Genomic DNA, 56712 nt, shown 5'->3' on the forward strand with positions numbered 1-56712 from the left:
GGGCCGGCCCGCCGCCCGGCGGGCCGGCCCGCCGCCCGGCGGTCCCTGGCAGGACGGCCCATCATGGTGCTCGACGAAAAGCCGGTGGTGGTCTTGCTGGCCCATCCCCGGCCGGGAAGCCTCAACCACGCGCTCGCCGACCGGGTGGTCGCCGCGCTGACCGGCGCCGGGCGGCCGGTGCGGTTCCACGACCTGTACGCCGAAGGCTTCGACCCGGTCCTGACCGCGGAAGGGGCCTGCACCAGCGGGGCCCGCGCCGAAGACTTCCTCGCCGCCGAACCGGATCCGCTGATCCGGCGCCACCGCGACGAGCTCCGCGAGGCGAGCGGGCTCGTCGCCGTCCACCCGAACTGGTGGGGCAAGCCGCCGGCGATCCTCGGCGGCTGGCTCGACCGGATCCTCGTCCCCGGAGTGGCGTACCGCCTCGACGACGCCGGCGGCGCGCCCGAGTCGTTGCTCGCCCTGCGGCGGCTGCTCGTGGTCAACACGTCCGACACGACGGAGGAGCGCGAGCGGACCCTGTTCGGCGACCCGCTCGACGCGATCTGGCGGCGCTGCCTCGCGCCGTACCTCGGCGAGCCGGAGGTGAGCCGGATGGTGCTGCGGGTCGTGGCCGACGCCGGCGAACCGCAGCGTGCCGCGTGGCTCGACGACGTCGAAGCCGAGGTGCGGCGGCTCTTCGGCGGTCGTTAGTCGGCGGTCGTTAGCGTCAGCGGAGGGCGTCGAGGGCCAGCTTCGCCGCTTGCGCGATCAGCCGGTCGTCGTGGCCGGCGGTTTCGGTCCTCCGATCGGACATCACCACCAGCACGATCGGCGCCCGCCCGGGCGGCAGGACGACCGCGATGTCGTTGCGCGTGGCGTAGCCGCCGGTCCCGGTCTTGTCGGCGACGGCCCAGCCCGCCGGCGCACCCGCCCGGATCAGGGCCGCGCCCGTCGTGTTGGCGCGCATCAGGTCCGTGAGCACGGTCCGCTTTTCCGGGGGCAGCGCGGGGCCGAGGGTGAAGGCGCGCAGGGTGCCGGCCATCGCGCGCGGGGTGCTCGTGTCCCGGACGTCGCCCGGCGCGAGGTCGTTGAGGCCGGGTTCGATCCGGTCGACGTGCGTGGTCGTGTCGCCGGCCCCGCGCAGCGCGTCGGCGAGCCCCGCCGGCCCGCCGAGCTCCCGGAACAGCAGGTTCGCGGCGGTGTTGTCGCTGAAGCGCAACGCCGCATCGATCGCGTCGCGCAGCGGAAGCCCGGTGGCGACGTGCTTTTCGGTGACGGGGGAGTTCGGCAGCAGGTCGGCACGGCGGTAGGTCAGCACTTTCGCCAGCCCGTCGAGGCCGGTGCGCTGGAGCACGGCGCCCGCGGAGAACACCTTGTGCGTCGAGGCGTAGCCGAAACGATCGTCGGCGCGGTGGGCGACCTCGCGGCCGGAACCGGTGTCGACGGCGTACACGCCGAGACGGGCGTCGAAGCCGCGTTCGAGCGAGGCGAAGTCCGGCTGTGCCGCCACGGCGGCGGACGGCAGCGTCGCCGGGGCCGGGGCCGGGGCCGGGGCCGGGGCCGGGGCCGGGGCTTCGGCGGCGCAGGCGGTGAGGGGCACGACAACCAGCGCGGCGAGCGCGGCCCGCCGGACGTGGGGGAACGGCACGAGGACTTCCTTCCGGTGGTGATCGCATCCGCAGTCAGGGGTGAACCGGTCGCGCCCGGTTCTACCCCGGCCGGGCACCCCCCGCGACGGTTCGCCGCGGGCCCGAGCGCCGACCTGTCAGACCGGCGCCTTCACCGCGAAGTCCACTTCGGCCGTCTGCACCACCCCCGCCGCCCGGCCGGGCGCCGTCTGGTACTGCCAGTAGAGGTTCGTGTGCGCGATGACCTGGCCGGGTGGTGGGGCGCCGTACGCCGACAGGTCCTCCGTCGTGTGTGCGTCGGCCACCAAAGTCACGTCGTAGCCGCGGGTGAGCGCGCCGTGCAGGGTCGAGCGGATGCACGCGTCCGTCTGGGCGCCCGCCACCACCAGCGTTCCGATGCCGCGGGCCGCCAATACCTCCTCGAGGTCGGTGTCCTCGAACGAGTCGCCGTAAGTCTTGTGCACCAGCGGTTCCGGTTCGCGGCGGACGAGTTCCGGTACGTACGCCCAAGGTTCACTGCCGCGGGGCAGCTCGTCGCTGGTGTGCTGCACCCACACCACCTCGGTGCCCGCCGCGCGGGCCTTCTCGACCAGCGCGACGAGGTGGGCGAGGACGGTTTCGCGGTCGTGGGCCGCCTGCATCACGCCGTTCTGCACGTCGATGACGAGCAGGGCGGTGTGCGGGCGGCCGGTCAGTGTCGTCATGCCGATCACCCTAACCACCGGCACCGACAGTTTCCGGTAGTAGCGTGCCCGGCATGGACTACGGGATGCTCTTGCTCGGTGTCGTCGTGCTGGTCGTGGTCGTCGCACTGGGATCGTCGGCCACGGACCGCAAGCTGGCCCGGGTCGACCGCCGCCTCGCGCGGGTGGAACGGAAGCTGGACGCCATCGCCGACCGGCTGGGGGTGGCCGTCGTGGAGCCGGAACTCGCCGAGGTCACCGCGTTGCTGCGGCAGGGCAAGAAGATCGAAGCGATCAAGGCGTACCGTGCCGGCACGGGCGCGGACCTCAAGGAAGCGCGCGACGCCGTCGAGCGGCTCACCTGAGGATCAGGGTGCCCCGCCGACGTGCTTGGCGGACACCGCTTCCCAGACGGCGTCGAAGTTCTCGTACCGGTCGCTGTCCGGCAGCCCGCCGAGCGAGCCGAGCACGGAGTCGCCGCCACCCGCCGCGGCCGCCCGGCGCAGGAGCTCGTCGCGGCCACAGGGGTACTCGGTCTCGGCCAGGTGCTGTTCGAGGTCGGTCCGGTCCGAAGCGGGCATCGCACACCTCCTGATCGTTCTCTCCCGGGACGTACCCGGCCCGGCCGGCGGGGAAACGCCCTCAGCCGACGACGATCGTGTGGTCCGACCGCGGCTCGAGCGACCCGATCACCGGGTGACCGGGCAGTTCCCCGGCGACCAGCAGGCCGCCGGAGGTCTGCGCGTCCGCCAGCAGCAGGGCCTCGTCCCCGGAAATCCGGGACAGGTCGGCGTGCGGGCGGACCCAGTCGAGGTTGCGGCGGGTGCCGCCGCTGACGTACCCGTCGCGCAGGGCTTCCCGCGCGCCGTCGAGGTAGGGCACGGCGGCCGGGTCGAGGCGGGCGGTGACCCCGCTGGCCCTGGCCAGCTTGTGCAGGTGGCCGAGCAGGCCGAAGCCGGTGACGTCGGTGGCGCACACCGCCCCGGCGGCCAGCGCGGCCCGCGACGCGGCCGCGTTCAGCGTCGTCATGGCGTCGATCGCCTGCCCGAACCGTTCGCCGGTGGCCTTGTGCCGCGAGTTGAGCACGCCGATGCCGAGCGGCTTGGTGAGCGTCAGCGGCAGACCGGCGCGGCCGGCGTCGTTGCGCAGGAGCCTGCCGGGATCGGCGATCCCGGTGACGGCCAGGCCGTACTTGGGTTCCGGATCGTCGATGCTGTGCCCGCCGGCGAGGTGGCAGCCCGCCTCGCCGCAGACGTCGAGGCCGCCGCGCAGGACCTCGGCGGCCAGCTCGAACGGCAGCTTCTCCCGCGGCCAGCCGAGCAGGTTGACCGCCACCACCGGCGTGCCGCCCATGGCGTAGACGTCGGAGAGCGCGTTGGCCGCGGCGATCCGGCCCCAGTCGTAGGCGTCGTCGACGACCGGGGTGAAGAAGTCCGTGGTGGCGATCAGCGCGGTGTCCCCGGAGATCCGGACCGCGGCCGCGTCGTCGCCGGTGTCGAGGCCGACGAGCAGCTCGCCCGGTGGATCGACGGGCGAGGCGACGGTGAGGCCGCGGACGGCCGCTTCGAGTTCGCCGGGCGGGATCTTGCACGCGCAGCCGCCGCCGTGCGCGTACTGCGTCAGTCGGTAACCCACGGGTTCATCCTGCCCGCCGGCCGCGACCTTGGCAGGATGACCACCATGGTGCAGGGAGGCGTATCCGGCCTGGTGACCGGCACGGTCTTCAAAACCGTTGAACGGCAGGTTCTGCCGCTGGCGGGTTCGATTCCCGTCCGCCTCCGCCACCGGGGCCCGTCGTGAGCGACCCGCGCCGGGCCATCCCGAGGACCGACGCGCTGCTGGCCGAACCCCGGATCGCCCAGGCCGCCTGCCGGCTCGGGCGGGACCTGGTGAAAGCCGTGGTCGTCGCCGCCCAGCAGGCGGCGCGGGCCGGGAAGATCGCCCCGGAGGACGTTGCCGACGCGGTGCTCGCGCGGCTCCCGGCGAACGCGTCCTCGCTGCGGGCGGTGGTCAACGCGACCGGCGTCGTCGTGCACACCAACCTCGGCCGGGCGCCGCTTTCGCCGGCCGCGCTCGACGCCCTCGTCGCGGCCGGCGGCGCCACCGACGTCGAATTCGACCTCGCGACCGGTGACCGGGCCCGCCGGGGGCGCGGCGCGCTGGCGGCCCTGGCCGCGGCCGTGCCGGCCGCCGGTGCCGTGCACGTGGTCAACAACAACGCGGCCGCCCTGCTGCTCTGCGCGCTCACGCTGGCCCCCGGCCGGGAGATCGTCGTCAGCCGGGGCGAGCTGGTCGAGATCGGCGACGGCTTCCGCATCCCGGACCTCCTCGAAGCGGCCGGCGCGCGGCTGCGCGAGGTCGGCACCACCAACCGGACGTCGACCCGGGACTACGCGGCGGCGATCGGCCCGGACACCGGGTTCGTGCTCAAGGTCCACCCGTCGAACTACCGCGTCACCGGCTTCACCTCGGAAGCGGGGATCGCCGAGCTGGCCGGTCTCGGCGTGCCGCTGGTCGCCGACATCGGCTCCGGCCTGCTCGCCCCGCACCCGCTCCTGCCCGACGAGCCGGACGCGGCAAGTGCGCTGCGGGCAGGCGCCACGGTCGTCACCGCCAGCGGGGACAAACTGCTCGGCGGCCCGCAGGCCGGCCTGCTGCTGGGCGACGCCGACGTCGTCGAACGGCTGCGGCGGCACCCCGCCGCGCGGGCCCTGCGCGTCGACAAGCTCACCCTGGCCGCCCTCGAAGCGACGCTGCGGGGGCCGGAACCGCCGGTGCGCGCCGCGCTCGAAGCGTCCGTCGCGAGCTTGCGTGAACGAGCCGAAGCGCTGGTCAGGGCCCTGCGCGCCACCGATGCCCACGTGGTGGCGTCGGTGGCGGCCGTCGGTGGCGGGGGTGCGCCCGGCGTGGAACTGCCCAGCGCCGCGGTGAGCCTGCCCGCCCGGTACGCGGCCGCGCTGCGGACGGGTGAGCCCGCCGTGGCCGGCCGGGTCGTCAAGGACCGCTGCCTGCTCGACCTGCGGACCGTGCGGCCGGAAGAGGACGCCAAGCTGCTGGAAGCCGTCCGCCGATGCGGGTGATCGTCACCGCCGGGCACGTCGACCACGGCAAGTCCACGCTGGTGCGGCGGCTGACCGGGATGGAGCCGGACCGGTGGGCCGAGGAGCGCCGCCGCGGCCTCACCATCGACCTCGGCTTCGCGTGGACCCGCATCGGCGACGAGGACGTCGCCTTCGTCGACGTGCCGGGCCACGAACGGTTCGTACCGAACATGCTCGCCGGCGCCGGGCCGGCCCCGGCGGTCCTGTTCGTCGTCGCCGCGGACGAAGGCTGGATGCCGCAGTCGGCCGAACACCTCGCGGCGCTGGCCGCGTTCGGTGTCCGCCGCGGCCTGCTGGTCGTCACCAAGGCCGACCGGGCCGACCCGGCCGCCACGACGGCCGTGGCGCTGCAGGAGATCGCGGCGACGTCGTTGGGTGCCGTGCCGAGCGTCGCCGTCAGCGGCACCACGGGAGCGGGCCTCGACCGGCTGCGCGTGGCGATCGGGGAGCTGACCGCCGCGCTGCCGCCGCCCGACCCGGACGCCGACGTGCGGCTGTGGATCGACCGCGCCTTCACGGTTTCGGGTGCCGGCACGGTCGTCACCGGCACGCTGGCCGCCGGCACGATCGCCGTGGGCGACGAACTGCTGCTGGGGGCGGCGCGGGTCAAGGTCCGCGGGCTGCAGGCGCTCGGCGAACCCCGGGACCGCGTGACGGCCGTGGCCCGGGTGGCGGTGAACCTGCGCGGGACCGCGCGCGGCGACGTCCGCCGCGGCGATGTCCTGCTCACCCCCGGCCGGTGGCGCACCACGGCCGAGTTCGACGTCCGGTTGCGCGGCGCGGCCGCCGCGGACCTGCACCGCGAGCTGGTGCTCCACCTGGGCACGGTGGCCGTGCCGGTGCGGGTCCGTCCACTCGGGACGGACACCGCGCGGCTGACCACGGCCACCGCGCTGCCGCTGCGCACCGGGGACCGCGGCCTGGTGCGCGACCCCGGCGAGCACCGGATCGCCGCCGGGTTCGACGTCCTCGACGCCGACCCGCCCGCCTTGGCCCGCCGGGGTGCGGCGCGGGCCAGGGGCCGCGAGCTGGCCGAACCCGACCTCGCCCGGACGTACCTGCGCCGCACCGGTTTCGTGCGCGCCGCGGACTTCGCGGTGCTGGGCCTGCCGGCGACGGGGGAGCGGGTGGGCGAGTGGTACGCCGACCCCGGCCGGATCGCCGCGTTGCGCACGCGGGCGGCCGAGATCGTGGCCGCGTGGGACAGCACGGCCGCGGGCGTGCCGGTGGAGGCGCTGCGTCAGCGGCTCGGGCTGCCCGCGCCGGAGCTGGTCGCCCCCGTAGTGCGGGGCACCGGGTTCGAGGTGGCGGGCGGGCTGGTCCGCCGTCCCGGCGCCGGGCTCGCCCCAGCCGTCGAAAAGGCACTGGCCACGGTGGCGAAGGGGCTCGCCGAGCAGCCGTTCCGCGCGCCCGAGACGGACGAACTGCGCGCACTGGGCCTCGGACGGCGGGAACTGGCGGCCGCCGTCCGGCTCGGCAGGCTGACCGCGGTCGCGGACGGCGTCGTCCTCGGCCCGGACGTCGAAGAGCGAGCGGCGGCGGAACTGCGCCGGTTGCCGCAGCCGTTCACGGTTTCGGAGGCGCGAAAAGCCCTCGGCAGCACGCGGCGGGTGATGATCCCGCTGCTGGAACGCCTCGACGCGGCCGGGCGGACCGAACCCCTCGGCGACGGCACCCGGCGCACGAGGGATTAGGGCGCGGCCGGCCCACCTGCGCGACGGAGCCGGCGTCGGCCGCACCCACGGCGGACTCCGCGGTCTGGATCCGCTTGACCCGGGCCCTCGTGGAGCTGGCGGCCACGCTCACGCAAGACGGTCGCCCGCTTCGGCCGCCGCCCTTCAGCCGGCGCCGTAGCGGAGGCCGTCGACGAGGACGGCGACCATGCGCCTGCCGTGCCCCGGCTCGCGGCCGGGCACGGGCTGGCACAACAACGCGATCGTGTACAGGAGGTCCTCGGCGCCGAGGTCGCCGCGGATCGCGCCGTCGGCGGTCGCCGCGTCGAGCAGGGCCGTGAGCGTGGGTCCCAGCCGTTCCATGAAGTAGCCGGGCAGCCCTTCGAACGCCGGATCGCCCGAGTGCAGGGCCGAGGCGAGCCCGCGTTTGGTCCCGAGGAGTTCGACGAACCGGTCGATCCAGAGCGCAAGCGCCCGCTCCGGCGGGTGGGTGGCGCTCAACTCCGGGCCGGCGTCGGCGACGGCGTCGATCCCGGGTTCGCACGACGGCCTTGACCAGGTCCGAGCGCTGCGGGAAGTGCCGGTACAGCGTGCCGACGCCGACTCCGGCGAGGTCGGTGATCTCCTTGGCCGGGGCGTCCACGCCGGAGGTGTCGAAGACCGTCCGCGCCGCCTCGATCAGGGCATCGTCGTCGCGCTGGGCGTCGGCGCGCCGACGCCGGGTCTCCTGGGTCACTTCGCCCCTCTCGGCCGGCCCCTCGACGGGAGAGAACCCATGCACTACCGCACCCTCGGCCGAACCGGGATCAAGGTCAGCCCGTACGCGCTCGGCGCGATGATGTTCGCGACGTCCTTCGGCAACCCCGATCCGGACGACTCCGCCCGCATGATCCACAAGGCACTGGGCGCGGGCATCAACTTCATCGACACCGCCGACGCCTACGGTGACTCCGAAGAGGTCGTCGGCAAGGCGTTGCGGGGCCGCCGCGACGACGTCGTGCTCGCCACCAAGTTCGGCCGCCAGGTCGGCGACGACCCGCACCACCAAGGCGCGTCCCGGCGCTGGATCGCCACCGCCGTCGAGAACTCGCTGCGGCGCCTGCAGGTCGACCACATCGACCTCTACCAGCTGCACCGCACCGATCCCGCGACGGACGTCGAGGAAACGCTTTCCGCGCTGACCGACCTGCTTCGCGCCGGCAAGATCCGCGCGATCGGCACGTCCCAGAGCCTCGCCTCCGACATCGTCGAGGCCCAGTGGGTCGCCGAACACCGCGGCCTGGCGCGGTTCCGCGCCGAGCAGGCGGCCTACTCCCTGCTCAACCGCGGTGTCGAACGCGAAGTGCTGCCGCTGGCCCAGCGCTTCGGCATGGGCACGCTGATCTGGGGCCCGCTCGGCCAGGGCCTGCTCACCGGGCGCGTCCGCAAGGGCGAGCGCAACGACCTGCGCCGGGCCCACCTGCTCAAGCACCTCAGCGACGAACGCCGGCTCGACGTCGTCGAGCAGCTCGTTCCGCTGGCCGCCGAAACGGGCCTGCCGATGACCCACCTCGCGATGGCCTTCGTCATCGCCCACCCCGGGGTCACCAGCGCGCTGCTCGGGCCGCGGACCATGCCCCAGCTCGACGACCTGCTGGCCGGCGTCGAGGTCCGGCTCACCGACGACGTCCTCGACCGCATCGACGAAATCGTGCCGCCCGGCACCAACATCGGCGCGCTCGACCAGAACTACCAGCCGCCGGCCGTGCACGACCCGGCCGTGCACGACCCGGCCCTGCGCCGCCGCCCGCTCGCCGAGCGCGCCGCGGCCTAGCCGACTATTCGTAGCTGGGTTGGGGTCGCGGCCGGCCGTGAGTACCTGCCGCTCGTCGAACTCCCGGCCCGGACTCACTCGGCTAGGGGCAGCCGCCGAAGAAGTCGCCGAGCGCGGTGGCCAGTGCTTCCGGGTTCTCCTCGGCCACGTGGTGCCCGGACTCGATCGCGTGCCCGCGCAGGTCGGTCGTCCAGGGGCGCCAGACCGCCAAGACGTCGCCGTAGAGGTCTTCCATGTCGTCGCTCGACCAGAGCACCAGCGTGGGGCAGGTGATCCGCCGCCCGGCGGCGCGGTCCGCGTCGTCATGGGCGCGGTCGATGCCCAGGCCCGCGCGGTAGTCCTCGAGCATCGCGGTGACGGTGGCCGGGTCGTGGATCGCGCGGTGGAAGTCGGCGAAGTTCTCGGCGCCGAGCCGTTCGGGAGTGTTCTTCGTGCCGACGCCGTACCAAGCGTCGGGGTCGGCCGTGATCACCCGTTCGGGCTTTTCCGGCTGGGCGAAGAAGAACCAGTGGAACCACTCGCGCGCGAACCGCGCGTCGCAGCGGGCGAGGGCCTCGCCGATCGGGACGGCGTCGAGGATCGCCGCGCCGCGGACCACCGATGGGTGGTCGAGCGCCAAGCGGGTCGCCACGTACGCGCCGCGGTCGTGGCCCGCCACGAAAAACCGGTCGTGGCCGAGCCGGCGCATCAGCGCGACGCAGTCCGCCGCCATCGCGCGCTTGCTGTAGGGCGTGTGATCGTCATCGGTCGGCGGCTTGGTGGACTCGCCGTAGCCGCGGGTGTCCGCGCACACGACGGTGAACCGCTCGGCGAGGCGGGGGGCGACGCGGTGCCACGTGGTGTGCGTACGCGGGTGCCCGTGCACCAGCAGGACCGGTGGCCCGGAGCCGCCGTGCCGCACCCGCAGGGTCACTGCACCGACGTCGATGCGGTCCAGTGCGAAGCCGTCGAACACGCTATCCCCCGGACACGGACACGCTGCCGCACCCCGGTGTGCGGGGTGCGGCAGCGGAGAACGGGTCAGTCCTTGTTGGTGACGCCCTTCACGGCGTCCTTGACCTTCTCGCCGGCCTGCTTGAGCGAGCCCTTGGCCTGGTCCGACTTGCCCTCGGCCTGCCACTGCTCGTTGCCGGTGGCGTCACCGACGGTTTCCTTGGCCCGGCCCTTGAGCTCTTCGCCCTTGTTCTCGATCTTGTCGTTCATCTCGGTGCACCTTCCGTTGCGGCGACATTTCCGGATCGGCCAGTCGCCAAAAGGGCCTTGACTTACTGGTACCCATTTGCTCGCGGCCTACACATCGGCGGGTAAGTGCCCGCCCATCCGTTCGATCCGCTGGATCGCCGGCTCCGCGAGGACGCCGTGCACGATCACCGACACGGCGACGGCGAGGGCGCCGACCCGCCACAGCACGTCCTGCTGCGGGACCGGGAGCCGGTTGAGGGCGTAGGCGAGGTAGTAGAGCGTACCGATGCCACGCACGCCGAAGAACGCGATCGCCGCGGTGGCGGGTCGTCCCGGTGACGGCGCGCCGAGCAGGGAAAGCCAGCCGACCAGTGGCCGGACCACCAGGACCGCGACGACGGCGATCACCACTTCGAGCGGACGCAGCCCGCGCAGCAGGCCGTCGCCGATCGCCAGGCCCAGCCCCAGCAGAGCGAGCGGGACGAACAGCCGTTCCAGCTGGTGGCCGAACGCGTGCAGGACGCCGTGGTACTCGTGCTCGCGCTCCTGCGTGCGCACCGCGACGGCCGCCACGAACACGGCGACGAACCCGTTGCCGTGCACCAGTTCCGCGAGCGCGTAGGGCACGAAGGCGAGGGCGAGCAGGACCAGTCCGTCGGCGTACTCGGCCAGCCGCAGCCGGTCCGACGGCGTCCGGAAGATCCCCCAGCCGAGCAGCCGCCCGCTGACCAGGCCGGCCACGACGCCGACGACCAGCGGCAGCAGCAGATCCACCAGCACCCAGGAGAGGTCCAGGCGGGGCTCGGCGCCCGCCAGTGCCAGGCCGAGCAGGACGAACGGCATGGTGAGGCCGTCGTTGAGGCCGGCTTCCGTGGTCAGCGTGAAGCGAATCTCGTTGTTCCTGGCCAGTTCCGGCTCGACGTCGGGGTGCGGCACGCCGATGTCGCCCGCCAGCACCGGGTCGGTCGGGGCCAGCGCCGCGGCCAGCAGCAGCGCCACGCCGGGGGTGAGCGCGAGCCACCAGTACCCGAGCGCGGCGATCGCGAGGATCGAGACCGGCATCGTCACCGCGAGCAGCCGCCACGTCGAACCCCACCGGCGGAGGCCGAAGGGGCGGTCGACGGACAAGCCCGCTCCGGCGAGCGCGACCAGGATCCCCAACTGCGCGAAGGATTCCACGCCGTGCAGGTGGGCGGCCGGGTCGCTCCAGCCGTTGCCGTAGGGCTCGGGCAGCGGCAGCAGCCCGAGCCCGATGCCTGCGACGAGCATCACCAGCGGCACCGAGAAGGGCCGGTCGGCCACCAGCTTCGGCACGATCGCCGCGGCGAGCGCGAGCACGCCTGCCACTCCGAACAACACCGTCAACGACGACAAAGATCTCCTCCTGACCGCTCGTACCCGCACCACCGCGGCCAGGAGACCCGGTCGAGCGTGCCTCCGGGTTCCACCGGGCGCACCGCGATCGGCCGGGTACCCGTGTGCCGGGTAGCGTGGCCGGGGAGAGGCGCGCCGCGGCCAGGATTCCCGGGCGCGCGAGCGGCGAAACCGACGAGGAGGCCGCGGTGACGGCGACGAACGGTGCGGGTCGGCCGTGCCGGTTCTGCGGCAGGCAGCGCGATCCCCGGGTGCCCGGCCGGAACGGGCCGATCTGCGTGGACTGCGTCCGGGCCGGCCTGCGGGTGGTGCGCGACGGCGCGGACCGGGAGAGCGGCGCGGGTGACGTACTGGCGGCGGTGACGTCGCCACTGGCGGCGGTCTGCGACTTCTGCGGCCGCCGCGAGCGCCGGACGTTCCTCGGGCTCCGGCGTCCGCTGCTGCGCGTGGACTGCGCCGCGCGGGACGCGGTGATCTGCGTGGACTGCCTGGACCACGCCGGTGACGTGCTGAACGTCGCCCTGCGCGGCTGACGGCGTTTCCGGCCGGTCCCCGCGGGTAACCGGGCGTCATGACGTCTACTCGGGAATCCCGCACGCGACCGGCGACCGCTTCGGTGACCGAAACGCTGCGGGTCGCGGTCGAGGTGGCGCTGCCCACACTGGCCGGCGGGGTCATCAAGCGCCGTCCCGCGGCGATGGCGGTGGCCGGGAAGCTGCCGTTCGACCGCCGTGCCGTGCGGCTGCTGCGCCGTCTGCGCGACCGTCACTACGGCCGTCCGCTGAAGCTGCGCATCCCCGGCCGGTCGGTGGAACTGGCCCTGTCCGGCGCGGACGTGAAGCGGCTGCTGGCCGGCGCGCCGACGCCGTTCAGTCCGTCCACAGTGGAGAAACGGGCCGCGCTGGGGCACTTCCAGCCGCACGGCGTCCTGATCTCGGACGCGGCCGACCGCGCGGCCCGCCGCCGGTTCACCGAGACCGTGCTCGAAACCGGCCGTCCGCTGCACGAGCTCGCGACCCCGTTCGCGCAGGCGATCGCCGAAGAAGCGGCCTTCCTGCCGAGCGAGGGTTCGCTCGACTGGGACACCTTCAACGTCGCCTGGTGGCGGCTGGTCCGGCGCGTCGTGCTGGGCTCGGGTGCCCGCGACGACACGACGCTGACCGACCAGCTCGACCGGCTGCGGCTCGACGCGAACTGGGCGTACCTGCACCCGAAGCGCAAGCAGCTGCGCGAGGAGTTCCGGCGCCGCCTGACCGAGCACCTGAACCGCGCCGAGCCGGGCAGCCTCGCCGCCGTGATCGCCGCGGTCGGCGAAGACACCGCGCCCGACCAGGTGGCGCACTGGCTGTTCGCGTTCGACGCGGCGGGCATGGCGACGTACCGCACGCTGGCCCTGCTGGCGAGTCACCCGGCGGAACAGGAGCGGGCCCGCACGGACATCGGGGACACCGGGCCGGCGCAGCTGAGTTACCTGCGCGCGTGCGTGCTGGACGCGGTCCGGCTGTGGCCGACCACGCCGATGATCCTGCGCGAGACGACGGAGGAGACGTCCTGGGGTCCGGCGGGGACGACGGTGCTCGTCTTCACCCCGTTCTTCCACCGCGACCCGGACCTGCCCTACGCAGACCGGTTCGAACCGGACCTCTGGCTCGACGGCCGCGCGGCGGAGAACCCGGCCCTGGTCCCGTTCAGCGCGGGCCCGGCGATCTGCCCGGGCCGGGACCTGGTGCTGTTCAGCGCGAGCACGATGCTGGCGAACCTGCTGCGCCACCACCGGTTCGAACAGGCGTCGGGATCGGTCCTGTCCCCGGAGCGCCCCTTGCCGGCGACGCTGGACAACTTCCACCTGAAGCTCAACCTCGTCGGCTGAGCCGGTGCCGCCGCAGTGGCCGCGGCGGCACCGGCTCACCGGTCAGGCCGGGGCGGTGAAGACGTACGAGCCCGCCGGCACGAAGTACGTCCCCGGCACCGACGGCACCGCCTCGGGCGGCGCGGTGACCCCCGCCGGCCGGGACGTCGGCACCACGACCGTCGCCGAAGATCCGGCCGGGACCGTCACCCGCAGCTTCAGCTTCCCGCCCGCGACCGACCAGTCGCTGACCGCGCTGCCGTAGGGCGTCTCGTACGCCGACGTCGCCGAGGTCAGGCCGCCGCCCGGCTGGGGGGCGATCCGCAGCGACGCGTAGCCGGGTGACGCAGGGGCCAGCCCGCCCACCGAGCGGTACAGGAAGTCGCCCACCGAGCCGAGGCCGTAGTGGTTGAACGAGTTCATCCCGGGATCGTTGAACGAGCCGTCCGGCTTGATGCCGTCCCAGCGCTCCCAGATCGTCGTCGCGCCGTGGCCGATCATGTAGCCCCAGCCGGGGAAGCCCGGCTGCAGCAGCACCTGGTAGGCGACATCGGCGTGGCCGTGCGCGGCCAGCACCGGCAGCAGGTTCTCGACGCCGAGGAAGCCGACGCTCAGGTGCCCGTTGGCGGCTGTGACACGGGCCGCCAGCTTGTCGGCCGCCGGCTGGACGCGGTCGGCCGGGAGCAGTCCGAACGCCAGCGCCAGCACGTACCCGGTCTGCGTGTTCGCGCCGATCGTGCCGTCCGCGGCCACGAACCGGTTCGTGAACGCGGCGCCGACCTGGTCGGCGAGTGTGCCGTACTTCGCCGCTTCCGCGGTGCGCCCGGTGGCCGCGGCCATCCGGGACAGCAGCCGCGACGACCACGCGACGAACGCCGTCGAGACCAGGTCGTGCGGGGTCTCGTCGTTGACGTTGAGCCAGTCCCCGTAGGTCTGGTGGTCGCGGATCAGGTCGGCGCCGGAGGTGGAACGCAGGTACTCGACCCACCGGACCATCGCGTCGAAGTGCTCGGTGATCACGCCGGTGTCGCCGTACCGCTGCCACAGCGTGTAGGGCACGATGACGCCCGCGTCACCCCAGCCCGCCGTGCCCGAACCGCCCAGCACGTCCGGCGCGACGTCGGTGAACGACCCGTCGGCGTGCTGCGCGTCGGTCAGGTCGTCGCTGAACTTGCCGAGGAAGTTCGCGACGTCGAGGTTGAACGTCGACGTCCCGGCGAAGATCCCGATGTCGCCGGTCCAGCCGAGCCGCTCGTCGCGCTGCGGGCAGTCGCTCGGCACCGACAGCATGTTGGAGCGCTCGCCCCACAGGATGTTGTGCTGCAGCTGGTTCACCATGGTGTTCGACGTGGTGAACGTCCCGGTCTGCGCACCCGACGTCCACATCGCCCGCCCGGTGAGGGTGGCGGCGGTCGGCGCGGACGGCAGCCCGGTCAGCTCGACGTACCGGTAGCCGTGCACGGTGAACCGCGGTTCGTACGTCTCGGCGCGGCCGATCCCCGCCAGGGTGAACCGGTCGGTGGCCTGTGCCGCGCGCAGGTTGGTGGTGTAGATCGTGCCGTCCGCGTTGAGCACCTCGGCGTGCCGCATGGTGACGGTGGTGCCGGCCGGGCCGGTCACCGTCAGCCGGTTCCAGCCGCTGAAGTTCTGGCCGAGGTCGGCCACCCAGACCCCCGGCTTGGGCTGGGTCCAGGAGACCGGGTGGAACTCCTGCTGCACCGTGACGCCGTTGTCGACCTGGGGCACCAGGTTCGGTGCGGTGCCGGTGCGCACACGGGGTGCCGACCAGCCGCGGTCGTCGAAGCCGGGACGGTCCCAGCCGGCCGCCGCGAGCCGGGCGTCGTAGGTTTCGCCCTGGTACAGGTCGTCCGCACGGATCGGCCCGTCACCGGCCTGCCAGCTGCCGTCGGTCGCGATGGTGCTGCTCGTGCCGTCGGTGAAGGTCAGCCGCAGCTGGGCGGAGTACCACGGTTCGGTGCCGTACTTCTGGCTGCCGGCGATGCCGACGCTGCCGGAGTACCAGCCGTTGCCGACCATCGCGCCGAGGACGTTCTCCCCGCGCCGGATCTGCCCGGTGACGTCGGAAACCCGGTACTGCACGCGTTTCGCGTAGTCGGTCCAGCCGGGTGCGAGGACTTCCGCGCCCACCTTCGCGCCGTTGAGATGGGTCTCCTGAAGACCGAGCGCGGTCGTCAGCAGCCGCGCGCTCGCGACCGGCTTCGTGACGGTGAAGCTCTTCCGCAGCAGCGGCCCGGGGGCGCTGACGGCGACGTTCGCGCCCCATGGGCCGGTGCCGTACGCGGTCAGTGCCCGGGCCGCGGGCCAGGAGCTGTCGTCGAAGGCGCGCTGCTGCCACCCCTCCGGGCCGCTCTGGCTCGCCTTCCAGGTTCCGTCGGTGAGCACCGTCGGTCCACCTTGGACGGTCAGTTTCGCGATCGTCCCGGCCGGGCTCTGCGTGGTGTTCTCCGTGCTGACCGCGATGGTGTTCGCCCCGGCCGTCAGCAGGCTGCCCACCTCGACGACCCCGGCCGTCTTCCACGAGTCGGCGACCCGCGGCGAGTCGCTGACGCGGGTGCCGTTGACCCACACGGTCGCGGTGTCGTCCCCGGTGACGACCAGGGTGGCCTTCGCCGGGGCGGCGGCCAAGTCCAGGTTCTTGCGGAAGAAGCGGGTCGAGGCCGGCACGCCACCGAGCGGATCGCCTTCGGGGTACCAGATCCAGCTCGCGCCGGCGAGGTCCGGACCGGCCGTGGCGCGGCCGAGGAAGGCGCCGGTCCACTCGGTCGCCGGGGCCCGGAGCGCGGTTTCGAAGCGCTGCACCGGGCTCCAGCCGCTCGGCCGGCCCTGGCCGTCCCAGACGCGGACGCGCCAGGTGTAGGCGGTCAGCGAGGCGAGCGCCGGGCCGCCGTAGGCGACGTCGGTCTGCTGCGCGGACGCGACCCGGCCGCTGTCCCAGAGGTCGTGTCCGCCGGCGGACACGACGAGCTGGTACGCCGACTGCCGCTGCTGCGCCGCCGGGGACGTCAGCTTCCAGCCGAACCGCGGCTGCGCGGGGTCCACGCCGAGCGGGTTCACCCGGTTCGAGACCGTGGCGGCGGCGACCGACAGCGGTGACGCCGTGGCGAAGTTCGGCGTGCTGACCCGGGTGCCCCACGGCGCGGTGCCGTAGGTGCCGAGGTCCGCGGCCGCGGACCAGGTCGTGTCGGCGAAACCGGGCTGTTCCCAGCCTTCCGGGACGGTCGTCGCGCTCTTCCAGCCGTTCCCGGTGGTCAGGTCGGTGGTGCCGGCCGCGGTCGTGACCCGCAGCCGCCCGAGCAGCCCGGCCGGGCCGCCGTCGTTGCGGACGGCGACGGCGAGGGTGTTGCCGCCGGGGACGAGCGCGGGCCGCAGGTCCACCGGCAGTCCCGTGCGCCACGAGTCCCTGGTGCGGGCCGAGGACGCGAGCGGTGTGCCGTTGAGCCAGACGTCGGCGGTGTCGTCGCCGGTGAGGACGAGCCGGGCGTCGGTGACGGCGCCGGCGGGAACGGTGAACGTCGTGCGGAAGTACCGGGTTCCGGCCGGCGCGGCGACGCGGGCGTTGCCTTCCGGGTACCAGATCCAGTGTGCACCGGCGAGTTCCACCGGTGGCGCGGCGCCGGCCGCGGGCACCGCGGCGGCCGACAGGGCCAGGATCGCGGCGACCGTGGTGGTGGTTGCGCGCCAGAGCTTCGAGGGCAGCATGCAGGCTCCCTTGCGGCGGGGACGGGACGCCGATTAGAACGTTTCAATCAGGCGTGATAGGTGACTGTAATGAGCAGCACACGTGTTGGCAATACTCCAGCGGTACCCACCCCGCCCACGCGCTGCGGATTGTCGGAGGTTTCTAAATCGTTTCAGGTGAGCGAAGCCCGCCCGGTCGTGGCCGTACTCCGCCCCTCCGGGGCGTCCACGGAAGCGTTCACACAGCCGGGCGAAGCCCCGGCGCTTACGCTGGAATCGACGGCGAAGCCGATACGGGGGTTTGACATCGATGTCAGTGCTCTGGGGCGTGTCCTTCGACGCCACTCCGCTGTCCGGGGTCGTGGTCGAGTTCCTCAAGACGGCGCAGCGCTTCGCCGCTCGCGGCCACCGCGTCCACCTCGATCTCGGGTACGACATCAAAGCCGACAAGGGTGCGTTCTTCCGGCCCTACCGCGACGAGGGCCGGCTGCTGCCGGAGTGGGTCACCCTCGGTCGCATCGAGGGTGTCGAGCGGATCCGCGGCTACGACCGGGAGTTCGTCGAGCGGGTGCTCCGCCAGGTCGTGCAGGCCGGCGACACCGCGCTGCGGCCGGCGATCGACCGTGTCGCCGACGAGCTGGCGGAGCGGATCGTGGCCACCTGGGAACGCCTCGGCGTAACCGTGGTGATGGTGGAAAACGGGACCCTGCCGGAGAACCCGGCCTACACCGAAGCGCTGTACCGGGCGATCGACCGTTACGGCGCCCGGCACCGGCTCGGCCGGTTCGTGTTCTGGCGCGACCACGACCTGATGTGGCAGAGCGAACCGGGGATCGTCAAGTACGGCCGGTTCCCGTACCCCGGCGTCCCCGCACCGCGGAACTCCCCGCACATCCACTACTTCGCCCTCCACGAGCAGGCGAAGGCCCGGACGCTGGAGTGGGTGCCGGGGCTGGAGAACATCGACGTCCTGCCCAACAGCTTCGCCGTCGCCCCCGCGCGCGTCGACGAGCGCAACGCGGCTTTCCGGCGTGACCACGGCATTCCCGAGGACGCCCCGCTGCTCGCCCGGATCACCCGGATCATCCCGCAGAAGCGCATCGACCGGGACCTCCACCTCCTCGCGTTGCTGCCGGACGCGTGGCTGTTCGTCGCCGGCGACACCCGCGAGACGCCCACCGAGCACGCCCGGCTCGGCGACCTCGCGACCCGCCTCGGCGTGCGCGAGCGGGTCGTGTTCGGCGGCTGGCTGACCCCGTACGACACCGCCGTCCCCGGCCGCTACTCCGTGCGCGACCTGCTCGCGCACGCGACGGTCGTGTCGTTCCTGACCTCCTACGACTACGAGAGTTACGGCAATCCGATCAGCGAAGCGATCGCGTCCGGAACGCCGTACGTGACCAGCGGGTACGAGCTGTACGACGTCGTCTACGGCAGCAAGGGCTTCCGGGCACCGGTGCTGGACATCCGGGCCCGCGACCTGCCGGACTCGGCGTTCGCCCGCGAAGTCGCCGAGCTGATCACCGACGAAGGGAAACGGGCGGAAGTGGTGCGGGCGAACTCGGAACTCGGGCAGGCGCACTTCGGCGCGCGGATCGTCGGCGACCTGGTCGACCGGCTGTACCCGCCGCCGATGGGGGCGGCGACGCGGCTGAGCGTCGTGCTGCCGGTGTACAACGAAGCCGCGAACCTGCCGGAGGTGCTGCGGACACTGCACGACCAGTGTGACGGCGACGCGCCCCTGGACAAGAGCCGGTACGAGGTCGTGCTGGTCGACAACAACTCCACCGACGACACCGTCGCCATCGCGCACGCCTTCGCGGCCGCGCACCCGGACCTGGCCCTGCATGTCATCCACGAGCCTGAGCAGGGCGTTTCGTGCGCCCGGCGGGCAGGCATGGACTTCGCCGCGGCCCGCAGCCGGAACCGGCCCGACAGTGACCCGGGGGAGCGGTTCTACCTCGTGTCCGCCGACGCGGACTGCCGGGTCGACCCCCACTGGCTGAGCGAACTGTTCGCCGCGATGGAGGCGAGCAAGGCCGCGATCGGCGTCTGCGACTACTACTACAACGCCGGGCACTTCACCGGGCGGCCGCGGTTGTGGGACGCGATCCAGCGGACGCTGCGGTGCCGCGCCGTCACCTTCGCGCTCTTCGGCGGCTTCCCCGACGGCAAGGGGTTCGCCGTCGAGCGCGACGCCTACGAGCGCGCCGGCGGCATCGAGGTCTTCTACCAGCTGCAGGACGGCAAGTTCGTCAACCACCTGTCCGACGACTGGGACTTCGGGATCAAGGTCGCCAGTGGCGGGGACGCGATCACCTACGCGCCGCGATCGCGCGTCGAGATCAACCCGCGCCGGGTCGACCACGCCATCGACGAGGTCATCGCCGGCCGGGCCTACGGCTCGGACGGCATCATCGTCATGCGGGACATCCGGCCGTCGGCGCCGGCGGTGCCGTCCGACCTCACCGAAGCAGAGGCCCGGCAGGCGTGGGAGTTCTCGATCAAGGACTTCACGCCGAAGAACACCATCCTGCCCGTGCTGCTGACGCCGGCGCTGCTGGAGGACGACGCCGTGATCGCGTTCTTCGGGGCCGATCTCGCCGCGCGGCTGGCCCGGCGGATCACCGAGATCCGGCACGAAATGCGCGTCGTCGACTTCACCCCGATCCACGCCTACAAGACGCCGTCGTACCGGCTGTACTTCGAGTTCGCCGACGAGCTGTTCGCGTGCCTGCGGCGGCACGTCGGCGCGGACATCGGGCACCCGCCGCCGCTGCCGCCGTGCCTGGCGGAGGTCCCGGCCGGGCGGTTCGCGGAATTCGTCCGCTACTACTGCGAAGACCGCGAGTCGGGCGAGGCGCACAACTACTTCGGCAACGGAGGGGTGTTCTGATGACGCTGGGCTATGAAGAGGCGATCGGCTCGCTGCACACGATCGATCCCGCGTGGCCGCGGCCCGTCGTGCTCGACGTCCTCGAAGCGCCCGAGAACCGGCACCTGCTCGACTTCGTGCAGGAGGACCCGTTCGGGGCACACGTGTTCCCGGGCAACGTCCCCGGCTCACCCGGGGACTTCCTGCGCGACCTCGACGCGCAGCTGGCCTCGAGCGGCCCGATCCACCTGTGGTCCTACATCCCGACGTGCGCCTACCGCTGCCGGTTCTGCCAGTACCCGGTGGTCCTGGTCAAGGGCAACCCCGAAGTGGCGTACGAAAAGGCGAAGTCGTGGGTCGACCTCAACCTCGCCGAGGCGCGGCTGTGGCTCGACGCCGTGCCGCACCTGCGCGGCGCCGAGGTAGGGGAGTTCAACGTCTTCGGCGGCACGCCGTCGCTGCTGCCGGAACCCGAGATCCGCCGCTTGCTGGAGTTCTACCGCTCGAACTTCCGCTTCACCACCGACACGACGATCCGGTTCGAGGGCGACCCCAGCACGTTCACCCCGGCCAAGCTCGCCCTCCTGCGGGAACTGGGCTGCACCAAGCTGTCCAGCGGGGTCCAGTCGTTCGACGACCACGTGCTGGAGCTCTGCGGGCGGGAGCACAGTGCGCGGATGTGCGTCGACTTCGTCCGCAACGCGACGGCGGCGGGCTTCGAGTGGGTCAGCATCGACCTGATGTACGGCCTGCTCGACCAGACCCTCGACAGCGTTCGCCGCGACCTGGATGTCGTGCTGGAGAACGAGGTCACGGCCGTGGTGTGCACGAAGCTGCACCTGGCGTCCTACAGCGACACCCGCACCGGCGTCACCGGCGAGAAGCCGGCGGCGTGGCAGCTGCCGTCCTACCGGGACAAACTGGTGCGCGACGGCCACCGCTGGCCCACGCTCGGCGAGCAGTACCAGATGCGGGAGCTGCTCACCGATGGCCTGCGCGCGGCGGGGTACACCGAGCACCCCACGATGTACTTCGCGCGCGACGGCCTCGGGCCCGAGAAGTGGAAGTCCATCATGGTCGACCAGGACAAGCAGGAGGCCGAGGTCGCGATCGGGCTGGGCGGCAGTTCGAGCTGCCGCGCTTCCGAGGCGATCACCGACGTGAACTCCCGGCGCTACACCGAAACCGTCTCGGCGGGCCGGATCCCGTTGGGGTCGGCGACGCGGTTCACGCCCGAGGCGCAGGAAGCGCGGGCGGTGAAGATGGCGCTGACGACGTTGCAGCCGCTGCGGGATTCCGTGCACGCCGCCCGGTTCCCCGGCCGGTCGCTGTTCACCGGGCCGTGGCCGGCGAAGTTCCGTGCGCTGGCGGCGCGGGGCTTGGTGGACCTCCGGCCGGACGACGGCGTGGTCGAGCTGACCCCGGCGGGGGAGACGCTCGTGGAAGCGATCATCACCACCGAGCTCTGAAGATCACTGGATCGGGTGACACACGCCTGCGGGGAACCAGAACGGCAGGCAGCATGGGCTCCGGATCTGCCGTACCGAGATCGGAGCCCGGATGAACCGAACCGTGGCGGGACAGCGGCTGTCGGGAGCGGCCGCGCTGGCGGTGCTCGCGGCAGTGGTGGTCGCGGCGCCTGCCCGAGCCGACTACTCGCTGGCGGACACGAACTACGCGGGCACGCAGATCGCGCGGCACGAAGGGGTCCAGGGCACTCCGCGGGCGGACCCGGCCGGGCAGACGCTCGGGCACGACGTCAGCGGGCACCAGGGCCCGGTCGACTGGACCGCCGCGGCCGGCGCCGGGGCGAAGTTCACCTACGTGAAGGCGACCGAAGGCACCGGGTTCGTCAACCCGCAGTTCGGGCAGCAGTACGACGGCGCGCACGCGGCCGGCATCATCCGCGGGGCGTACCACTTCGCCCGCCCGGACATCTCGGGCGGCGCCGAGCAGGCGGAGTACTTCCTCGCCCACGGCGGCGGCTGGCACCGGGACGGCACCACGCTGCCCGGCGCGCTGGACATCGAGTACAACCCGTACGGTGACGTCTGCTACGGCAAGAACCCCGCCGACCTGACGGCGTGGATCGCGGACTTCACGCGCACGTACTTGGCGAAGGCCAAGCGCAGCGCGCTGATCTACACGAGCACGACGTGGTGGAAGCGCTGCACCGGCAACACCGGCCGCTTCGGGAACACCGATCCGCTGTGGCTGGCGCGGTACGGCCCGGACGTCGGCGAGCTGCCCGCGGGGTGGGCGAAGCAGAGCATCTGGCAGTTCGCGCGGGACGGCGGCCTGCCGGGGGACCAGAACTACTACAACGGCCCGATCGGCCGGGTGCAGGCGCTGGCCAAGGGCTAGCGCCGGGCGCCGGCATCCGCCGCCGCTGACAAGATCGGACAAAACCCTGGCTTCCGCGTGACCGGCTGCCTACGATCGGCGGTGAGGTCGTCGCAGACCGTCCTTTGTGGACCCAGGAGGCGCCGTGCGCAGGATCGCCCTTCTCGCCGCCCTTTCCTTGGCCGCGGCCGTCGTCGTCTCCGCACCGGGGGCCGCCGGGGCCGGGCACGCCTGGTTCACGTCGTGGGCGCAGTCGCAGGACGGCCGGGCCGACGCGCCGGTCGCCGGCCGGTCGCTGCGGATGATCACCCACCTCAGCCAGGGCGGCGACGCAGTCCGCGTCCGGTTCCAGAACACCTTCGGCACCGGGCCGCTGACCATCGGGCACGCCACCGCCGGGCCGAGCGCGGGCGGTGCCGGGGTTTCCGGAGTGCGCGACCTGACCTTCGCCGGCCGCACCGCCGTCACGATCCCGGCCGGCGGCGAAGCCTGGAGCGACGAGACGAGGCTCGCGACGCGCCCGGACACCGACTTCGCGGTGAGCATGTCGATCGAGGGCACCGCCGTGCCGGGCCGCCACGGCACGGCGTTGCGCGACAACTACCTCACCGTACCGGGCTCGGGCGACCACACCGCCGACCTTTCGGGCGGCGCGTTCACGACCACGGTCGGGTCCACGTACGTCGTCAGCGCCGTCGACGTGCACAACACCGCGCTGAAGGGCACGGTCGTCCCGTTCGGCAGCTCGGTCGTCGACGGTGTCGGCAGCACCAACTGCGGCCCCGGCTGCACCGAGCTCGGCGCGAACCGGCGGTGGACCGACGATCTGGCGCGGCGGATCGTCGCGGAGTCGCCGCCGTCCGCGCAGCTGGCCGTGGCCAACGCCGGCGTCTCGGGCACGACGAGCGCTCCGTCGTGCCCGGCGATGCCGCCGTCGGTCGCGGGCCTGGACGCGGCGAGCCGGCTCGACCGGGACGTCCTGGCGCTGCACGGCGTCACCGCCGTCATCTACTACTACGGCACCAACGACCTCGCGTACGGCTGTGACGCGGCAACGATCCTCGACAGCTACCGCTCGGTGTTCGCGCGGCTGCGGGCGGCCGGGATATCGGTGTACGTCACGCCGAGCACGCCGCGGCCGGGCTACGGCGATCAGGCGAACCTGGCCCGGCACGGGATCGCGCTGTTCGTGCAACGCTGGAACACCTGCGGGGGCACGTGTTCGGGTGTCGTGGACTTCGACACGGTGCTGGCGGATCCGCTGAAGCCGAACAGCATCCTGCCGGCGTACGACAACGGCGACGGCATCCACGCGAACGCCGCCGGCCAGCAGGCGCTCGCGGACTTCGTCTCGTTGCCGATGCTCGCCCGATCCGGGCCGGTTCTCCACTCGATGGGGTGAGCCGGCGAGTCGGAACGCCGGACCTGTGCCCGCGGGTCCGCAGAGTACGTCGGGTGATGAACGAGTCGATGGACGACGCCGGGTGCTGCCTGCTGTCGGTGGCCTGGAACGTCGCCCCGCTGACCGAGGGGCAGCTCGGCTCCCGCCGCGGCGACCTCCGGCGCACCGTGGTGACCGTGTGCCGGACGGCGGGCCACGGCGCCCGGGACTGGGCCGCGCGGTACGGGGCGGGCACCGAAGCCGAGTACCGGCCGTTCCTGCAGCTCGCGGACGTCGGCTACGAGATCGCCACGCTCCTGCTGCTCGTGGAGGACCTCCTGGTGCCGGACCTGGAGCGGGAACACCGCCGCTGGGCCGAGATCGAGGAGCTGACCTCACGGCTGACGGAACTCGCCGACTGGACGGCGGCCTTCCTCTTGTCAGGCGCTCCCTTACGTCTGTAAGGTCGATCCTGACAAGGAGGTCTTCCATGAGTCCTGCGGTGATCGCCCGGTGTTCGTTCTGCGCGAAGCCGAACACGGAGGTGGACACGCTCGTCGGCGGTCCGGGGGTCTTCATCTGCGACGGCTGTGTCCGGCTGTGCGTTTCAGTGATCGAAGGCAAGCCGTCGGACGCGCCGCTCATCGCGCCGTGGGAGCACGACCTGCCGTTGGAGCAGGTGCTCTCGAACCTCGCCCCGGTGTCGGCGGCGAGCGCCCAGGTGCAGCAGAACCTGGGTGCGTGGGTCGGCAAGGCGCGTGCGCTGGGCGGCACGTGGTCGCAGATCGGCGAGGCACTGGGCATGACACGCCAGTCGGCGTGGGAGCGGTTCGCCTAGGAGAAGCGGTTCGCCCGGGGTTTGATGCCCACGCCGGCGTAAAGGCCGTCTTCTTCCGGGTCCACGACCGCGGCGAGCCTGTCCGGCCGCCAGTTCGCGGACGTGGTCAGTCCCGGCTCGACGAGCTCGAAGCCGTCGAAGAGCGCGAGCACCTCGTCGCGCGAGCGCGGGTAGATGTGGTCCTGCGTCTTGCGCATGGTTTCGGCGACCCGCGGATCCCTCAACACGGCGAAGTCGTTGGTCAGGTGGGTGAGCGCGACGTAGCTCCCGGGCGCGAGCGCGTCCCGGTAGGCGGCGAACACCGACCGCGGATCCGGCTCGGGCGGCAGGTAGTGCCCGAGGGTGATGGCCAGCAGGCCGACGGGTTCGCTCAGATCGAGCAGCTCTTTCACCGGCTCCGACTTCAGGACGGCTTCGGTGTTCGTGGCATCGGCTTCGAGGGCCTCGGCGTTCGGGTTGTCCTTGAGCAGCATGAGGCTGTGCGCGACGGCGACGGGTTCGTAGTCCACGTAGACGACCTTGGCGCCCGCATCGACCTCTTGGGCGACTTCGTGGACGTTGCCGACGGTGGGGATGCCGGAGCCGAGGTCGAGGAACTGCCGCACGCCCTGCTCGAGCAGATACCGCACGACGCGGCGCAGGAAGGCCCGGTTCCGCCTGGCCACGGTGGCGACCTGAGGCTGGATGGCCTCGAGCTTGTGCGCCACGGCCCGATCGGCGGCGAGGTTGTGGGCGCCGCCGAGCAGGTAGTCGTAGATGCGGGCGGCACTGGGCCGGGACAGATCCGCGCCGGGCGGGATCCAGTCGGCACCTTCCTGATCGGTCATGATCATCCCCTCGCGCTGCGCCACGGCTCGAGCCCACTTTAGCGGTCCGGCCCGGCGAGCGGCGCGGCTCGGTTCGTCCCGGTGAGCGGGACCGGTCACGGCGTGGACGCAGTGCCGGGAAGACGGGTCGCGCCTGCTGCGCCACGAAACCGGCCGGCCGATGACCGCCCGACGGGGAACGGCACGCCTGCTCACCGCCGGGAGGACCAACGGTGGCAACGGCGCAGGTCAGGACGGGTGAAGGGGACGGTCGGCCGGACCGTCGGGCGCCGCGAGCGCCGGCCCGGGGCTGCGCGGTGCACGACGACCTGTCAAACCCACTGACCAGGACGTGCGGAATGCACTACTGCACAGGCGGCCGACGGATCAGGATCTAGGGAAGCCGAAAACCGTCGGAGGAACACTTGATGACCGCATCGCACGCAGACCGGGAAATCCGGCCTGACGACGACCTCGGGCATCCGGTGAGCTCTCGTCCCGAACTCGTGCACCAGCCGGCCGCGCTCGCCGCCGCCGCCACCACCGGCCGGACGGTCGTCGTCCACGGGGAGGGGCACTCGATCTTCGGGCAGGCGGGCGCACCGCTGCCGCGGGTCACCACCGACGAGAAGCTGTCCCACCGCGCCCGTTCGCTGGGCGCCGTGCAGTACCTCGTCGGGTCCGTCCCGATGCGCCCGGCCGACTGGACCGTCCACTTCGGACCAACCTGGCCGCTGGCGGCGCCGGCGAAGCACCACTACGACCCGGACGACGTCCTCGGCAGCGGCCCAGGCGTCTTCGTCCGCTCCGAAGGGAAGTAACCACAACGGGACGTCGATGAGGCGAAGGGAGCCGCGGGACCGCAATCCAGGAGCAGCCTGCTCGTGCACCGCCATGTGACCCTTTCGGGCATGGCGGTTTTCCCCAGCACTGCGCTTGCTCCTGCGGTGAATCCGGCGCGCCCGCCGGTCGGCCCTGTCGTCGTGCGCGACTTGCGCGACGGTGTGCTGCCCGGCGCCCGCGTCAGGTGGCCGGACGATCCGTACCGCGAAGCTTGCGTCGACATGGACGAGGTCGAGTACCGGGCCGTCCACGGCGCCCGCTTCGACCCACGTCCCGGCTTCGTCGCGGCTCGTGCCGCCGTCCGGCCCGCAGCCGAGCCTTTCGGCGCCCATTTTCGTCGCGATAATCGACCGGTGGCGCCTCGGTGTGGTGCTCCTTCTCCACCGATTCCGAGTGAAGTCTTCTGTAGAACTCCGTCGGGCCACCCGAGGGTTCTGGTACATCGAATTTGATCGCATTCATGGGTGATTCGATTCCGACTGTATCGATAAACACAGGCCAAGCCGGTATGGGGTGGTAATGATGTCGAAGTCGCACAGCTTGTCCGCGGCCGGAGCCGTGCCGGTCAATTCCGGCGAGGCCGTGGTTGATTTCTACTTCGATCCCGCGTGTCCGTTCGCGTGGATTGCGTCGCGTTGGATCATCGAGGTCGGCGAGTTGCGAGAAATCGAGCTGCGATTTCGGGTGATGAGCCTGTCCGTGTTGAACGAGGGCAGTACCGCCGAGTTCTTCGACCGGGCCTGGAAGCCCGTCCGGGTACTCGTCGCCGCCGAGCAGGAGCACGGCCCGAAAGCCGTTCGTTCGCTCTACGACGCCATGGGTCAGCGCATCCACCACCAGCGGAACCGGAACTACGACGAGGTGGTCACCGAGGCGGTCGCCGAGGTCGGCCTGCCCGGCGACCTGGTGGGCGCGGCGTACTCGACGGACTTCGACGAAGCGGTCCGGGCGAGTCACAACGCCGGGATGAAGCCGGTGGGCGGCGACGTGGGCACTCCGGTCGTCCACATCGACGGGAAAGCATTCTTCGGTCCTGTGCTCAATTCGATTCCCCGGGGCGACGCGGCCCTTCGGCTCTTCGACCTCGTCCGGGAACTCACGCACACGGACAATTTCTTCGAGCTCAAACGAGGTGTCCCGGAGGGCGCGCTCAGTTTTGACTGAAGTTTCCGTTTAAGCCGCACGACAGTATGCGCGGCTTCGCCATGTCGTTCATGAGAACGCGGCGGAGCTGTGACAAACGGTTGTCTGTTCACTGAGCGCAGGAATCGTTCCTGTGCGTTTCAGTGCGTTGTGGGGGTGTCACGTAGTGGAAACGCGTCCAAAAGATGTGCCGTTGGCCGTTGCCGTGATCGGCGCCGGACCGCGCGGTACGGGCATTCTCGAACGGCTGCTCGCCAACGTCGGTGAACTGCTGCCGGGCCGCCGGCTGCACGTCGACGTCATCGACCCGTACCCGGCCGGTGCCGGGCGGGTGTGGCGGGCCGACCAGTCGCCGTTGATGCTGATGAACGTGGCCGCGCGGAACGTCACGATGTTCACCGACGAAACCGTCCGGTGCGCCGGCCCCGTCCGGCCGGGCCCGGCGCTCGACGAATGGGCCAGAACCGTCGACGGCCACGAGGACGTCGGCACGGGCAGTGTCTTCGTGGACCGGGCGACCCAGGGGGAGTACCTCTCGGCCGTGCTGACCAAGGTGCTGGCCGACAAGCCCGGCGCCGTCAGCATCACCGTGCACGAGACCGCGGCGCTCCGGCTCACCCGCGCCGAGACCGGCCGGCAGCTCGTGTGGCTGGCCGACCGGGACGAGCCGCTGGTCACCGACGTGGTCGTCCTCGCCCTCGGGCACCTGGATGGCGAGCCGGTCAAGGAGGAGCGGCTGTTCGCCGACTTCGCCGACCGCCGCGACCTCTGTTACATGCCGCCGTGCTACACCGCCGACGTCGACCTGTCGGCACTCCTGCCGGGCGAGAACGTCGCGGTGCGCGGCTTCGGGCTGGCGTTCATCGACCTGATGGTGCTGCTCACCGAGGCGCGCGGGGGCCGGTACGAGACCAGGGCCGACGGCTGGCTCCGGTACGTTCCCTCCGGCAAGGAGCCCGTGCTCCACGTGGGTTCCCGGCGTGGCGTGCCGTACCGGGCGAAGATCGACTACCAGCCGGCAGGCACACCCGCGCCGCTGCCCCGGTTCTTCTCCGCCGAGATCGTCGCCGAGCGGTTCGCCGTCCGGCGGGAGATCGACTTCTACACCGACCTGTGGCCGGACATCGCCAAGGAGATCGGCTGGGGCTACTACCACGAGCTGTTCACCGGCCACCCGGACCGCGTCGAGGTGGACTGGCCGCGGTTCGCCGCGCGGTACACCGACCTGGTCTGGGACTCCACCGAGATGCGCGAGCTGATCGCCAAGGCGGTGCCGGACGAGGCGGACCGCCTCGACTTCGACGCGATGGACCGCCCGCTCGACGGGGAGCGGTTCGACTGCCTCGACGACCTGCACGAACGGGTGCGGGCGCACGTGCGTGCGGACGTCGCCCAGATGACCGACCCGCGGCACAGCGCCGAACTGGGCGCATACCTGGCCATGCTGTCCGTGCACGCCGAGCTGCCGGCGATCGTCGCGAGCGGAAAGCTGGGTGCCCGTGCGTACATTCAGGACATGCGCGGCTGGTGGTTCCGGTTTTTCGAGTACGCCAGCAGTGGCCCGCCCGGCATGCGGCTCCGTCAACTCATCGCCCTGGCCGAGGCTGGTCTGGTACGGTTTCTCGGGGCGGACATGTGGGTACTGGCGGACGAGCGGGAGGGTTGTTTCCGGGTCGGCGGCGCAGCAACCGACGAGTCGATCACAACCAGAGCATTCGTGGAGGCCCGGCTGCCCAGTCCAACCCTGCACACGACGACGAACACGCTGCTGCGCGGGCTTTACGAGGACGGTGCGGCACTCGAGGAGGTGCTGGGTGATCCGGACGGCTACACCCACCGATCCGGCTTGCTGCAGGTATCCGAGCTGGACTTCCGGGTGCTGGACGCGGCCGGTGCGCGACAGGCCGACCGGTTCGCGCTCGGGCCATACACCAGCATCAGGCATTTCGCCACCTTCTCTCGGCCCAAATCCAACGCGAATTCCTTCCGGCAGAACGATGTCCTGGCGAGGGCGGTCCTCGACCACCTCGCCCGAGCCGGTCACCTGACCAACGACGTTCCGTGGCCCGCGGCCGGCAGCGGCGGCACGTGACAGACGGGCCGAATCGGTTTACCGTCCACAACAGACGGCGGGCCGGGCCCGGCCGGCAACGACGGAACAGTGCATGACCCACCGCGAGGCAGACCTGCTCGCTGCCGGCGGTGGACGGGAATGGGGGAAGAGCGCATGACCCACCGCGAGGTAGAACTGCTCGCTGTCGGCGGTGGACCGTCCAACCTCGCGCTGGCTGTGGCGATGGAGGAGATGGCTCCACCGGAACTGGCCGCCGACACACTTGTCATCGAGCAGGCGGACTCCATCGCTTGGCAGCGCGGGATGCTGCTGCCGGAGGCGCAGATCCAGGTGTCGTTCCTGAAAGACCTGGTGACCCTGCGCAACCCGCAGAGCAGGTTCTCGTTCATCAGCTACCTGCACTCGATCGGCAGGCTCAGCGAGTTCATCAACATGGGCAACTTCTGGCCGTACCGGGTGGAGATCTCCGACTACCTGCGCTGGGTGGCCGGCACGTTGAGCCGGGTGAAGGTCGAGTGCTCGCGGTCGTGCCAGGACATCTGGCCCGAGTACGACGCCGCCGGGAAGGTCAGCGGCTGGCTGACCAGCCTCGCTGACGGCAGCACCATCCGCAGCCGGCACCTGTCCATCGGTATCGGCCGGGACGCGTACGTGCCCGACGTCATCGCCGGACTGCCCGAGCGGTACGTCATCCACAGCACCAGGTACGTCGAACGGATCGCGCAGCTGCGCGGGGACGTGCCGTACCGGGTGGTGGTGATCGGCAGCGGGCAGAGTTCCGCGGAGATGTTCGACGCCGTCCAGCGGGATCTGCCGGGGACCGCCCAGCGGACGATGATCATGCGCTCGATCGGCATGAAGACGTACGAGAACAGCAAGTTCACCAACGAACTGTACTTCCCGGCCGCGGTCGACGACTTCTTCGACGCGCTGCCCGAAGGTCGCCAGCAGCACCTCGACGAGATGCACACCAGCAACTACTCCGCGCTCGCCGTGTCCACACTGGAGTCGTTGTACCGGCAGCTCTACCTGGACCGGATGTCCGGCAAGGGGTCCATGCGGATCGTCACCATGACGGACGTGACCGACGCCCGGGTCGACGGCGAAGAAGTGGTGCTCACGCTCCGGTCCCGGCGGACCGGGGCGGTGCAAGAGCTGGCGTGCGACCTGGTGCTGCTCGGCACCGGGTTCGTCCGGGACATGCCGGGGCTGGTGCGGCGGCTGGCCGGTGCGCTCGGCCTGGAGCGCATCGAGGTGAGCCGGGACTACCGGTTGAAGATCCCGGACAGCGCCGGCGCCGCGTGTTACCTCCAGGGCGTGAACGAGGCCACGCACGGCATCGCCGACTCGCTGCTGAGCATGCTGGCCGTGCGCGCGGCGGACATCGCCAACGACATCCTCGTCGACCACGAGGTTCCCGCCGCGGACGACGAACTCGCCCCGGCCACCACCGTGTCCACCCAGTGATCCCTGCCTCAACCGGAGGAAACGATGGAGCTGCGCAAGCTCGACCGAGACCGGCTCGGGCCGGACAACAACCATTCGCAGCGGCTGGTGCCGTGGTCGGCGCTGAACGCGCCGTTCGAGGGCGCGTGGTCGGTCGTCCGGCCGGGCACGTCCACGACCAAACACGCGCACCACGAGTACGAGATCTTCATCGCGGTGTCCGGCAAGGCGATGCTGGAATCGGCCGACGAGCGCGTCCCCTTCGAAGAGGGTGACGTCGTGCACTTCCCGCCGCACACCGACCACCAGGTCATCAACGAGGGCACCGAGGACTTCCAGTTCTACTCGGTGTGGTGGGACCGGGCGATGACGGATGCGTTCGTCGAGCGCGACAGCGAGAAGGGCTGAACCGTAGATGCCTGGCCAGAACCGTCCCGCCATCGTCGTCGACACCCCGCCGACGTCGAACGGCGACCTGCACATCGGACACCTCGCCGGTCCGTTCATGGCGGCCGACGTGCACGCGCGCTACCTCCGGGCCCGCGGCCGCGAGGTGGTCTTCTCCAGCGGTACCGACGACAGCCAGACGTACGTGCTGGCCAGCGCCCGGCGCAAGGCGATGCCGCCGGAGGAGCTCTGCGGCCGGTCCTGGCACCAGATCAAGCACACGCTGGAGCGGATGGGCATCTCGCTGGACGGCTTCGCGCCGTATGACGACCGCTACCGCGCATCGGTGCGCACGTTCGTCGACGACCTGTACGCGGCCGGCAAGTTCGAACTGCGGACCGTGCGGCTGCCGTACTCCGAGCGGACCGGCGAGTTCCTCGTCGAGGGCTTGGTCGCCGGCTACTGCCCGGTCTGCCTGGTGTTCAGCCGTGGCGGGCTGTGCGAGACGTGCGGCCACCCGAACAACTTCGACGAACTGCTCGACCCACAGTCCACAGTGGACCAGCACGACCCGGTGACGCACCGGGAGACCGAGATCCTCGTGCTCCCCCTGGAGCAGTACCGGGAACGGCTGGTCGAGTTCTACGAGCGGCGCAAGGACCGGATGCGCCCGCACACCGTGCAGGTCGTGCGGGAGCTGCTGGCCAAGCCGCTGCCGGACTTCCCGATCACGTACCCGATCGGGTGGGGCATCCCGGCGCCGTTCCCGGAGACGCCGGACCAGCGGCTCAACGCGTGGGTGGAGGGCATCCCGGCGGTCATGTACTGCACTGCCTTCGCCGACGAGCAGAAGCGCGGCGGCCCGGACGGGTCCGCGGACGACGAGCTGTGGCGGGCCGAGCGCGACGCCGAGGTGATCTACTTCATCGGGTTCGACAACGTGTACTTCTGGGGCCTCACGCACGTGGCGCTGCTCATGGCGCACGAGGGCAAGTACGTGTTGCCGGACGCGATCGTCTCCAACGAGTTCTACGAGCTGGAGAACGACAAGCTCTCCACCAGCCTCGGCAACGTGCTCTACACCAACGACCTGCTGGACGAGGTCCCGCGCGACCTGATCCGGTTCTACCTGGCGCTGACCTGCCCGGAGAGCCAGCGCGCCAACTTCAGCCGGGCCGCGCTGGACAAGGTGGCCGACCTGCGGGTGGTCACCCCGTGGAACCAGCTGGCCGAAGTGGTGAACAAGGTCACCGCGGCCAGCGGTGTGACCGACGAGCTGCCGGTGTCGCAGGCGGCTCAGGCCCGCGCGGGCGCGGTGGCCGCACGGTTCCGGGTCTGCTACGAGATCGACGGTTACAGCCTCACCCGGGCCGCGGACCTGATCGTGGCCCAGACCGAGCGGCTGCTGCTGGCCGCGCAGGCGCTCGACCCGTCGGCCGCCGGCACCAGTAGCGCGCTCGCCGACCTTTTCCTCGAATTGCGAACGCTGATCAGCTGCGCCGCGCCGATCATGATCGACCTGGCGGCCTCGGGAGCCGAGGCCGGCGGGTTCACCTGCCGCCTCGACGACGAGGCCACGCGGGTCAGCACGGTGAAGCCGTTCCGCGTGCCGGCCATCGAGGCGGCGGCGCCTTCCGGCGCGTGAACTCTTCTGCACTGCTGTGCACTGGCGAGAGGACCTGAAGGGAAGATGGCGTCGACTCAAGTGACCAAGGCCGTCGAGTTCACCGTCGAGCCGGACGACGCGGTGCTGGTCGAGCGGGTCGCGCGCGAGGTGTGTGCCGCCGGCCCGGACCGGATCGACGACCCGGCGTGGGTGGACCTCGCGCGCGACGCGTGGGACGCGTTGCCGCTGCGGCTGCGGCAGGCCGTCCGGCAGTTCCGCCGGGACTCCGGGCCGCAGGGCTGCATGCTGCTGCGCGGTGTTCCCGTGGAGCCCGAGGAGACCCTGCGGCCGACGCCGAAGGTGGCCGAGTCCGTGGAGCACAGCTCGAGCATCTCGGCGGCCGTCCTGGTGATGGTGGCCTGCGGGCTGGGCGACCCGTCCGCGTTCGCCGCGGAAAAGTCCGGCGCGCTGGTGCAGAACGTGGTGCCGGTGCCCGGCAAGGAGGAGTTCCAGGGCAACTCCGGGTCGGTGTTGTTGGCGTCGCACAACGAAAACGCGTTCCACCCGCACCGGCCGGACTTCGTGATGCTGCTGTGCCTGCGCGCCGACCACGACCGGGTGGCGCAGCTGTCCACAGCGTGTGTCCGCATGGTCTTGCCGCTGCTCAGCGAGGACGCCAAGGAAGCGCTGTTCAGCCCGGAGTTCGTCACCGAGCCGCCGCCGTCGTTCGGCAGACGCAGCGGCCCGACCTCACCGCACGCGGTGCTCTTCGGTGCATCGGAGGACCCGGACATCCGGGTCGACTTCTCCGCGACCACGCCGTTGACCCAGCGGGCGAAGTCCGCATTGGCCGAGCTGGAACGGCTGTTGGGCGAGACGGCGTTCTCGGTCAAGCTCACGCCGGGAGACCTGGCGATCGTGGACAACCGGGTCGCGGTGCACGGCCGCTCGGCCTTCACGCCGCGCTACGACGGCAGGGACCGCTGGCTCCGGCGCACGTTCGTCGCAACCGACCTGCGCCGGTCCCGCGACCACCGGCCGCTGGACGGGTACGTCCTGGCGCGCTAGTAGTGCTTTGTTAGGTCTCGGCGTGTCGTGGGGGAGTAGGGCGGGGCTGAGCGGTTTCATGTTCCGGTGACCCCTGATGAGCTTGCCCATGTCCGGCAACGCCTGGAGGCCTTCGCGGCGGACGTGTTTGCGCCCTTGGCCCGGTCCGATCAGCGGGCCAAGGGTGAGATGTACATGCGCGGATTGCTGCTGGATGGGCAGCGGAAGTCGATGCAGCCGATGGCGGACCGGCTGGGGGTGGATCATCAAGGGCTGCAACAGTTCGTGACCACCTCGACGTGGGACACCGACGCGGTGCGGGCACGACTGGCCCGCAAAGCGGTGGAGACGATCGGTCCGGTGGCCTGGGCGGTCGACGACAGCGGCTTCCCGAAAGACGGCTCAAGTTCACCGGGTGTGGCCCGGCAGTACTCCGGAACCTTGGGCAAGGTCGCCAACTGTCAGATCGGGGTCAGCGTGCACGCGGTCACCGACACGGCCTCCTGCCCGCTGGACTGGAAGCTGTTCCTGCCGGGGTCCTGGGACACGGCCAAAGCGGGCCGGCCGCGGTCAAGACGGCCAAAGCCAAGCGGCGCAAGACACTGAAGAACGCGCCACGAGCCACCGCACCCGCTGATGATCAGGCGCGTCCGGGGGTCGAGGTCGACATGGAAGCGGTCACCGAGGCCGCCAGGGCGCGGCGCAACCGGTGCGGCATTCGCAGGAGGAGGGCCACCGTCCGAAGTGGACGCTAGCCGTGGAGATGCTCGACGAACTCGCCAGACACGGGCTGCGGCCACCGGTACTGGCCGCCGACGCCGGCTACGGCGACAACAGCCAGTTCCGGGCCGCGCTCGACGAGCGGGACGTCGCCTACAGCGTGCAGCTCAAAGGCGAGGCCCTGGCTCACACCAGCGAGGCGGTCCCCGTCGAGCGGGAGTGGTCCGGCACAGGCCGGTGCGGCCGTCCGCCGGCCGGCACGCCCGTCTACACCGACGAACCGGTCAGCCTGGCTCGGCACGTGGCCGCCACCGGCCGCCAGGACGCGCTCACCATCACCTGGCGCGAAGGCAGCAAAGGTTCACTGACCTCACAGTTCGTGTTCCTGCGGGTCCGCCCGGCCGGGCACCGCGTCCCCCGCAACGGCGAGGACGGCGCCCTGCCCGAGCGGTGGCTCATCGCCGAATGGCCCGACGACGAGCCCGAACCGGTTACCTACTGGCTGTCCAGCCTTCCTGCCACCACCAGTCACGCCGACCTCGTCCGCTACGCCAAGATCCGCTGGCGGATCGAGCACGACTACCGCGAACTCAAGACCGGTCTGGGCCTGGACCACTTCGAGGGCCGCTCCTGGCAGGGCTGGCACCGCCACGTCACCCTGGTCACCGCTGCGCACCTGTTCCTCACCCTGCTGCGAGGCGACCCAAAAGCGGCTGCGCCGGCCTGACCCTCTACAAGGTCATCCGCGAGCTGCAGCTACTCCTCGCGACCTGGACCGGCGCATGCCTGACCTGCCACCAAACCGTGAAACCGTTGCACCGCAACAAGCATCAACAAACCTAACAAAGCACTACTAGGGCTTGTCTCGAAGTCATCTCGGGCAGCATGAGCTGGACGTGCCGGTGGTCGAAACGGGCCCGGCTCTTCAGCCCTGCCGCAGTGGTCGTGAGTGTTCAGGACGGTTAGAACCCTCCTGAACACTCACGACAACCCAACCACCCACCCAGCCCGGCGCTGTCCGCCCCCGACCACCGCCCCGGCCTCCGGCCACCGCCCGGCCGGGGGCGCCGGTGCGCGCCCGCCACCGTGGAAAGTGTCCACCAGGTCTCCGGTCGTGCTCAGTTTCTTTTTCGATCGACGACCCGATTATCGGCGACCGCACCCATTTCGACCACCAAAAACGTCCGGCAACACCGGCTCCGACGCAACCGGCTCGACAAAACTTCGATTCAGGCCCTAGCCCTCGCTGTGTATAAATGTTTTCGAAAACACACCCACACAAACACGAGCAGGGGCCATGGACGCTGACGTTCCAAGGGACAAGCCGGCGGCGTTCCTCTTCATGGGGGACCTGGTGATCGTCGCCCGCCAGGCGCGGCTGATCGCCGAGGCGCACGCGCGTGGGCTGCAGCCGTTGTTGGTGGTCACGCCGCACACGCCGGCGGAACGTCTGGCCGCGTGCCGAGCCGATCCCACCCACCCGCTCTCGAAGCTGGCGGAGGTGGTGGAGGTGCCGGACGCGACCGTGCAGGACGTGCTGCCCGGCATCCAGCCCTTGCTGCGCGCGTACGACGTCCAGGGTGTCATCTGCGTCGGTGACTTCTTCGTGGAACCCGCGGGCATCACCGCGCACTGCCTCGGCCTGCCCGGCGCCGGTGCCGGGGCCAGCCGGATGGCACGGAACAAGCTGTTGCAGCGTACCGCTTTGCCCGACCTGTCTCCGGCCTTCCAGGTGGTCACCCCGGCCGAACGGTCCGAAGTGGACGGCTCGGCGATCCGGTTCCCGGTGGTGGTCAAGCCGACCGGCCGGTTCTCCAGCCTCGGCGTGCACCGCGTGGACGACGCCGAACGGCTCGCCGAGGTGCTGCGCGGCTACGAGCCCGACGAGGTCGTGCTCATCGAACAGCTGGTCACCGGCCCCGAATTCTCCGTCGAATCGCTCGTGCAGCACGGCGAGGTCATCTGGTCGGGGGTCACCGCCAAACAGACCAACGAAGCCACGAGCACGTCGTTCACCGAAATGGGGCACACCAGCCCGGCCGAATACCTGGCCGTGGCCGACGAGAAACTGTTGCTCCAGGCCAATGTCGACGTCCTGCAGCGGATCGGGTTCGCGGACGGCATCAGCCACGCCGAGTTCCGGCTGTCCGACGGTGCGCCGGTGCTGATGGAGGTCGCGACCCGGCTGCCCGGCGGTGGCATCACGTTCCTGTGGGAGCTCGCCACCGGTGCGTCACTCGAGCCGGTCATGGTCGACCTGGCGCTGGGGCGGCCGGTCACCTACCCGCAGCCCCAGCGCCGGGCCCGCCAGGTGTACCTGGACCACCCGGCCGGTCGCCTGCGGGACGTCACCAGCACCGCCGCCGAGGTGTCGTGGGTCGAACGCGACGACCGGTGGCCGTACCCGGAGCCGGTCGACCGGGACGCCCCGCCTGCCGCCCGCGCGGTGCTCGTCACCCAGCATCCGGGGACGCTCCTTGGCCCGCAGGTCGACGGCGAACAGCGGTCCGGGTCGGTGCTGTTCGACGCGCCGCTGGACGCCCCGACCGACCCGCTGGCCGCCCGCTTCCTCGGCGAGGTCACCGTCGTCGTGGACCCGACATGAGCCCGGAGAGCAGCATGCCCAATCTCGTGATGGTGATGCCGTACAAGGCGTATCTGCTTGCCGCCAAGCAGGAGGGCTTCCGGGTCTGCGCGATCTGGGACCCGAGCCTGTCATCGGTGATGCCGACCAGCCCGCGGGACTTCCCGGCGTACCTGGAGGAGTTGCGCGGCATCGCCGACGAGTTCGTCCTCACCGACTTCGATGACGAGGTCGGGTTCGCGGACGTGGTGGCGCAGGCGGCGAAGGACTTCGACGCAGACCTGATCTACCACGTGGGCCAGGAGAACAGCATGCTGGCCACCTACCGGGTGGCCGAACAGCTGGACAAGGCGGTCAACCCGGCCGGCTCGATCGAGCTGCTCAACGACAAGCTGGCCATGCGTCGCCTGCTGGCCGAGCACGGCGTGTCCACGATCAAGTTCGCCGCCGCCGACCGCTGGCAGGACGTGGCCGCCCTGCTCGACGACTTCACGCTCCCGGTCGTGGTGAAACCCACCGAACTCGCCGGCAGCCGCGGGGTGTTCCTCCTGCGGTCGAGGGACGAGCTGGCCGAATGGGGCAGGTTGCTCGACTCCTACGGCTATGCGGGACAGCTCCTCGTCGAGGAGTACCTGCAAGGGCAGGAGTACAGCGTCGAGACGATCAGCGTCGAGGGCGTGCACCACGTCATCGGCGTGACCACCAAGTCGCTGAGCGAACCGCCGCTGTTCGTGGAGACCGGGCACCTGCACCCGACGCCGGAATCCCCGGCTACCAAGGCGATCGCCGACCTGGCCGTCGAGCTGCTCACGTTGACCGGCTACCGCACCGGGCCCGCGCACACCGAGGTGATCAGCACGGCCGGCGGCCCGAAGCTGGTCGAGTCGCAGGCCCGGCTGGCCGGTGACCGGATCCCGGTGCTGGTCAAGCTGGCCACCGGCTTCGACATCAACCAGGCGATCTTCCGCGCGCTCGCCGGACGGCCCCTCGACCCCGTGGTGCCCCAGCGGTACGCCCGCGTCGCCTACCTGGAATACCCCACGGGCGTACTGCGGTCGGTGGACGGGCTGGATGCCGTGCGTGCCCTGGACTTCGTCGCCGAGCTGAGCTTCCCGTTCGTGGCCGGCGACGTCATCCCGCCGGTCGTGGACTCCAAGACGAGACACGGGTACGTGGTGCTGCACGGCGCCTCGCCCGAGGAGGTCGTCGAACGGGTGGCCGAGGTCCGGTCGATGATCGACGTGCACGTCGGATGAACATCCTCGGGCTGCACCGCAACCTGCGAGCCCGAATCGCGATCGGGTTCGTGAACCGGTTGCTGGACGCCATGATCACCACGTTCATGGCGGTGTACCTCGCCGACCGGTACACCATCGCCGTCGCGGGCGTGCTGATGTTCGCCGTCGTCTCGCTGGGTGTGTTCGCGATGTTCTTCGGCGGCCACCTGTCCGACACCCGGGGCCGCCGCCCGACACTGCTGCTCGCGGAGACGGCCGCGTGCCTGTCGTTCGGGTTGATGGCGTTGGGCAACAGCGGTGCCGGCGGCACGGTCGTGGTGTTCGTCGGCTACCTGGTCGCGAAGCTGGCGTCGAGCGTGGCGCTGCCGGCGAACGACGCGGTGATCGTGGACGTCACCACGCCGGAGGACCGCAAGGGCGTCTACACCATCAACTACTGGGCCACGAACCTCGCGCTCGCGGTCGGCAGCCTCCTCGGCGGCTTCCTCTACCACGGGCACTTCACGTTGCTGCTGCTGATCGCGGCCGTCGCCACCGGCGGCGCGTTGCTGACCACGTTCCTGGTGATCGGCGAGACCCGACCGGCCGAGGCGGAATCCGCCGAGGCGGTGCACCCGGTGCGCGCGTTCGTCGTCGGCTACCGGACGGTGGCGCGGGACGGCCGGTTCCTCAAGTTCGTCGCCGCCGCCACCCTGGGCCTCGCCATCGAGTTCCAGCTGGTCAACTACCTCGGCGTCCGGCTGTCCGGACTGCCCGCCCAGAACCTGCTGGGGGTGGGCCAGGTCGACGGCGTGGAGATGCTGGGTCTGGTCCGTGCCGAGAACACCGTCCTCGTCGTGTTGCTCGCGTTGTTCTCCCACGTGGTGTTCAAGCGCATCCCCGACCGGCCGCGGCTGTACGTGGGCATCGCGCTGTTCGCCGCGGGGTACATGGTGCTGGCCGTGAGCCAGACCGGCTGGGTGCTGCTCGTCGCCGGTGTCGTGTTCACCGTGGGCGAGCTGATGAACGTGCCCGTGAAGCAGGCGTTGCTGGCCAACATGGTTCCGCGGACCGCGCGGCCCCGGTACATGGCGGTCTACAACCTGAGCATCCGGTTCTCCCAGATGATCGCCTCGATCAGCATCACCCTGGGTGCGCTCATCGGCCCGTGGGGCATGGCCGCGTTCTACGGCCTGCTGGGCGTCGCGATCATCCTGCTGTACCGCACCGTCCTGGCCACCGCGGACTTGGTGGCCGCCGAGAGGTGACCATCACGGGTCGATCATCTCGGCCGCGCGCAGGCCGGCCCGCAGCGCTCGGTCGTCCTTGGTCAGGTCGTACGCCTCGGCGGCGGTGTCGGCGAACTTGATCACGTGCTCGTGGCCGTGCGCCACCGCCCGTTCCACCATTTCGTCGGTGGTACCAACGGCGGACACCGGCACGTCGACCGGGTGGGCGGGCGCGAACGTGGTCACGATGGCCGCCGCCGCGCCCCACCCCGCGGTCAGGCTCGGCGCCCACAGTTCCCGGGGCAGCGCGGGCAGCGTGTGCCGTACGGCGTTCGGTGCGGTCGCCGCGTGCACCAGCAGGACCGGGCTGGCCTGCCCGTGATGCAGGTAGTGCACGGTCGCCGCGTGCACCAGGTCACCGAGCAGCAGGGGGACGTCGTCGGCGGTGGCGGGCGGCCGTAGGGCGCTGAGTGCCCTGGGCCACGCGGACATCTCGGCGAACTGGCCGAAGCGGTGGGCCAGGCCGCCGCTCTGGTCCGGGACCCGGGGGAGACCCGCGAGCGCCGCCGTCGCGTCCAGGGTGCCGGCCGGTGCGACGACACCGGGGACAGCCCGTGACCGTGCGGCCCAGAAGGCCAGGCCGTGCGCGAGTTCGGTGAGCGCCGGCTCGCTGTGGTCGCCGGCGAGCAGGGCCCGCGCCACGTGCCCGACGCGGATCAGGCCGTGCGTGGCCCCGGCCATGATCCCGGGCAGCAGCCGCGGCCACCACGTGGCCAGCACCTCCCGCCACGGCCGCTCGGCGATCTCGTGTTCGAAGTAGACGGACCAGTCGCCGACCCGCGACCCGTCGCCGAGTGCCTCGCGCCAGGTGTCCGCCGTGATCGGGTTCCCGGCGGACGGCATGTCGTCCAACCGGTTCAGGTAGTCGTCGATCCACGTGTCGACGGCCGTGGCGTGGCCCCGGCGGACCAGGACCTCCACGGCCATCGGACCGTGGTTGGACAGCTGGCCTTCACCCTACTCCGGGCCGGTACCGCGGAGACGTCGGTATGCGTCGTCGAGGGCGTCCATGCCCCCATTCTGCCTGTCGCGCCCGGGGCCGCACAGCCTCTTCCCCCCGGCCGAATCTTCCGCCCCGGACGGCGCCGGCTAAACCGTTCTCGCGGCTGGAGCGTTTCCCCTCGACTCGACCAGGAGACCAGGGAGCAAACTCATGCCGAAGATCAAGAAGTGGATCGCACCGGCCGCATTCGTGCTGGCGGCCGGAGCGGCAGTGGCCGTCGCGCCTGCGGCGTCGGCGCACGATGCCATCGGATCGATCAACAACTGCAACGGCCGGTGCGGCTACGGTGGTGTCACCAACAACCACACCCGGGTCTACGCCTGCGACACGAAGAGCGACGGCTACGGCTTCCGGACGGACTACATCCTGCGCAACGGCGCCAGCGGCTACGTCGACGACGCCAACGGCAGTGACTCGGGGTGCAGCGCCGTGGTCCCCGGGACGGCGAGCAACCCGGTCGTGTACTTCCTGGTCAGCTGGAAGCGCACGGGGGACTGGGTCTCCGCGGGGTGGTTCACCGCCTGATCGATACTGCAGGATGCGCCGGCAGACCGTGAAGAAACGAGCGCAGGAGCGGCACCGCCGGGGCAAGGGCAAACCGTGGCAGGAGAACGGGCTCGTGTTCGCGTCGGCGGCCGGTACCGAACTGGACGCGCACAACGTCCGGCGCAGCTTCGTGTCTCTGCTGTCGGATGCCCGATGGCGGATCGAGGAGATCGCCAGGCTCTGCGGCCACAGCGGGGCGGCCGTCACGGAGCAGGTGCACCGGAACCAGATCAGGCCGGTGATCGTGGAGGGTGCGCTGGCGATGGAGGGCATCTTCTCGGCAAGGGGTGGTGAGGGGCAGTCACTCAGTTAGTCACCAAGGCCGGGTTTCCGCGCTGAGCAGGAGCCGGAGGAGGCGCGGGGGAATAGATGCACAAAGGGCCCGTGAGCAGGGGTTGTGCTGCTCACGGGCCCTGCAATTGTGTCCGTCGGGCTGACAGGATTCGAACCTGCGACCCTTGACCCCCAGGACGGGGAGTCGATGTTTTCGCAGCTCAGGGCGCGTTCGTGTGATCAAGTGGCGTGTCGGAAATGCCTGGTCGTTCATCGGCGTGCACGACGTGTGGTCCCCTGGTGGTCCCCAAGGATCGACCTGTTCCTGATCTCTGACGGCCTGGTAGCTCTCCCCAGTCACACTTTGCCCTGCATCCCGATACGAAGCCAGCACGCGGCCGGTGGTGCCGGGTCAAGACACGCTTCATCGTCTTGACGCGGTGCTATCGGCCGTTGTCACGATCAGGCTTCGGGATGGAGGTCTCCAACGACGGTCCGTAACGGAGATCGACAGTCCATTGTGGGCAAATGTATCTGGGTGGTCGGCGGTTGCTCCTATATGCGTGGATCCGATGACTTTCGCGGAGCCGTCGGGTGCCTGCGTGCTGACGAGGCTGCCGCGTCCTCTCGATGTCGAGGTACCGCGGCTGGGGCTCGTTCAGCGCTTGGAACAACGGTGGCAGCGATCGGTCACCCTGGTCGTCGCGGGACCGGGGTTCGGTAAGACGACCATCCTGGCCCAGGCGGCGCGGGCCCATCTGCTCGCACCTCGCGGGATCGACGTGTGGGTTAGCTGCGAGGCCGCACACGAGGATCGCGCGCGGTTCGCACGTTCGTTGCTCGACGCCATGTGCACCGGTCACGAGTCCGGCGCCGTTCCCGGGGTCGGGGACGTCATCGACGCCGTGATCCGCAAGGCGCCGCTGGAAGTGTGTCTGCTGCTCGATGACGTGCACGAGATCCCGGCCGGCTCACCAGGGGCGGCGCTCCTCCGCGAGATCGCGACGGCGCTGCCGGCCACCGCGCATCTCGTGCTCTCCGGGCGGGAGGCGCCCGAGCTGCCGCTGGCCCGTCGCGAGGCGGCCGGCGAGCTGATCCGGATCGGCAGCGAGGACCTGGCCTTCACCGACGTCGAGGTGATGGCCCTGGCCCGCAGGCTCGGGCAGGACTCGCGGGCAGCCGCGGCGGTGCACGGCTGGCCCGCACTGGTCCGGCTGGCCTTCGCCGCCGGCCCTGCCGCGCCGTGGCAGTACGCCCGCGAGGAGATCCTCGATCGGTTGCCCGGCCCGCAGCGGCGGGCACTGGCGGCGTTGGCCGCGCTCGGCACCGCCACCGCGGGCGAGGTCGCGGCAGTCACCCGGGAACCGGTCGCCCTCGATGACCTGGCCAGGCGGATCCCGCTGGTCGCCGGCCTGGACGACGGCCGCTACCGCGCGCAGGAGCTGTGGACCGACGCGGTCTCGCGCACGATGACCCCGGAGGAGACTCAGCTCCTGCGCGAACGCGCCGCTGCCGTCCTTGCGGCACGAGGTGACCTGGCCCGCGCCGGCCTCCTCGCCCACCAGGCACGGGACTGGCACCTGCTTGCCGGGCTGGTCGTCGAACTGGTCCGCACCACGCTCACGGTCCTGCCCCGTACCATCGCCGAACGGTGGCTCGGTCTCGTCCCGTCCTCGATGGCCGACGAACCGGCGTTCCTGCTGCTACGTGCCGCGGTGAGACATGCCGGGGACTTCACTGACCCGTGCATCGGCTTCATGCTCGACCGCGCCTGGCACGGCATGCTCAAGCGGCACGACGAAGCCGGTGCGGCCGCGGTACTCGGCCAGGCCATGGTCACAGCGTTCTCACGGGCCGACCTCGTCAGGCTGGCCGCGCTGACCGGGTGGGCCGACCGGCTCGACGTGCCGTCCTCCGCCATGCTCGCGTTGTTGCGGCACAACGTGGCCGCGAGGCGCGCCGAGGTCGACGGCGATCCGGAGGCCGCGCTGGCGCACATCGTCCAGGCGCCCGTGTTCGGTGTGCCCGCCGCACTGGCGATGTCCACCTGGCGGTTTCACTACCACTGTCTCAACATGTGCGGGCGCAGCGGGGAAGCGGCCGACCTGGCGGACCGGACACTCGGCGACGCGTGCGACGCGCGCGTTCGACTTTCCGCCGCGGTGGCCCGCTGGCTGGACGGCGATCCGTCGGACCTGGCTCTGTTGCGTGACACGGGACGTGTGGCCGCAGCGGCCGCCACACCGCGGGCGGATCCGGTGCCGGCGACGGCGCGGGAGGCGTTCGTGGCGATGGCCCTCGCGGCGGTGATCGCGTCCTCGTGCGGCGAGGGGTCCCTGTTGCCGGCACTGCCCTGCGGTGACCCCGAGGGCAGGGACAACCCGCGCGACGCGGTGCTGGCATGCGTCGCGCAGGCTGCGGTCGCGGTGGCCCGCGGCGACGAGTGCGCCGCCCGCTGGGCCTACGCCGGCCACCTGGTCCGCTGGCCCATCGAAAACCGTTTCGCCGAACGGCATTTGCGACGCTTCCTGGCCCTCGGGTATGTCGTGAACGATCGGCTGCGCGAACACTGGGACGGCGTCGAGCTCGGCCCGTCCCATCACGCGGCGCGGGGAGCCGCACAAGCTCTGGTGCTGGCGCGCGCGGGCGACCTCACCGCCGGCGAGCGGCTGAACCTCGCGCACGCGCTCTGCTTCCTGCCGCTGCCGTGGTCGGTGGAGCTCGCCGCACGTCTCGCGGCCGGCGGAAGTTCCCGCGGGATCGACCTGGGTCGCTGGCTGGCCGACACGATCGGGCCACCGGTGCACCACCAGTTCCGCGAGTCGGCACGAGCCGCCGAGGAAACCGTGGCAGCCGGCGCGACCCGGCTGCTGGCTGCTCTGCCCGCGCCACCCACACACCGGACTGGTATCGAGGTGCTGGGCGTGCTGCGACTGACGCGAGACGGCGTCGCCGCCGACGCGCCGCAGCTGCGACGGGCGCGGGTTCGGCAGTTGCTGAGCGCGCTGGTGTTGCGTCCGGTGCTACCGCGTGACCAGGCGATCGGGCTGCTCTGGCCGGATCTGGCGCCGGACAGGGCGGCCAGGAACCTGCGCGTCACGCTGACGTACGTGCGTCAACTGCTCGAGCCTGACCGGTCAGCCGGCGACGCGAGCTTCCACCTGCGCACCGACGCGGACACGATCCGACTCGTCCCGTCCGAGTCGCTGTCCTCGGACCTGTGGAGGTTCAACCTCCTGGACACCCACGTCGGCCAGGCGCGGGCGGAAGGCGACATCGACCTCGCCACGGACCTCCTCGACGAGGCGGTCGCCCTGTGGCGCGGCGACCCGCTGCCCGACCTGCGTGACCAGGACGTGACGATCGAGGTCGACCACCTGCGGGCGCGGCACGTCCACGACCTCCTGGCCCTCGGCGAGCTCCGCCTCGTCGCGGGAAACGCCGCGGAGGCTGGCCGGCTGGCCGCCCGCGTCCTGTCCGTGGAGCCCTATGATGCTCGTGGCCAACGGCTCGCGCTCGCCGCCGCACTCAGGGGCGGCGACCCGAAACAGATCGCGGCGGTCCGGCGCCGGGCCGTGGCCGCACTACGTCAGCTCGCCTCACCACCCGACCCGGCCACCGCGATCTTGCTCCGGCAGGCGCTAGCCGCTAGCAGTTCTTCGTGAACTCGGTTCTGACACAGGTGTTCGTGCCTCCGTTGCCGTTGCCGCGGTCGCCCTCGATGTGCGGGCCACCGTCGAAGTAGTCGTCGCCGGCACCGCCGAGCCAGGTGTCGTCACCGCCCTCACCGAACGCGCGGTCCGCACCGGCGCCGGTGGTGATGTGGTCGTTCCCGTCACCGGCGCAGACGTGGTCGTCGCCGGCCTCGGAGTTGATCGTGTCGGTGCCTGCTGTGCCGACGACCACGTCGTCGCCGGGCCCGGTGTTGGTGACCAGGCCCGGCATGGGGATGACGATCGTCGCCACGAGACCGTCACACATCGGCACCACAGTGCTGGCGGTGGCGACGCCGCCGGCGAACCAGGTGGCGGAGAGCAACGCCGCGGCGGTGAGCGCGGCAACTCGAGTGCGTGCGTACATGATGATCTCCCTCGGTCTGTGCTGCCTCGTGGCAACCGCCGCACAGACTCCGCACCCGGCGCTGCCCGAACGTTAGCCGGCCGCTTCGGCTAGCGCTCGGCTAACGGCCCGTCGGGATCGTCGTTCATCACCTACTACGAGAGGGAGAACGACGATGGCAACACTGGAACTGACCAAGCTTCACTGCCACCGGAAGAAGGACGTCATCGGAAAGGACGAGCCACGCATCAAGGTCGACGGCGTCCCCGTGTGGAACGGGGTCATGGAGAAGGACTCGTCGCGGGACCTTCGCCCCACGAGCGTCGTGTTCGACAACACCACCAGGGTGAAGCTCGAGGAGATGAACAACCAGGACGCCAAGCAGATCGGCGCCGATGTCGTCATCAGGGAAAGCGGCAACCCCGACTCGGTGCACTTCAAGACGTCCGGCGCGTGGTACGAGTTGTACTTCACGGTGGCGTAGAACAATGGTCAGGAATGTTCGGTCGCCGCCGCCATATGGAAGCCGAGCAGTTCGATCGCCGCGGCGCGCATCTCGACCCTGCGTACCTCGCGGCGTTCGCTGGGAACGGCCGGGCCGGCTCACCGAAGCCGGCCCGGCCGCGCTTGCCGGGGGCTGGTGCCAGGACGCGCACCGAGCGCTGTGCTAGACCGGATCGACACCCATGACCACAGCAAAAAGCGGGCCTCCGCAGCTGTGAGCTGCGGAAACCCGCTGTCCGTCGGGCTGACAGGATTCGAACCTGCGACCCCTTGACCCCCAGTCAAGTGCGCTACCAAACTGCGCCACAGCCCGGACCCGCACTCGCTGAGTGCGTAAAATTACTTTAGCGTGCCCGCCAAACGGCCCTGCAACCAGGGTCCACCCTCCGTCTGACCTGCGAAAATGCGGTCAGGGTGGCCGGAAACCGGATCAAGCGGGTGGCCGAAGTGGGTCAGGGTCTGCCACTCCACGAACAGAGCTCTTCGAGCCCGTCAGGCCGTCGACGAACGCCGGTTGCCGGGTCCTGAGCTGAGCGCCGTCGGCGAGCACCATCGTCGCGAAACAACCCGAGTTCGACCACCAAGCGTTCGGTCCGCTGCACGCGACTGTTCAGCGGGCCGGACCCAATCACTCGAGCCTGGCGCTGACCGCGTTCATCAATACCCCGTGTCACGCGACATCTCCCACGCCAGCACGCCGAGACCGCGAGGCCGTCTTCACCCCGATCGACCAGGCGTCGTCGAACGTCCGCCACTGGCCGCCGTTGCCCGTGTGGCAGGACGTCGCCACCGCGGCCGTGCGTGGTGGGCCGTCCTGCCCGGCATGGTTGCGACGAGTTCGCGTAGCAGCGCGTGCCCGTCTCCCGGTGAGCTGGCCCGGTGCCGCGCTGTCGGCCGTGGCCGTAGAACGCCATGTCGAGCGTCAGCCGCCGGGGATCGACGCCTGCGTCGTCGTCGGGGTCGGCGTACCGGTTGCCCCGTGGCCGGTGCGGTTCGGCTCCCACGCGTTGTCGCTGCCCGATCCGTGGAAGTCGTACCCCTGCACATTGGCGACGTCCAGAGAGGTGAACGCGTGCAGCCGGTGCCGCTTGTCAGTGGTCGCGCCGTACGCGTCGAGCTGCGTGGGGACTCGGCCGGCGGCGCCGTCGAATTGTTCTTGTCGTTCGCACTCCAGTGGTTGCCCGAGCCGCTGTAGGGCGCGATGGTGCCCTTGAGTCACGTGTCCACACAGGACGAGACCAACTTTTTGCGCGAAGCGTCGGTGGTGGCAACATCGGAGAAGTACGTCCAGCCGTCGCAGGTTCGCTGGCGCGCCCGGTGAACCGTCGCAGTAGGCATGCAGAGGCGGTGAGCGCGGAGCGCAGTCGAACTGGAGTGCCTCTCGTGGCGGTGCTCCAGGCGGCATGAGGCGGGGAGAACCGCGCACGCCGGAACGGTGCCAACCGGGGGCCGAACGGACGGTCAACGCCCCGAGAAAGCCGCCTTGCCTGGTCCGTCCGCCAGGAACGACTTCACGGCGTTGCGGAGATCTTCGGTCTCGAACAGCGATGCCGCGATCGTCGTGATGTGCGCGTTCGCCTCCGGGACGCCGCCGGCCGAGTAGTGGTCGAGAACGCGCTTGGTCGCCGCGTGGGCTCGGGTCGGGCCCTCGGCCAGCCGAACCGTGAACGCGCGCGCCGCTGCGTCGAAACCCTCGTCCGGCAGCACGCGGTTGACGACGTTCCAGCGCTCCAGTGTTGCGGCGTCGTAGGTGTCGCCGGTCATCACGAACTCCTTGGCGCGCCCGACGCCGGCCCGCGCGGCGAGCCGCTGGGTGCCGCCCATCGTCGGTGTCAGGCCGACGACCTTCTCGACCAGCCCGAACTTCGCGCGCGTGGCCGCGAGGATGATGTCGCAGGCCACGGCGACCTCGAACGCCCAGGTCAGACACAGGCCGTGGGCGGCGAAGACCGTGGGGAACGGCAGCGCCGCGATCCTGTCCGGCACCGCCAGCATCTCGTCGAACAGCACCTTGGCCTCGGCGGCCGAACCCTGGGCGTCGAACAGCGAGACGTCCACGCCGCCGCTGACGATCTTGCCCTCGGCGCGGATCAGCAGCGCCCGCGCGGGTTCGGCTTCCAGCTCGCCGATCGCCGACGAGAGTGAGGACTGCAGCGAAGCCGTGTACAGGTTCAACGGCGGGGCGTCGACGGTCAGGACGGCGAGGCCGCCGTCACGATCGAGGCGGACCTGCTGAGTCATGGTCACCCTGCTTCTTCGGCTTCGACGATGGAGTCCCAATACTGCTGGGCCTCGGGGCGCCAGTCGACGTGTTTGTGATGGAACAGTTCCGCCGCCTTCGTCCCGCTCCACTTGGCCGGGAGCAGCTCCGCCGGCAGTTGCGGGTCGAGGAACGGGAACCGCCGCCACTCGTGGACGAGCTCGGTCTGCGCCCGCAGCACCGCCCGGCCGCCGGTGGGGTGCAGGCCGGTGAACCGGTCGATGAAGTCCTCGTAGCGGTCCTTCAGCTCGGTCAGGTCCCAGGACCGGGCGACCATCGACTCCTGCTCGCCGACCTCGCCGTACGCGGCCGTGAACGACATCGCCTGCGCGTCGAGGCCGAGGTCACTGACGATCTGCTGGGCCTCCCGCTGACGGGACAGGTCCGGGCTGACCCACACGCCGGCCACCGGCGAGCCGAAGCCCGCCCAGGTCAGGCGCGTGCGGAGCCGGTGCCGCAGGTCGCGCTTGGCCTCCGGCACGGAGACGATCAGCATCAGCCACTGCCCGTTCCAGCGGCGTTCCTCGCGGCCGAACGCGTAGATCCGGTCGGCGCCCTCGGTCAGCAGACGCCGCCCCGGCGGGGTCAGCGACCAGCGCACCCGGCGCCCGACGCGCTCGGAAACCACCCAGCCCTCGGCGGCGGAGCGGGCCAGCGCCTGCCGCGCCGACTTCTCCTCGATGTCGAGCATGCCCAGCACCTCGACGAGCATCGACGTCCAGACGGGCGTGTCCCGCGGCAGCGCGTACTCGCCGAGCACGGTCATCAGCAGCGACCGCGCGCTGGCGTGACTGACCTCCCGGCGCCGGCTCACCGTGGGCCGCGGCGCGGACGACCGGCCTTCCCTCGGCTTCGGCCTGCGGCCGAGGGTGACCGGGGGAGCGGGCTCGCCCATACTGTTCACCGACCTCACTGCGCTGCGGGACTGACAACCGAACAGGGTACCCACACTGAGTGATCAAAGCGCCACGGGACACACACAGCCGGTGGTTTTGACCTTGATCTGACAGTTCGGCACGGGGTCGTAGACTCGGTTACCTCATGAGCGCAACACTCGTCGCGAAGGACCTGGCCGCGGGCCACGGTGACCGCATCCTCTTTTCCGGCCTCGATCTGGTCGTCGCGCCCGGCGACGTCGTCGGCCTGGTCGGTGTCAACGGCGCCGGCAAGTCCACGCTCCTGCGGACCCTCGCCGGGCTCGCGAAGCCGGACAGCGGCGAGATCCGGCTGAACCCGCCCGCCGCGACCGTCGGGCACCTGCCGCAGGAGCCGGAGCGGCGGGAGGGCGAGTCGGTGCGGGCCTTCCTGGCGCGACGCACCGGCGTCTCCGCGGCGCAGGCCGACCTCGACGAGGCGACCGAAGCGCTCACCGCGGGCGAGGCCGGCTCGGACGACCGGTACGCCACGGCGCTCGACCGGTGGCTCGCCCTCGGCGGCGCCGACCTCGACGAACGGGCCGCCGAAGTGGCTGCCGACCTCGGCCTGGCGGTCGACCTGGATCAGCCGATGACGTCGCTGTCCGGCGGCCAGGCGGCGCGGGCGGGGCTGGCCTCGCTGCTGCTCAGCCGCTACGACGTCTTCCTGCTCGACGAGCCGACGAACGACCTCGACCTGGACGGCCTCGCCCGGCTGGAGCGGTTCGTGTCGGGGCTGCGCGCGGCGACCGTGCTGGTCAGTCACGACCGCGAGTTCCTGGCCCGCACCGTCGACCGGGTCGTCGAGCTGGACTTGGCGCAGCAGCAGGTGAACGTCTACGGCGGTGGCTACGAGGCGTACCTCGAAGAACGCGAGGTCGCCCGGCGGCACGCGCGCGAGGACTACGACGAGTACGCCGACACGAGGGCGTCGCTGGAAGCGCGCGGGCGGATGCAGCGGGCGTGGATGGAGAAGGGCGTCAAGAATGCCCGCCGGAAGCAGCCCGACAACGACAAGGCCGCTCGCAAGTTCCGCTCCGAGGCCACCGAGAAGCAGGCGTCGAAGGCGCGGCAGACCGATCGGATGATCGAGCGCCTGGACGTGGTCGAGGAGCCGCGCAAGGAGTGGGAGCTGCGGATGGAGATCGCCCCGGCCCCCCGGGCCGGCGCGGTGGTCGCGACCCTGCGCGGCGCGGTCGTCCGCCGCGGCGGGTTCACGCTCGGACCCGTCGACCTGCAGATCGACTGGGCGGACAAGGTCGCCATCACCGGCGCGAACGGCTCCGGCAAGTCGACGCTCCTGGCGGCTCTCCTCGGCCGGGTTCCGCTGGACGAAGGTGACGCGGCACTCGGGCCGGGTGTCGTGGTCGGCGAGGTCGACCAGGCCCGCCGGCTGTTCCTCGGCGACGTCCCGCTCGCGGACGCGTTCGCCCGCGAGGTCCCGGAGCTCGCCGACGCCGACGTCCGGACCCTGCTGGCGAAGTTCGGGTTGAAGGCCGCGCACGTGCTGCGGTCCGCGGCGACGCTCTCGCCGGGCGAGCGCACCCGCGCGGCGCTGGCGCTGCTGCAGGCGCGCGGGGTGAACCTGCTGGTCCTTGACGAGCCGACCAACCACCTCGACCTGCCGGCGATCGAGCAGCTCGAGGCGGCGCTGGACCGGTACCCGGGCACGCTGCTGCTGGTGACGCACGACCGCCGGATGCTCGACGCCGTGCACGTCACCCGGCGCCTCGAGGTCGACGGCGGGAAGGTCGGCGAACTGTGACCTGCCGGCGCTTCGCGGGTATGGCTGCAGTGAGCGGTGCTCTCGCAGGAGAGCACCGCTCACCCCTTCGTCGCGCCTCCCGTCAGGCCCTTCACGAACTGCTTCTGCAACGCGAGATAAAAGATCAGCACCGGCAACGTCGCCAGGAACATCAGCGCGAACACACTCCCGAGATCCGCCTGGTACTGGCCGATCGACCGGTAGATCCCCGTCGTGATCGTCGTGCCCTGGCTCGGGCCGAGGATGATCAGCGGGTCGATGAAGTCGTTCCAGATCCACACGCCGAGGAAGATCAGGACCGAGGCCGTCGCCGGGCGGAGCAACGGGAACACCACGCGCCAGAACACCTGCATGCGGCCGGCGCCGTCGAGGAGGGCCGCCTCCTCCAGTTCCACCGGGACACCGCGGATGAATCCCGTGAACACGAACACCCCGAACGGCACGTAGTAGCCGACGTTGAACAGGATCAGCCCCTGCAGCGTCGCCATCAGGTGCGTGACGCGCAGGACGTCGGTGATCGGGATGAGGATGACCTGCGGCGGGATCATCAGCCCGGCCAGCAGCACCAGCGTCAGCACCTTCGTCCACCGCTTGCCCGAGCGGGCCAGGTAGTGCCCCAGCATCGCCGACAACACCGTCAACACCAGGATCGACAGCACCGTCACGACGACGCTGTTGGCCAGGCTGACCCAGAACAGGCCGTCCGGCCGGGTGAGCACCGCCTGGATGTTGGCCAGTGTCGGCGGAACCGGCAGCGACGCGGGTTCCTTGGCGATCAGCTCGCCGCGCTTGACCACGTTGGCCAGCACCAGGTACAGCGGCACGAAGAACACCGCACCGACCAGCAAGGCGACCGTCGGACGCAGCCAGGACCGGGTCACAGGTCCACCTCCCGGCGGCGCAGGAACCCGAGCACGATCGTCGTCACGACCGCGACGATCGCCAGCATCAGCACGGCCATCGCGGACGCGTAGCCGACGTGGTTCGAGTCGAACCCCGTCTGCAGGACGTCGAACGCGATCGTCGCGGTGGCGCCGGATCCCGGACCGCCGTTGGTGATCACCTTGACGTAGTCGTAGGTCTTGAACGCCGAGATCAGCAGCACGACCGTGTTGATCGTCAGCGACGGCGCGAGCAGCGGCCAGGTCACCGCGCGGAACCGGCGCAGCGGCCCGGCGCCGTCGATCTCCGCGGCCTCCAGCAGTTCCGGCGGCACGCCCTGCAGGCCGGCGAGGTAGACGACCACGCAGAACCCGAGCATCTGCCAGCACACGATCGACGCGACCGAGTACAGCGCGACGTCCGGGTCGGACAGCCAGCCCGGCGGGTGCGAGATCCCGAGCGCCCGCAGCAGGCCGTTCAGCGGCCCCCGGTCGTCGAGCAGCCGGGACCAGACGATCGAGACGACGACCGAGCTGAGGATCACCGGCGTGAAGAACACGCTCCGCAAAGCGTTGTACAGCCAGCCTTTCCGGTCCAGCAGCAACGCCACCCCCAGCCCGAGGACGTTGGGCACGATCACCACGATCACCGTCAGGATCGTGGTCACCTTCAGCGCGGTGAGGAACTGCTCGTCGGTGAACAACAGCCGGTAGTTGCCGAACCCCACGAACTTCACCGGCGGGTGGAACGGGTTGTAGTTCGTCAGGCTGTACCCGAAGCTGATCAGGATCGGCGCCATCACGAAGCACAGGTAGACGAGCACCCCGGGCGCGCCGAACGACGCGAAGTGCGCCACCCGCGGCAGGACGGGCTTGCGGCGCCTGCCGCGGGCGGGGGAGCGGCGGGTGCCGGGCGGCGCGGGCGGACTGGCCACGGCGGTCACCGACGTCAGCCCGCCTTCGCCCACTCGGTGTCCAGGAACGCGCACGCGTCGGCCACGGACTTGCGGCCGGTGATGACGTCCTGGGCGGCCTGGTCGACCTTGTCCTTCATGCCGGGCAGCAGCCCGTCGTCGGCGGTCTCCCACCGGAACGCGTGCACCACGGCGTTCTGCTGGACAGCCTGCGTGTACAGGTCGTAGCCGGCCTTGAAGGTCGCGCCGACGCCGGATGGCGGGGCGTAGCCCTTGATCGCCGGGAACAGGCCGTCAGCCTTCACGGACGCGTCCAGCTGGTCCTTGTCCAGCTGGAAACCCAAAGCGAACTTGCGGGCGGCGGCCAGGTTCGCCGCCTTGGCGTTCACGATCATGCCGCCGCCGGTGTAGGCGGGGACGACCAGCTTGCCGTCCTCGGTGGGGAAGTTGAACACCCCGACCTCGAAGTCGTGCTTCTTCGAGTCGGCGTTGGCGGAGAACCAGTTGCCCATCGGGTACATCGCGCCCTGGCCGTCGAGGAACGCCTGCTCGGTCGCCGCGTAGTCGCGGGACACGCTGGTCTTGTCCACGTACCCCTTCGCCGCGAGGTCGGCGAGCTTGGCGAAGGCGTGCTGGAACGCCGGATCGGCGAACTTCACCTTGTCCTGACGCCGTTGCGTCAGCCAGTCCGGCATCGTGGTGTAGACCTCGGTGCTGACCAGGCCGGACAGGATCATCGACGAGGGGAAGCCGTCCTTGCCGCCGCCGATGGTGAACGGCGCGTAACCCTTGTCCTTCAGCTTGCCGGCGTCGGCGACGAGTTCGTCCCACGTCTTCGGGGGCGCCGCGATGCCCGCGTCGGCGAACATCTTCTTGTTGTAGTAGACCGGCGGAATGGTCTGGGTGTTGGCCGGCAGCTGGTAGTACTTGCCGTTGACCGGGTTGGCCTGCGGGAACTGGAAGTCCTTCAGCTCCTCGGGCGTCCAGGCGTAGAGGTTGCCCGCTTCGGCGAAGCCGGCCGAGTCGACGGCGATCATCACGTCCGGGAACTGGCCCGACTGCAGGAGCTGCTTCGCGTACGACGTCCGCCCGTCGGCGGTCGGCGCGACGAGCTTCTTGACCTTGATCCCCGGGTTCTTCGTGGTGACGCGCTGGATGGCGGCGTCCCAGTAGGCCGGCGTGAGGTTCGGGGTTTCGAACGTCAGGAAGGTGATCTCCGCGTCGCCGCCACCGCTGGTGCCTGACCCGACCGAACACGCGCTCGCCGCCAGGAGCGCCGCTGCGCCCAGCGCCAGGGACCTTCTCATCGTGCCTCCGTCATATGTGATGTATGACGCATTTGATCGGAGGTATGGACCAGTGTCAAGCGTCGAATCCCGTCGAATACGGCTGAGACGCGCCGAAAGATCAGATCTTTCGCTGCAATCGGATGACGGTGCTCGAGAAGTCCCCGGTCGGCAGGCCGAGCGGCAGCCCGTGGGCGAGCAGGACCGCCCCGCCGTAGGTGGACCCGGAATCCGGATCGAGGTACCGATGAGCGGGATCGAGGCCGTCGAGCCGCAGCGGCCGCTCCGGCGCGTTGAAGCGGGCGGCCTGCCGGTAGGCGAAGACGACCACGCGATCGCCGAGGACGTACTGGAAGGCGACGACGCCGTCGTCGAGCGGTGGCCGCAGCCGGTACAGCGCGCCGTGCTGCACCACCGGCCGGATGTCCTTGTAGAGCGCGATCAGGCCGTGGGCGAGCGCGAGATCTTCGCCGGGCCAGTGCACGATGTCGCCGCCGACGCCGAGCACGCCGGCCATGGCGACGTGGAACCGGAACGTGAGCGGCGCCGAGCGGGCGGTCACGAAATTGGGGTTGTCGGTGACCCAGGCCGACATCGCGCGAGCGGGGTAGAGCTGGCCGTAGCCGTGCTGGATCCGCAGCCGGTCGAGGGCGTCGGTGTTGTCGGAGGTCCAGACCTGATCGGTGCGGGCGAGCACGCCGAGGTCGATCCGCCCGCCGCCGCCGGCGCACGACTCGATCCGCAGGCCCGGGTGGTCCGCGCGCAGCCGGTCGAGCAGCGCGTACACCGCGCGGGTGTGCTCGACCCACAGCCGGTCCTGGTCGGGTTCACCGGGCCAGCCCGCTTCGCTGAACGGGCGGTTCATGTCCCACTTGAGGAAGTCGATGCCGTGCTCGCCGACGAGCCGGTCGAGCCAGTCGTGGGCCCACTCGCTCACCTCGGGGCGCGCGAAGTTCAGGACGAGCTGCCGCCGCAGCTCCGACCTGCGCCGGTGCGGGTGGTGCAGCACCCAGTCCGGGTGGGCGCGGTAGAGGTCGCTGTCGGGGTTGACCATCTCGGGCTCGACCCAGATGCCGAACCGCATGCCGAGTCCGTGCACGGACTCGACCAGCGGCTTGAGCCCGTCGGGAAAGCGCTCGCGGTTGACCTGCCAGTCGCCGAGCCCGGCGTGGTCGCCGGTGCGGGCGCCGAACCAGCCGTCGTCCATCACGAACAGCTCGACCCCGAGCGCCGCGGCCCGCTCGGCCAAGGCGCGCTGTCCGGCCTCGGTGACGTCGAACCCCGTGGCCTCCCAGGAGTTGTAGAGCACCGGACGAAGTTCTTCCGGGTGCGGAAGGACGTGTGCGCGGACGTAGGCGTGCCACGCGCGGCTCGCGGCACCGAACCCGCCGCCGGTGTACAGCCCGGCGGCCACCGGCGTGGTGAGCGGACGGCCGGGCCCGACGTGGTGAACGACACCGTCCTGGCCGAAGCCGCCGCTCACGGTCAGGCGGCCGGTCGGCGACCGGGTGGTGGTCAGGCGCCACGATCCGCTCCAGGCGAGCGCGACGCCGTAGACCTCGCCGTGGCGCTCGGTCGCCGTGCCGTCGTCGACCATCACCCAGGGGTTGGCGTGGTGGCTGGTGATCCCGCGGCGGCTGGCGAAGACGGTTTCGCCGTGCGGCACGGGTTCCCGGTGCAGCTGGGTTTCCGCGGCCCAGCGGCCGGTGACGTGGCTGAGCCGGTAGTCCTCGAAGACCGGCAACGCCCAGGTGGCGGAGTCGGCGCGGACGACCTCGACGTCGGCGCCCGCGGTCAGCTCGGCCCAGCGTTCGAGGACGTCGCCGCGCAGCCGGTAGTGCAGGGTGATCCGCAGCGGGTAGTGCCGGTCCGCGAAGCGGAGGCACAGGTGCCCGGCGGTGATTTCGTGGTCCTCGTACCGCCATTCGAGGGCGCGCGTCCCGTCGGCGAAGCGGACCTGCAGCGCGGGCGTCCAGTACCGCGTGCCACCGTCGGCGGCGAGTTCGCCGAGCCCCTCGTTCGGGTCGTTGAAGCCGTCCCACCAGGGAAGCGTTCTACCGGCCGATTCGGCGACTTCGGCCGCGGTCAGCGCGGGTCCCCAGTAGACGTGGGTGGGGACGTCGTCTTCGTCCAGCCGCAGCGCGTACGTGCTCGACTCCCCGGTGAGCACCCAGATGCGGGGTTCGTCGAGGAAGCTGATCCCGGCCATGCGGGACATCCTGCTCACCGGCGTGGCCGCCGCCAAGGGATGTCCCGCTCACCGGTCACGGACGGTCGGTGAGGTAGCCGCCCATCGTCTTGAAGTATTCGTGCGCGCTCACGTCGGTCCCGTCGGCGGTGCGGACGCGCTCGACGAGCAGGCCGGGGGACCGGCCGCGGCGGGCGTCCGGCCCCGCGACGATCACCACCCCGTCGCCCTCCCGGATGAAGATCCGGCCCGGCGTGCCGCCGTAGTGGCCCTTCGACACCGACGCCCGGGTGATCCGCAGTTCCCGGCCGCGGTGGTAGGCGAACGCGTTCGGGTACGGGTCCGACAGTGCGCGCACGAACCGCTCGATGTCCGCCGGCGGCAGCGTCCAGTCGATCAGGCTGTCGCGCTGGGCCCGCTTGTGGAAGAAGCTGGCCTTCGCCCGGTCCTGGGGCACCGGGGTGTAGCCGGTCTCGACGAGCCGGATGGCTTCGGCGGTGATCGGCGCGATGAGGTCGACCGTGCGGTGGAAGAGA

49 protein-coding genes, 2 tRNA genes and 2 pseudogenes (1 of these 53 only partly in view) are annotated in these 56712 nt (G+C 71.1%); 31 read left to right on the plus strand and 22 right to left on the minus strand.

The genetic code is table 11. The features are described from left to right. A partial coding sequence (locus AB0F15_RS07005) for an NAD(P)H-dependent oxidoreductase (protein WP_360266428.1) occupies positions 1-693 on the plus strand: 693 nt, incomplete at its 5' end. A 16-nt stretch (positions 694-709) separates the two neighbouring features. Here AB0F15_RS07005 and bla read toward each other — a convergent pair. Both bla and AB0F15_RS07015 read right to left on the minus strand, forming a co-directional pair. Next, positions 710-1630 (minus strand): class A beta-lactamase, encoded by a 921-nt coding sequence (gene bla, locus AB0F15_RS07010; protein WP_360266430.1) that lies wholly within the window; start codon positions 1628-1630, stop codon positions 710-712. Positions 1631-1747: 117 nt separating this feature from the next. Further along, positions 1748-2314: a cysteine hydrolase family protein gene (locus AB0F15_RS07015; protein ID WP_360266433.1), complete on the minus strand. Its 567-nt coding sequence runs from the start codon at positions 2312-2314 to the stop codon at positions 1748-1750. A gap of 53 nt (positions 2315-2367) precedes the next feature. Here AB0F15_RS07015 and AB0F15_RS07020 point away from each other — a divergent pair, with 53 nt between their 5' ends. Beyond that, the gene (locus tag AB0F15_RS07020) at positions 2368-2658 is read left to right on the plus strand and encodes a hypothetical protein (protein WP_360266436.1); all 291 of its coding nucleotides are present in this window, start codon (positions 2368-2370) and stop codon (positions 2656-2658) included. A gap of 3 nt (positions 2659-2661) precedes the next feature. Here AB0F15_RS07020 and AB0F15_RS07025 read toward each other — a convergent pair whose 3' ends face one another. Together AB0F15_RS07025 and selD are read right to left on the minus strand one after the other, a co-directional pair. After that, positions 2662-2874, minus strand: a complete 213-nt coding sequence (locus tag AB0F15_RS07025) for a DUF2795 domain-containing protein (protein ID WP_360266439.1) — start codon at positions 2872-2874, stop codon at positions 2662-2664. 61 nt (positions 2875-2935) lie between these two features. Then, positions 2936-3928 carry a selenide, water dikinase SelD gene (selD, locus tag AB0F15_RS07030; protein WP_360266442.1) on the minus strand — a complete coding sequence of 331 codons (993 nt, stop codon included), beginning with the start codon at positions 3926-3928 and terminating at the stop codon, positions 2936-2938. 54 nt (positions 3929-3982) lie between these two features. Between selD and AB0F15_RS07035 the strand changes: the two genes are divergently transcribed. The 3 genes from AB0F15_RS07035 to selB all read left to right on the plus strand — a co-directional run bounded on the left by AB0F15_RS07035 (position 3983) and on the right by selB (position 7088). Then, positions 3983-4077: transfer RNA gene (locus tag AB0F15_RS07035), tRNA-Sec, on the plus strand. Positions 4078-4089: 12 nt separating this feature from the next. Continuing rightward, the gene (gene selA / locus AB0F15_RS07040) at positions 4090-5373 is read left to right on the plus strand and encodes an L-seryl-tRNA(Sec) selenium transferase (protein ID WP_360266445.1); all 1284 of its coding nucleotides are present in this window, start codon (positions 4090-4092) and stop codon (positions 5371-5373) included. Further along, positions 5364-7088 carry a selenocysteine-specific translation elongation factor gene (gene selB / locus AB0F15_RS07045; protein ID WP_360266447.1) on the plus strand — a complete coding sequence of 575 codons (1725 nt, stop codon included), beginning with the start codon at positions 5364-5366 and terminating at the stop codon, positions 7086-7088. The genes selA and selB overlap by 10 nt, the downstream gene beginning before the upstream one ends. A 144-nt stretch (positions 7089-7232) precedes the next feature. Here selB and AB0F15_RS07050 read toward each other — a convergent pair whose 3' ends face one another. Further along, the gene (locus tag AB0F15_RS07050; protein ID WP_360266450.1) at positions 7233-7568 is read right to left on the minus strand and encodes a hypothetical protein; all 336 of its coding nucleotides are present in this window, start codon (positions 7566-7568) and stop codon (positions 7233-7235) included. A gap of 103 nt (positions 7569-7671) precedes the next feature. Then, a pseudogene (locus AB0F15_RS07055) lies at positions 7672-7962 on the minus strand (hypothetical protein); the annotation flags it as partial. Between AB0F15_RS07055 and AB0F15_RS07060 the strand changes: the two are divergent. Beyond that, positions 7843-8880 carry an aldo/keto reductase gene (locus AB0F15_RS07060; RefSeq protein ID WP_360267119.1) on the plus strand — a complete coding sequence of 346 codons (1038 nt, stop codon included), beginning with the start codon at positions 7843-7845 and terminating at the stop codon, positions 8878-8880. The pseudogene AB0F15_RS07055 and the gene AB0F15_RS07060 overlap by 120 nt on opposite strands. 82 nt (positions 8881-8962) lie before the next feature. On the opposite strand, the gene AB0F15_RS07065 is transcribed toward AB0F15_RS07060, so the two are convergent. The 3 genes from AB0F15_RS07065 to AB0F15_RS07075 all read right to left on the minus strand — a co-directional run bounded on the left by AB0F15_RS07065 (position 8963) and on the right by AB0F15_RS07075 (position 11436). After that, the gene (locus AB0F15_RS07065) at positions 8963-9835 is read right to left on the minus strand and encodes an alpha/beta hydrolase (RefSeq protein ID WP_360266453.1); all 873 of its coding nucleotides are present in this window, start codon (positions 9833-9835) and stop codon (positions 8963-8965) included. A gap of 65 nt (positions 9836-9900) precedes the next feature. After that, positions 9901-10083, minus strand: a complete 183-nt coding sequence (locus tag AB0F15_RS07070; protein WP_360266455.1) for a CsbD family protein — start codon at positions 10081-10083, stop codon at positions 9901-9903. Positions 10084-10170: 87 nt separating this feature from the next. After that, positions 10171-11436, minus strand: coding sequence for a cation:proton antiporter (locus AB0F15_RS07075; RefSeq protein ID WP_360266458.1), 1266 nt, complete (start codon positions 11434-11436; stop codon positions 10171-10173). A 116-nt stretch (positions 11437-11552) separates the two neighbouring features. Here AB0F15_RS07075 and AB0F15_RS07080 point away from each other — a divergent pair, with 116 nt between their 5' ends. Both AB0F15_RS07080 and AB0F15_RS07085 read left to right on the plus strand, forming a co-directional pair. Then, positions 11553-11969 carry a hypothetical protein gene (locus AB0F15_RS07080; RefSeq protein WP_360266461.1) on the plus strand — a complete coding sequence of 139 codons (417 nt, stop codon included), beginning with the start codon at positions 11553-11555 and terminating at the stop codon, positions 11967-11969. Between the two features lie 38 nt (positions 11970-12007). Beyond that, positions 12008-13306 carry a cytochrome P450 gene (locus tag AB0F15_RS07085; RefSeq protein ID WP_360266464.1) on the plus strand — a complete coding sequence of 433 codons (1299 nt, stop codon included), beginning with the start codon at positions 12008-12010 and terminating at the stop codon, positions 13304-13306. A gap of 42 nt (positions 13307-13348) precedes the next feature. Here the strand turns inward: AB0F15_RS07085 and AB0F15_RS07090 are convergent, their stop codons facing one another. Beyond that, on the minus strand, positions 13349-17005 hold the full coding sequence (locus tag AB0F15_RS07090; protein WP_360266466.1) for a family 78 glycoside hydrolase catalytic domain: 3657 nt from the start codon (positions 17003-17005) through the stop codon (positions 13349-13351). 289 nt (positions 17006-17294) lie between these two features. On the opposite strand from AB0F15_RS07090, the gene AB0F15_RS07095 reads away from it, so the two are divergent. From AB0F15_RS07095 to AB0F15_RS07120, 6 genes are all read left to right on the plus strand, one after another. Beyond that, positions 17295-19880, plus strand: coding sequence for a glycosyltransferase (locus AB0F15_RS07095; RefSeq protein WP_360266470.1), 2586 nt, complete (start codon positions 17295-17297; stop codon positions 19878-19880). Beyond that, the gene (locus AB0F15_RS07100; protein ID WP_360266472.1) at positions 19880-21328 is read left to right on the plus strand and encodes a radical SAM protein; all 1449 of its coding nucleotides are present in this window, start codon (positions 19880-19882) and stop codon (positions 21326-21328) included. The genes AB0F15_RS07095 and AB0F15_RS07100 overlap by 1 nt, the downstream gene beginning before the upstream one ends. Before the next feature lie 91 nt (positions 21329-21419). Then, complete coding sequence (locus AB0F15_RS07105) at positions 21420-22223, plus strand: GH25 family lysozyme (protein ID WP_360266474.1); 804 nt, start codon at positions 21420-21422, stop codon at positions 22221-22223. A 124-nt stretch (positions 22224-22347) separates the two neighbouring features. Beyond that, positions 22348-23604 carry a GDSL-type esterase/lipase family protein gene (locus AB0F15_RS07110; protein ID WP_360266477.1) on the plus strand — a complete coding sequence of 419 codons (1257 nt, stop codon included), beginning with the start codon at positions 22348-22350 and terminating at the stop codon, positions 23602-23604. Between the two features lie 56 nt (positions 23605-23660). Beyond that, on the plus strand, positions 23661-24047 hold the full coding sequence (locus AB0F15_RS07115) for a hypothetical protein (protein ID WP_360266480.1): 387 nt from the start codon (positions 23661-23663) through the stop codon (positions 24045-24047). Positions 24048-24073: 26 nt separating this feature from the next. Continuing rightward, the gene (locus tag AB0F15_RS07120) at positions 24074-24421 is read left to right on the plus strand and encodes a ClpX C4-type zinc finger protein (RefSeq protein WP_360266482.1); all 348 of its coding nucleotides are present in this window, start codon (positions 24074-24076) and stop codon (positions 24419-24421) included. On the opposite strand, the gene AB0F15_RS07125 is transcribed toward AB0F15_RS07120, so the two are convergent. Continuing rightward, positions 24418-25248 (minus strand): SAM-dependent methyltransferase, encoded by an 831-nt coding sequence (locus tag AB0F15_RS07125; protein ID WP_360266485.1) that lies wholly within the window; start codon positions 25246-25248, stop codon positions 24418-24420. The genes AB0F15_RS07120 and AB0F15_RS07125 overlap by 4 nt on opposite strands. Positions 25249-25655: 407 nt before the next feature. On the opposite strand from AB0F15_RS07125, the gene AB0F15_RS07130 reads away from it, so the two are divergent. From AB0F15_RS07130 to AB0F15_RS07185, 12 genes are all read left to right on the plus strand, one after another. Then, complete coding sequence (locus tag AB0F15_RS07130; RefSeq protein ID WP_360266487.1) at positions 25656-26048, plus strand: hypothetical protein; 393 nt, start codon at positions 25656-25658, stop codon at positions 26046-26048. 544 nt (positions 26049-26592) lie between these two features. Continuing rightward, entirely contained in the window at positions 26593-27234 is a 642-nt protein-coding gene (locus tag AB0F15_RS07135) for a disulfide bond formation protein DsbA (RefSeq protein ID WP_360266489.1), read from the plus strand. 166 nt (positions 27235-27400) lie between these two features. Further along, positions 27401-29305, plus strand: a complete 1905-nt coding sequence (locus AB0F15_RS07140; protein WP_360266491.1) for an FAD/NAD(P)-binding protein — start codon at positions 27401-27403, stop codon at positions 29303-29305. 135 nt (positions 29306-29440) lie between these two features. Continuing rightward, positions 29441-30754, plus strand: a complete 1314-nt coding sequence (locus tag AB0F15_RS07145) for a SidA/IucD/PvdA family monooxygenase (RefSeq protein WP_360266494.1) — start codon at positions 29441-29443, stop codon at positions 30752-30754. Positions 30755-30778: 24 nt separating this feature from the next. Further along, the gene (locus tag AB0F15_RS07150; RefSeq protein ID WP_360266497.1) at positions 30779-31141 is read left to right on the plus strand and encodes a cupin domain-containing protein; all 363 of its coding nucleotides are present in this window, start codon (positions 30779-30781) and stop codon (positions 31139-31141) included. Between the two features lie 7 nt (positions 31142-31148). Continuing rightward, positions 31149-32765, plus strand: a complete 1617-nt coding sequence (locus AB0F15_RS07155; RefSeq protein WP_360266500.1) for a class I tRNA ligase family protein — start codon at positions 31149-31151, stop codon at positions 32763-32765. 45 nt (positions 32766-32810) lie between these two features. Further along, positions 32811-33794, plus strand: a complete 984-nt coding sequence (locus tag AB0F15_RS07160) for a clavaminate synthase family protein (RefSeq protein WP_360266503.1) — start codon at positions 32811-32813, stop codon at positions 33792-33794. Positions 33795-33860: 66 nt separating this feature from the next. Next, complete coding sequence (locus tag AB0F15_RS07165; protein WP_360266506.1) at positions 33861-34379, plus strand: transposase; 519 nt, start codon at positions 33861-33863, stop codon at positions 34377-34379. A gap of 103 nt (positions 34380-34482) precedes the next feature. Then, positions 34483-35220 (plus strand): IS701 family transposase, encoded by a 738-nt coding sequence (locus AB0F15_RS07170; protein WP_360266509.1) that lies wholly within the window; start codon positions 34483-34485, stop codon positions 35218-35220. A 570-nt stretch (positions 35221-35790) separates the two neighbouring features. Beyond that, on the plus strand, positions 35791-37098 hold the full coding sequence (locus tag AB0F15_RS07175; protein WP_360266513.1) for an ATP-grasp domain-containing protein: 1308 nt from the start codon (positions 35791-35793) through the stop codon (positions 37096-37098). A 14-nt stretch (positions 37099-37112) separates the two neighbouring features. Next, positions 37113-38333 carry an ATP-grasp domain-containing protein gene (locus tag AB0F15_RS07180; protein WP_360266515.1) on the plus strand — a complete coding sequence of 407 codons (1221 nt, stop codon included), beginning with the start codon at positions 37113-37115 and terminating at the stop codon, positions 38331-38333. After that, positions 38330-39562: an MFS transporter gene (locus AB0F15_RS07185; RefSeq protein WP_360266518.1), complete on the plus strand. Its 1233-nt coding sequence runs from the start codon at positions 38330-38332 to the stop codon at positions 39560-39562. The genes AB0F15_RS07180 and AB0F15_RS07185 overlap by 4 nt, the downstream gene beginning before the upstream one ends. Before the next feature lie 3 nt (positions 39563-39565). Here AB0F15_RS07185 and AB0F15_RS07190 read toward each other — a convergent pair whose 3' ends face one another. Next, positions 39566-40510 (minus strand): questin oxidase family protein, encoded by a 945-nt coding sequence (locus AB0F15_RS07190; protein ID WP_360266521.1) that lies wholly within the window; start codon positions 40508-40510, stop codon positions 39566-39568. 226 nt (positions 40511-40736) lie between these two features. Between AB0F15_RS07190 and AB0F15_RS07195 the strand changes: the two genes are divergently transcribed. The 3 genes from AB0F15_RS07195 (at position 40737) to AB0F15_RS07205 (ending at position 45070) form a co-directional block, all read left to right on the plus strand. Then, positions 40737-41111, plus strand: coding sequence for a hypothetical protein (locus tag AB0F15_RS07195; protein ID WP_360266524.1), 375 nt, complete (start codon positions 40737-40739; stop codon positions 41109-41111). 13 nt (positions 41112-41124) lie between these two features. Next, the gene (locus AB0F15_RS07200; protein WP_360266527.1) at positions 41125-41445 is read left to right on the plus strand and encodes an integrase; all 321 of its coding nucleotides are present in this window, start codon (positions 41125-41127) and stop codon (positions 41443-41445) included. 532 nt (positions 41446-41977) lie between these two features. After that, positions 41978-45070, plus strand: coding sequence for a BTAD domain-containing putative transcriptional regulator (locus AB0F15_RS07205; protein ID WP_360266530.1), 3093 nt, complete (start codon positions 41978-41980; stop codon positions 45068-45070). On the opposite strand, the gene AB0F15_RS07210 is transcribed toward AB0F15_RS07205, so the two are convergent. Then, positions 45054-45485: a hypothetical protein gene (locus AB0F15_RS07210; RefSeq protein WP_360266533.1), complete on the minus strand. Its 432-nt coding sequence runs from the start codon at positions 45483-45485 to the stop codon at positions 45054-45056. The two genes, AB0F15_RS07205 and AB0F15_RS07210, sit on opposite strands and share 17 nt — an antisense overlap. 154 nt (positions 45486-45639) lie before the next feature. Here AB0F15_RS07210 and AB0F15_RS07215 point away from each other — a divergent pair, with 154 nt between their 5' ends. After that, a complete protein-coding gene (locus tag AB0F15_RS07215; RefSeq protein ID WP_360266536.1) occupies positions 45640-45948 on the plus strand; it encodes a hypothetical protein in 309 nt (102 codons plus the stop codon). A 259-nt stretch (positions 45949-46207) separates the two neighbouring features. Here the strand turns inward: AB0F15_RS07215 and AB0F15_RS07220 are convergent. The 4 genes and pseudogenes from AB0F15_RS07220 to AB0F15_RS07235 all read right to left on the minus strand — a co-directional run bounded on the left by AB0F15_RS07220 (position 46208) and on the right by AB0F15_RS07235 (position 49123). Beyond that, positions 46208-46281 (minus strand) — tRNA-Pro (locus AB0F15_RS07220). A gap of 315 nt (positions 46282-46596) precedes the next feature. Further along, positions 46597-47261 (minus strand): annotated as a pseudogene (locus AB0F15_RS07225) (glycosyl hydrolase family 18 protein); the annotation flags it as partial. A 168-nt stretch (positions 47262-47429) separates the two neighbouring features. After that, complete coding sequence (locus tag AB0F15_RS07230; RefSeq protein WP_360266538.1) at positions 47430-48209, minus strand: enoyl-CoA hydratase/isomerase family protein; 780 nt, start codon at positions 48207-48209, stop codon at positions 47430-47432. Positions 48210-48211: 2 nt separating this feature from the next. Next, positions 48212-49123: a PaaX family transcriptional regulator C-terminal domain-containing protein gene (locus AB0F15_RS07235; protein ID WP_360267121.1), complete on the minus strand. Its 912-nt coding sequence runs from the start codon at positions 49121-49123 to the stop codon at positions 48212-48214. 146 nt (positions 49124-49269) lie between these two features. Between AB0F15_RS07235 and AB0F15_RS07240 the strand changes: the two genes are divergently transcribed. Further along, entirely contained in the window at positions 49270-50907 is a 1638-nt protein-coding gene (locus AB0F15_RS07240) for an ABC-F family ATP-binding cassette domain-containing protein (protein ID WP_360266541.1), read from the plus strand. 59 nt (positions 50908-50966) lie between these two features. Here the strand turns inward: AB0F15_RS07240 and AB0F15_RS07245 are convergent, their stop codons facing one another. From AB0F15_RS07245 to AB0F15_RS07265, 5 genes are all read right to left on the minus strand, one after another. Next, positions 50967-51788, minus strand: coding sequence for a carbohydrate ABC transporter permease (locus AB0F15_RS07245; RefSeq protein ID WP_360266544.1), 822 nt, complete (start codon positions 51786-51788; stop codon positions 50967-50969). After that, positions 51785-52756 carry a sugar ABC transporter permease gene (locus tag AB0F15_RS07250; protein ID WP_360266547.1) on the minus strand — a complete coding sequence of 324 codons (972 nt, stop codon included), beginning with the start codon at positions 52754-52756 and terminating at the stop codon, positions 51785-51787. Before AB0F15_RS07250 ends, AB0F15_RS07245 begins: the two co-directional genes overlap by 4 nt. Further along, the gene (locus tag AB0F15_RS07255; RefSeq protein WP_360266550.1) at positions 52738-54009 is read right to left on the minus strand and encodes an extracellular solute-binding protein; all 1272 of its coding nucleotides are present in this window, start codon (positions 54007-54009) and stop codon (positions 52738-52740) included. Before AB0F15_RS07255 ends, AB0F15_RS07250 begins: the two co-directional genes overlap by 19 nt. A 100-nt stretch (positions 54010-54109) precedes the next feature. Then, positions 54110-56197: an alpha-galactosidase gene (locus AB0F15_RS07260; protein WP_360266553.1), complete on the minus strand. Its 2088-nt coding sequence runs from the start codon at positions 56195-56197 to the stop codon at positions 54110-54112. A 55-nt stretch (positions 56198-56252) separates the two neighbouring features. Continuing rightward, positions 56253-56712: the 3' end of a methionyl-tRNA formyltransferase gene (locus AB0F15_RS07265; protein WP_360266555.1), read on the minus strand. The gene runs 485 nt beyond the window's last position; only the last 460 of its 945 coding nucleotides appear in the window; its start codon lies off the right edge, out of view; it ends in the stop codon at positions 56253-56255.

Source organism: Amycolatopsis sp. NPDC026612, assembly GCF_040638285.1.
In the GTDB taxonomy this organism is placed as follows: Bacteria; Actinomycetota; Actinomycetes; order Mycobacteriales; family Pseudonocardiaceae; genus Amycolatopsis.

What these genes read in the sequence shown, in the direction of transcription:
- AB0F15_RS07235 (WP_360267121.1), bottom strand. Translation starts at nt 49,123, where the DNA reads ATGGGCGAGCCCGCTCCCCCGGTCACCCTCGGCCGCAGGCCGAAGCCG.
- AB0F15_RS07135 (WP_360266489.1), top strand. Translation starts at nt 26,593, where the DNA reads ATGTCGAAGTCGCACAGCTTGTCCGCGGCCGGAGCCGTGCCGGTCAAT.
- AB0F15_RS07025 (WP_360266439.1), bottom strand. Translation starts at nt 2,874, where the DNA reads ATGCCCGCTTCGGACCGGACCGACCTCGAACAGCACCTGGCCGAGACC.
- AB0F15_RS07085 (WP_360266464.1), top strand. Translation starts at nt 12,008, where the DNA reads ATGACGTCTACTCGGGAATCCCGCACGCGACCGGCGACCGCTTCGGTG.
- AB0F15_RS07120 (WP_360266482.1), top strand. Translation starts at nt 24,074, where the DNA reads ATGAGTCCTGCGGTGATCGCCCGGTGTTCGTTCTGCGCGAAGCCGAAC.
- AB0F15_RS07145 (WP_360266494.1), top strand. Translation starts at nt 29,441, where the DNA reads ATGACCCACCGCGAGGTAGAACTGCTCGCTGTCGGCGGTGGACCGTCC.
- AB0F15_RS07185 (WP_360266518.1), top strand. Translation starts at nt 38,330, where the DNA reads ATGAACATCCTCGGGCTGCACCGCAACCTGCGAGCCCGAATCGCGATC.
- AB0F15_RS07150 (WP_360266497.1), top strand. Translation starts at nt 30,779, where the DNA reads ATGGAGCTGCGCAAGCTCGACCGAGACCGGCTCGGGCCGGACAACAAC.
- AB0F15_RS07100 (WP_360266472.1), top strand. Translation starts at nt 19,880, where the DNA reads ATGACGCTGGGCTATGAAGAGGCGATCGGCTCGCTGCACACGATCGAT.
- AB0F15_RS07060 (WP_360267119.1), top strand. Translation starts at nt 7,843, where the DNA reads ATGCACTACCGCACCCTCGGCCGAACCGGGATCAAGGTCAGCCCGTAC.
- AB0F15_RS07115 (WP_360266480.1), top strand. Translation starts at nt 23,661, where the DNA reads ATGAACGAGTCGATGGACGACGCCGGGTGCTGCCTGCTGTCGGTGGCC.
- AB0F15_RS07240 (WP_360266541.1), top strand. Translation starts at nt 49,270, where the DNA reads ATGAGCGCAACACTCGTCGCGAAGGACCTGGCCGCGGGCCACGGTGAC.
- AB0F15_RS07070 (WP_360266455.1), bottom strand. Translation starts at nt 10,083, where the DNA reads ATGAACGACAAGATCGAGAACAAGGGCGAAGAGCTCAAGGGCCGGGCC.
- selB (WP_360266447.1), top strand. Translation starts at nt 5,364, where the DNA reads ATGCGGGTGATCGTCACCGCCGGGCACGTCGACCACGGCAAGTCCACG.
- AB0F15_RS07105 (WP_360266474.1), top strand. Translation starts at nt 21,420, where the DNA reads ATGAACCGAACCGTGGCGGGACAGCGGCTGTCGGGAGCGGCCGCGCTG.
- AB0F15_RS07175 (WP_360266513.1), top strand. Translation starts at nt 35,791, where the DNA reads ATGGACGCTGACGTTCCAAGGGACAAGCCGGCGGCGTTCCTCTTCATG.
- AB0F15_RS07180 (WP_360266515.1), top strand. Translation starts at nt 37,113, where the DNA reads ATGCCCAATCTCGTGATGGTGATGCCGTACAAGGCGTATCTGCTTGCC.
- AB0F15_RS07230 (WP_360266538.1), bottom strand. Translation starts at nt 48,209, where the DNA reads ATGACTCAGCAGGTCCGCCTCGATCGTGACGGCGGCCTCGCCGTCCTG.
- AB0F15_RS07190 (WP_360266521.1), bottom strand. Translation starts at nt 40,510, where the DNA reads ATGGCCGTGGAGGTCCTGGTCCGCCGGGGCCACGCCACGGCCGTCGAC.
- AB0F15_RS07090 (WP_360266466.1), bottom strand. Translation starts at nt 17,005, where the DNA reads ATGCTGCCCTCGAAGCTCTGGCGCGCAACCACCACCACGGTCGCCGCG.
- AB0F15_RS07160 (WP_360266503.1), top strand. Translation starts at nt 32,811, where the DNA reads ATGGCGTCGACTCAAGTGACCAAGGCCGTCGAGTTCACCGTCGAGCCG.
- AB0F15_RS07095 (WP_360266470.1), top strand. Translation starts at nt 17,295, where the DNA reads ATGTCAGTGCTCTGGGGCGTGTCCTTCGACGCCACTCCGCTGTCCGGG.
- AB0F15_RS07200 (WP_360266527.1), top strand. Translation starts at nt 41,125, where the DNA reads ATGCGCCGGCAGACCGTGAAGAAACGAGCGCAGGAGCGGCACCGCCGG.
- AB0F15_RS07205 (WP_360266530.1), top strand. Translation starts at nt 41,978, where the DNA reads ATGACTTTCGCGGAGCCGTCGGGTGCCTGCGTGCTGACGAGGCTGCCG.
- AB0F15_RS07125 (WP_360266485.1), bottom strand. Translation starts at nt 25,248, where the DNA reads ATGACCGATCAGGAAGGTGCCGACTGGATCCCGCCCGGCGCGGATCTG.
- AB0F15_RS07130 (WP_360266487.1), top strand. Translation starts at nt 25,656, where the DNA reads ATGACCGCATCGCACGCAGACCGGGAAATCCGGCCTGACGACGACCTC.
- AB0F15_RS07210 (WP_360266533.1), bottom strand. Translation starts at nt 45,485, where the DNA reads ATGTACGCACGCACTCGAGTTGCCGCGCTCACCGCCGCGGCGTTGCTC.
- AB0F15_RS07020 (WP_360266436.1), top strand. Translation starts at nt 2,368, where the DNA reads ATGGACTACGGGATGCTCTTGCTCGGTGTCGTCGTGCTGGTCGTGGTC.
- AB0F15_RS07255 (WP_360266550.1), bottom strand. Translation starts at nt 54,009, where the DNA reads ATGAGAAGGTCCCTGGCGCTGGGCGCAGCGGCGCTCCTGGCGGCGAGC.
- AB0F15_RS07155 (WP_360266500.1), top strand. Translation starts at nt 31,149, where the DNA reads ATGCCTGGCCAGAACCGTCCCGCCATCGTCGTCGACACCCCGCCGACG.
- AB0F15_RS07260 (WP_360266553.1), bottom strand. Translation starts at nt 56,197, where the DNA reads ATGGCCGGGATCAGCTTCCTCGACGAACCCCGCATCTGGGTGCTCACC.
- AB0F15_RS07015 (WP_360266433.1), bottom strand. Translation starts at nt 2,314, where the DNA reads ATGACGACACTGACCGGCCGCCCGCACACCGCCCTGCTCGTCATCGAC.
- AB0F15_RS07215 (WP_360266536.1), top strand. Translation starts at nt 45,640, where the DNA reads ATGGCAACACTGGAACTGACCAAGCTTCACTGCCACCGGAAGAAGGAC.
- AB0F15_RS07195 (WP_360266524.1), top strand. Translation starts at nt 40,737, where the DNA reads ATGCCGAAGATCAAGAAGTGGATCGCACCGGCCGCATTCGTGCTGGCG.